This is a genomic window from Streptomyces sp. ML-6, from assembly GCF_030116705.1.
Classification (GTDB): domain Bacteria; phylum Actinomycetota; class Actinomycetes; order Streptomycetales; family Streptomycetaceae; genus Streptomyces.
Genome location: NZ_JAOTIK010000001.1, coordinates 5,650,367 through 5,708,037, shown reverse-complemented (window position 1 = coordinate 5,708,037; position 57,671 = coordinate 5,650,367). Strand labels below are relative to the sequence as shown.

The 57,671-nt window shown below is 71.7% G+C and carries 47 protein-coding genes and 1 pseudogene (2 of these 48 running past the window's edge); 22 read left to right on the top strand and 26 right to left on the bottom strand.

From position 1 onward, the window contains the following. On the bottom strand, positions 1–140 hold the start of the coding sequence (locus tag OCT49_RS25375) for a PucR family transcriptional regulator (RefSeq protein WP_283854131.1). 1,129 nt of this gene lie to the left of the window's left edge; the window shows 140 of its 1,269 coding nt (coding positions 1–140); the start codon lies at positions 138–140; its stop codon lies off the left edge, out of view. A 192-nt stretch (positions 141–332) separates the two neighbouring features. Between OCT49_RS25375 and OCT49_RS25370 the strand changes: the two genes are divergently transcribed. Beyond that, positions 333–1,832, top strand: coding sequence for a long-chain-fatty-acid--CoA ligase (locus tag OCT49_RS25370; protein WP_283854130.1), 1,500 nt, complete (start codon positions 333–335; stop codon positions 1,830–1,832). A gap of 138 nt (positions 1,833–1,970) precedes the next feature. Then, a complete protein-coding gene (locus tag OCT49_RS25365; protein WP_283854129.1) occupies positions 1,971–3,533 on the top strand; it encodes a carboxylesterase/lipase family protein in 1,563 nt (520 codons plus the stop codon). Positions 3,534–3,584: 51 nt separating this feature from the next. On the opposite strand, the gene OCT49_RS25360 is transcribed toward OCT49_RS25365, so the two are convergent. The 10 genes from OCT49_RS25360 to OCT49_RS25315 form a co-directional block, all read right to left on the bottom strand. Continuing rightward, positions 3,585–3,800, bottom strand: a complete 216-nt coding sequence (locus OCT49_RS25360) for an EF-hand domain-containing protein (protein ID WP_283854128.1) — start codon at positions 3,798–3,800, stop codon at positions 3,585–3,587. Between the two features lie 184 nt (positions 3,801–3,984). Beyond that, positions 3,985–5,178, bottom strand: a complete 1,194-nt coding sequence (locus OCT49_RS25355) for a YncE family protein (protein ID WP_502963486.1) — start codon at positions 5,176–5,178, stop codon at positions 3,985–3,987. A 483-nt stretch (positions 5,179–5,661) separates the two neighbouring features. After that, a complete protein-coding gene (locus tag OCT49_RS25350) occupies positions 5,662–6,177 on the bottom strand; it encodes an ATP-binding protein (RefSeq protein WP_283854126.1) in 516 nt (171 codons plus the stop codon). A 251-nt stretch (positions 6,178–6,428) separates the two neighbouring features. Beyond that, a complete protein-coding gene (locus OCT49_RS25345) occupies positions 6,429–7,196 on the bottom strand; it encodes an enoyl-CoA hydratase/isomerase family protein (protein ID WP_148839325.1) in 768 nt (255 codons plus the stop codon). Positions 7,197–7,289: 93 nt separating this feature from the next. Further along, entirely contained in the window at positions 7,290–8,534 is a 1,245-nt protein-coding gene (locus OCT49_RS25340) for a L,D-transpeptidase (protein WP_283854125.1), read from the bottom strand. A 270-nt stretch (positions 8,535–8,804) separates the two neighbouring features. After that, complete coding sequence (locus OCT49_RS25335) at positions 8,805–10,055, bottom strand: L,D-transpeptidase (protein ID WP_502963415.1); 1,251 nt, start codon at positions 10,053–10,055, stop codon at positions 8,805–8,807. Between the two features lie 171 nt (positions 10,056–10,226). After that, positions 10,227–10,877: a response regulator gene (locus tag OCT49_RS25330; RefSeq protein ID WP_283854124.1), complete on the bottom strand. Its 651-nt coding sequence runs from the start codon at positions 10,875–10,877 to the stop codon at positions 10,227–10,229. A gap of 19 nt (positions 10,878–10,896) precedes the next feature. Next, the gene (locus tag OCT49_RS25325; protein WP_283854123.1) at positions 10,897–12,270 is read right to left on the bottom strand and encodes a sensor histidine kinase; all 1,374 of its coding nucleotides are present in this window, start codon (positions 12,268–12,270) and stop codon (positions 10,897–10,899) included. A gap of 51 nt (positions 12,271–12,321) precedes the next feature. Beyond that, positions 12,322–13,098: an ABC transporter permease gene (locus tag OCT49_RS25320; RefSeq protein WP_283854122.1), complete on the bottom strand. Its 777-nt coding sequence runs from the start codon at positions 13,096–13,098 to the stop codon at positions 12,322–12,324. A gap of 157 nt (positions 13,099–13,255) precedes the next feature. Next, positions 13,256–14,158 carry an ABC transporter ATP-binding protein gene (locus OCT49_RS25315; RefSeq protein WP_283854121.1) on the bottom strand — a complete coding sequence of 301 codons (903 nt, stop codon included), beginning with the start codon at positions 14,156–14,158 and terminating at the stop codon, positions 13,256–13,258. Positions 14,159–14,333: 175 nt separating this feature from the next. Between OCT49_RS25315 and OCT49_RS25310 the strand changes: the two genes are divergently transcribed. The 4 genes from OCT49_RS25310 to OCT49_RS25295 all read left to right on the top strand — a co-directional run bounded on the left by OCT49_RS25310 (position 14,334) and on the right by OCT49_RS25295 (position 19,595). Then, positions 14,334–16,286, top strand: coding sequence for an ABC transporter ATP-binding protein (locus tag OCT49_RS25310; protein WP_283854120.1), 1,953 nt, complete (start codon positions 14,334–14,336; stop codon positions 16,284–16,286). Further along, complete coding sequence (locus tag OCT49_RS25305) at positions 16,283–18,148, top strand: ABC transporter ATP-binding protein (RefSeq protein ID WP_283854119.1); 1,866 nt, start codon at positions 16,283–16,285, stop codon at positions 18,146–18,148. The genes OCT49_RS25310 and OCT49_RS25305 overlap by 4 nt, the downstream gene beginning before the upstream one ends. 345 nt (positions 18,149–18,493) lie before the next feature. After that, complete coding sequence (locus OCT49_RS25300; protein WP_283854118.1) at positions 18,494–18,892, top strand: hypothetical protein; 399 nt, start codon at positions 18,494–18,496, stop codon at positions 18,890–18,892. 61 nt (positions 18,893–18,953) lie between these two features. Next, complete coding sequence (locus tag OCT49_RS25295; protein ID WP_283855939.1) at positions 18,954–19,595, top strand: DNA alkylation repair protein; 642 nt, start codon at positions 18,954–18,956, stop codon at positions 19,593–19,595. 23 nt (positions 19,596–19,618) lie between these two features. Here OCT49_RS25295 and OCT49_RS25290 read toward each other — a convergent pair whose 3' ends face one another. Then, positions 19,619–20,236 carry a transposase gene (locus OCT49_RS25290; RefSeq protein ID WP_502963414.1) on the bottom strand — a complete coding sequence of 206 codons (618 nt, stop codon included), beginning with the start codon at positions 20,234–20,236 and terminating at the stop codon, positions 19,619–19,621. A 357-nt stretch (positions 20,237–20,593) separates the two neighbouring features. Continuing rightward, on the bottom strand, positions 20,594–21,457 hold the full coding sequence (locus tag OCT49_RS25285) for a helix-turn-helix domain-containing protein (RefSeq protein ID WP_283854117.1): 864 nt from the start codon (positions 21,455–21,457) through the stop codon (positions 20,594–20,596). Positions 21,458–21,576: 119 nt separating this feature from the next. Here OCT49_RS25285 and OCT49_RS25280 point away from each other — a divergent pair, with 119 nt between their 5' ends. Beyond that, positions 21,577–22,791, top strand: coding sequence for an MFS transporter (locus OCT49_RS25280; protein WP_283854116.1), 1,215 nt, complete (start codon positions 21,577–21,579; stop codon positions 22,789–22,791). A gap of 61 nt (positions 22,792–22,852) precedes the next feature. Here OCT49_RS25280 and OCT49_RS25275 read toward each other — a convergent pair. Both OCT49_RS25275 and OCT49_RS25270 read right to left on the bottom strand, forming a co-directional pair. Continuing rightward, a pseudogene (locus tag OCT49_RS25275) lies at positions 22,853–22,949 on the bottom strand (IS5/IS1182 family transposase); the annotation flags it as partial. A 237-nt stretch (positions 22,950–23,186) separates the two neighbouring features. Further along, entirely contained in the window at positions 23,187–24,392 is a 1,206-nt protein-coding gene (locus OCT49_RS25270) for a cytochrome P450 (protein WP_283854115.1), read from the bottom strand. 200 nt (positions 24,393–24,592) lie between these two features. Here OCT49_RS25270 and OCT49_RS40160 point away from each other — a divergent pair, with 200 nt between their 5' ends. Beyond that, positions 24,593–25,255 carry a GbsR/MarR family transcriptional regulator gene (locus tag OCT49_RS40160; RefSeq protein WP_502963413.1) on the top strand — a complete coding sequence of 221 codons (663 nt, stop codon included), beginning with the start codon at positions 24,593–24,595 and terminating at the stop codon, positions 25,253–25,255. Positions 25,256–25,279: 24 nt separating this feature from the next. Here the strand turns inward: OCT49_RS40160 and OCT49_RS25255 are convergent, their stop codons facing one another. After that, complete coding sequence (locus tag OCT49_RS25255; protein ID WP_283854114.1) at positions 25,280–26,545, bottom strand: MFS transporter; 1,266 nt, start codon at positions 26,543–26,545, stop codon at positions 25,280–25,282. Between the two features lie 135 nt (positions 26,546–26,680). Between OCT49_RS25255 and OCT49_RS25250 the strand changes: the two genes are divergently transcribed. Beyond that, complete coding sequence (locus OCT49_RS25250) at positions 26,681–27,616, top strand: LysR family transcriptional regulator (protein WP_283854113.1); 936 nt, start codon at positions 26,681–26,683, stop codon at positions 27,614–27,616. Positions 27,617–27,731: 115 nt separating this feature from the next. On the opposite strand, the gene OCT49_RS25245 is transcribed toward OCT49_RS25250, so the two are convergent. The 3 genes from OCT49_RS25245 to OCT49_RS25235 all read right to left on the bottom strand — a co-directional run bounded on the left by OCT49_RS25245 (position 27,732) and on the right by OCT49_RS25235 (position 29,824). Continuing rightward, positions 27,732–28,070: a sulfurtransferase TusA family protein gene (locus OCT49_RS25245; RefSeq protein WP_283854112.1), complete on the bottom strand. Its 339-nt coding sequence runs from the start codon at positions 28,068–28,070 to the stop codon at positions 27,732–27,734. A 225-nt stretch (positions 28,071–28,295) separates the two neighbouring features. Further along, the gene (locus OCT49_RS25240; protein ID WP_283855937.1) at positions 28,296–29,141 is read right to left on the bottom strand and encodes a PaaX family transcriptional regulator C-terminal domain-containing protein; all 846 of its coding nucleotides are present in this window, start codon (positions 29,139–29,141) and stop codon (positions 28,296–28,298) included. Between the two features lie 35 nt (positions 29,142–29,176). Next, a complete protein-coding gene (locus OCT49_RS25235) occupies positions 29,177–29,824 on the bottom strand; it encodes a GNAT family N-acetyltransferase (protein WP_283854111.1) in 648 nt (215 codons plus the stop codon). Between the two features lie 111 nt (positions 29,825–29,935). Between OCT49_RS25235 and OCT49_RS25230 the strand changes: the two genes are divergently transcribed. Together OCT49_RS25230 and OCT49_RS25225 are read left to right on the top strand one after the other, a co-directional pair. Next, positions 29,936–31,003, top strand: a complete 1,068-nt coding sequence (locus OCT49_RS25230; protein ID WP_283854110.1) for an alpha/beta hydrolase family protein — start codon at positions 29,936–29,938, stop codon at positions 31,001–31,003. 182 nt (positions 31,004–31,185) lie between these two features. Next, positions 31,186–32,442 (top strand): MFS transporter, encoded by a 1,257-nt coding sequence (locus OCT49_RS25225; RefSeq protein WP_283854109.1) that lies wholly within the window; start codon positions 31,186–31,188, stop codon positions 32,440–32,442. 42 nt (positions 32,443–32,484) lie between these two features. Here OCT49_RS25225 and OCT49_RS25220 read toward each other — a convergent pair whose 3' ends face one another. After that, positions 32,485–34,653 carry an MMPL family transporter gene (locus OCT49_RS25220; RefSeq protein WP_283854108.1) on the bottom strand — a complete coding sequence of 723 codons (2,169 nt, stop codon included), beginning with the start codon at positions 34,651–34,653 and terminating at the stop codon, positions 32,485–32,487. A gap of 80 nt (positions 34,654–34,733) precedes the next feature. Here OCT49_RS25220 and OCT49_RS25215 point away from each other — a divergent pair, with 80 nt between their 5' ends. Both OCT49_RS25215 and OCT49_RS25210 read left to right on the top strand, forming a co-directional pair. Beyond that, complete coding sequence (locus OCT49_RS25215) at positions 34,734–35,240, top strand: MarR family winged helix-turn-helix transcriptional regulator (protein WP_283854107.1); 507 nt, start codon at positions 34,734–34,736, stop codon at positions 35,238–35,240. Between the two features lie 88 nt (positions 35,241–35,328). After that, positions 35,329–36,237, top strand: a complete 909-nt coding sequence (locus OCT49_RS25210; RefSeq protein WP_283854106.1) for an aminoglycoside phosphotransferase family protein — start codon at positions 35,329–35,331, stop codon at positions 36,235–36,237. A gap of 69 nt (positions 36,238–36,306) precedes the next feature. Here the strand turns inward: OCT49_RS25210 and OCT49_RS25205 are convergent, their stop codons facing one another. Both OCT49_RS25205 and OCT49_RS25200 read right to left on the bottom strand, forming a co-directional pair. Then, on the bottom strand, positions 36,307–36,522 hold the full coding sequence (locus OCT49_RS25205) for a DUF397 domain-containing protein (protein ID WP_283854105.1): 216 nt from the start codon (positions 36,520–36,522) through the stop codon (positions 36,307–36,309). Continuing rightward, positions 36,522–37,361, bottom strand: coding sequence for a helix-turn-helix domain-containing protein (locus OCT49_RS25200; RefSeq protein WP_283854104.1), 840 nt, complete (start codon positions 37,359–37,361; stop codon positions 36,522–36,524). The genes OCT49_RS25205 and OCT49_RS25200 overlap by 1 nt, the downstream gene beginning before the upstream one ends. Positions 37,362–37,454: 93 nt before the next feature. Between OCT49_RS25200 and OCT49_RS25195 the strand changes: the two genes are divergently transcribed. Genes OCT49_RS25195 through OCT49_RS25185 form a run of 3 tightly spaced genes read left to right on the top strand, consistent with a single transcriptional unit; the run spans position 37,455 to position 38,993 of the window. Next, a complete protein-coding gene (locus OCT49_RS25195) occupies positions 37,455–37,715 on the top strand; it encodes a hypothetical protein (protein WP_283854103.1) in 261 nt (86 codons plus the stop codon). A gap of 2 nt (positions 37,716–37,717) precedes the next feature. After that, entirely contained in the window at positions 37,718–38,101 is a 384-nt protein-coding gene (locus OCT49_RS25190; RefSeq protein ID WP_283854102.1) for a hypothetical protein, read from the top strand. 52 nt (positions 38,102–38,153) lie between these two features. Next, on the top strand, positions 38,154–38,993 hold the full coding sequence (locus OCT49_RS25185) for an arylamine N-acetyltransferase family protein (protein ID WP_283854101.1): 840 nt from the start codon (positions 38,154–38,156) through the stop codon (positions 38,991–38,993). 105 nt (positions 38,994–39,098) lie between these two features. Here the strand turns inward: OCT49_RS25185 and OCT49_RS25180 are convergent, their stop codons facing one another. Next, positions 39,099–39,602: a DinB family protein gene (locus OCT49_RS25180; protein ID WP_283854100.1), complete on the bottom strand. Its 504-nt coding sequence runs from the start codon at positions 39,600–39,602 to the stop codon at positions 39,099–39,101. Positions 39,603–40,136: 534 nt separating this feature from the next. Between OCT49_RS25180 and OCT49_RS25175 the strand changes: the two genes are divergently transcribed. Continuing rightward, complete coding sequence (locus OCT49_RS25175) at positions 40,137–42,167, top strand: M4 family metallopeptidase (protein ID WP_283854099.1); 2,031 nt, start codon at positions 40,137–40,139, stop codon at positions 42,165–42,167. 181 nt (positions 42,168–42,348) lie between these two features. Here the strand turns inward: OCT49_RS25175 and glgP are convergent, their stop codons facing one another. Beyond that, complete coding sequence (gene glgP, locus OCT49_RS25170) at positions 42,349–44,955, bottom strand: alpha-glucan family phosphorylase (RefSeq protein WP_283854098.1); 2,607 nt, start codon at positions 44,953–44,955, stop codon at positions 42,349–42,351. A 544-nt stretch (positions 44,956–45,499) separates the two neighbouring features. Between glgP and OCT49_RS25165 the strand changes: the two genes are divergently transcribed. The 4 genes from OCT49_RS25165 to glgB all read left to right on the top strand — a co-directional run bounded on the left by OCT49_RS25165 (position 45,500) and on the right by glgB (position 53,386). Continuing rightward, the gene (locus tag OCT49_RS25165; RefSeq protein ID WP_283854097.1) at positions 45,500–47,554 is read left to right on the top strand and encodes an alpha-1,4-glucan--maltose-1-phosphate maltosyltransferase; all 2,055 of its coding nucleotides are present in this window, start codon (positions 45,500–45,502) and stop codon (positions 47,552–47,554) included. Next, positions 47,551–49,257 (top strand): maltose alpha-D-glucosyltransferase, encoded by a 1,707-nt coding sequence (gene treS / locus OCT49_RS25160; protein WP_283854096.1) that lies wholly within the window; start codon positions 47,551–47,553, stop codon positions 49,255–49,257. The genes OCT49_RS25165 and treS overlap by 4 nt, the downstream gene beginning before the upstream one ends. Before the next feature lie 237 nt (positions 49,258–49,494). Further along, the gene (locus tag OCT49_RS25155) at positions 49,495–50,895 is read left to right on the top strand and encodes a maltokinase N-terminal cap-like domain-containing protein (protein WP_283854095.1); all 1,401 of its coding nucleotides are present in this window, start codon (positions 49,495–49,497) and stop codon (positions 50,893–50,895) included. 76 nt (positions 50,896–50,971) lie between these two features. Then, complete coding sequence (glgB, locus tag OCT49_RS25150; protein WP_283854094.1) at positions 50,972–53,386, top strand: 1,4-alpha-glucan branching enzyme; 2,415 nt, start codon at positions 50,972–50,974, stop codon at positions 53,384–53,386. A gap of 18 nt (positions 53,387–53,404) precedes the next feature. Here glgB and OCT49_RS25145 read toward each other — a convergent pair whose 3' ends face one another. Further along, complete coding sequence (locus tag OCT49_RS25145) at positions 53,405–54,460, bottom strand: RICIN domain-containing protein (RefSeq protein WP_283854093.1); 1,056 nt, start codon at positions 54,458–54,460, stop codon at positions 53,405–53,407. Between the two features lie 234 nt (positions 54,461–54,694). Further along, the gene (locus OCT49_RS25140; RefSeq protein WP_283854092.1) at positions 54,695–56,053 is read right to left on the bottom strand and encodes a cation:dicarboxylate symporter family transporter; all 1,359 of its coding nucleotides are present in this window, start codon (positions 56,051–56,053) and stop codon (positions 54,695–54,697) included. A 172-nt stretch (positions 56,054–56,225) separates the two neighbouring features. On the opposite strand from OCT49_RS25140, the gene OCT49_RS25135 reads away from it, so the two are divergent. Continuing rightward, positions 56,226–57,671 carry the 5' portion of a sensor histidine kinase gene (locus tag OCT49_RS25135; protein WP_283854091.1) on the top strand. Its footprint extends 270 nt past the window's final position, so the window shows 1,446 of its 1,716 coding nt (coding positions 1–1,446); its start codon is at positions 56,226–56,228; the stop codon falls past the right edge of the window.

Here is a 57,671-nt window from a genome sequence, read left to right as displayed (position 1 = left end):
GCGTGGATGTCGGCGACGACCCGCCGGGTCAGGTCGTCGAGCCCCGGCAGCAGGGCGGCGGCCAGGGCGCGGCGCAGTTCGTCGTCGGCGCCGTCCCGGCCGTCGGCGCGGGGGGTCCGGGCTCCGGTTTCGTCCAGCATGCGGGAAGGCTAGCGCCGTTCCTGTCAGGTGGCTGTTAGGCGGTTGCCTTGCCCTGTGCATCCCCGGGGGGCCACTGCCCAGGCAGGCCGGGCACACGGTGGGCACCTGCACATTGTGCCGGGCGGGGCCGCGGCCGATTCTGGGCATCAGCAGCCGTGCAACCACCGTGTGCCCACCTCCTGGAGTTCTTCATGTCCCTCAGCGTCGCCGCCGTACTCGGCGCATCGGTCCACCGGCATCCCGACCGCGTCGCCGTGGTCGATTCCGGCACCCGCCTCACCTACCGGGAGCTGTGGGCCGGGGTGCTGGAACGCGCGGGCGCGCTGCGGGCGGCCGGGGTGCGGCCCGGGGACCGAGTGGCGGTGCTGCTGCCCAACACGGCGGACTTCCTGTACGCGTACTACGGGGCGCTCGCCGCCGGGGCGACGGTGGTACCGGTGCACGGGCTGCTGGTGGCCGAGGAGGTGGCGTACGTGCTGCGGCACAGCGGCTGCGTCCTGCTGATCGGCGGCGGCGCGCTGTGGCCGGTGGCCGAGAAGGGGGCGCGGGCCGCGGGGGTGCGGGCCGTGCGCGGCGTCCCGGCGGGCGGTGTCCCGCTGTCCGGGCCGGAGCCCGCGGCGCCGCAGGACGTCGCCGTGATCCTTTACACGAGCGGCACGACCGGGCGGCCGAAGGGGGCCCTGCTCACCCACCACAACATCGTGACGAACGCGTCGGTGGTCGCCGACGACCTGCTGGAACTGACCCCCGACGACGTGGTCCTGGGCTGTCTGCCGCTGTTCCACAGCTACGGGCAGACCTGTGCGATGAACGCGACGCTGCGGGCGGGGGCCGCGCTCGTGCTCGTGCCGCGCTTCACCGGCGCGGGCGCCCTGGAGCTGCTGGCCGCCGAGGGCGTGAGCGTCTTCATGGGCGTGCCGACGATGTACCACGCGCTCGTCGAGGCCGCCGCGGGGGACGCCGGCACCGCGCCCCGGCCCGTCCTGCGCGCGGCCGTCTCGGGCGGCGCCGCGCTCCCCGTGGCCGTGCTCGAACGCTTCGAGGAGGTCTTCGCGACCCAGGTCCTGGAGGGCTACGGGCTGACCGAGACCTCCCCCGTCGCCACCTTCAACCAGCCCCGCACCGGCCGGCGCCCCGGCACGGTGGGTCATCCGATCCGGGGCGTGGAGGTCGGTGTCGCGGACGCGGCGACGGAGGACGCCGTGGTGCTGCTGCCGGACGGGGAGGTCGGCGAGGTGGTGGTGCGCGGCCACAACGTCTTCGCGGGGTACCTCGACGACCCGGTGGCGACGGCCGCCGCGGTGGTCGACGGCTGGTTCCGCACCGGGGACCTGGGGGTGCGGGACGAGGACGGCTTCCTGAGCATCGTCGACCGGAAGAAGGACCTGATCATCCGGGGCGGCTTCAACATCTACCCGCGCGAGGTCGAGGAGGTGCTGGTGCGTCATCCGGCGGTCCTGGAGGTCGCCGTGATCGGTGTGCCGGACGAGGCGCGCGGCGAGGAGATCTGCGCGGTCGTCGTGCCCCGCCCGGACGCGGACGGGGTGACGGATCAGGAGGTGATCGCCTGGTCCCGGGAGCGGCTCGGGCGGCACAAGTACCCGCGGATCGTGCGGTTCGTCGAGGCGTTGCCGCTCGGCCCGACCGGGAAGGTACTCAAGAGGGCGCTGACGACCGCCGCTTCCTCCTGACCCACCGGACCGGCACCCGCCGGACCGCACCCACTTGACCGGTTCCTCACCGCACTCCCCACCCGTCGCGCTCCCCGTCCGTCGCACTCCCCCACCCTCGCCACGCCACCCCGCACCGCAGAAGGGCCGAAGCCAGCCATGACCGCCGCACCCCCTCCCGCCTCCGGTCCCGCCCCCGATCCCGCTCCCGCCCCCGATCCCGCTCCCGGTCCCGGGGCATCGCCGCAGGTCGAAACGGTCCACGGAACCGTGCGCGGGACGCTGGAGCAGGGCGTCCGCGTCTTCCGGGGCATCCCGTACGCGGCCGCTCCGGTCGGCGCCCGTCGCTTCCGGGCCCCGGAGCCGCCCGAGCCGTGGGAGGGCGTGCGGGAGGCGGTGGCGTTCGGGCCGACCGCGCCCAAGCGGCCGTACTCCCCGCCGCTGGACCGGTTGCTGCCCGATCCCGACGTGCCGGGCGACGACTGCCTCAACCTCAACGTCTGGACCCCGGACCCGGCCCATGACTCGGACCCGTCCCCGGTCCCGGACCGCACCGGGCTGCCCGTCCTCGTCTGGATCCACGGCGGTTCGCTGCTGCACGGCTCGTCGGCCGTTCCGCTGTACGACGGGACGGCGTTCGCCCGTGACGGGGTGGTCCTCGTGTCGGTCAACTACCGGCTGGGCATCGAGGGGTTCGGGGTGTTCCCGGACGCGCCCGCCAACCGGGGGCTGCTCGACCAGCTCGCGGCGCTGGCCTGGGTGCGGGACAACATCGCGGCGTTCGGCGGCGATCCGGACCTCGTCACGGTGTGCGGCGAGTCGGCGGGGGCGGTCGCCATCGCCGCCCTGCTGGCCGCCCCTCGGGCGAGGGGCCTGTTCCGGCGCGCGGTGCTGCAGAGCGGTGCGCCGACCGCGTTGCGGCCGGACGACGCCCGCCGCACGACGGAGCTGGTCGCGAAGCGGCTCGGGGTTCCGGCGACGGCCGCGGCACTGGCCTCGGTGGACCCGGCGGCGCTGCTCGACGCCCAGACCGCGGTGACGGCCGGCGGTTCCCCGCTGACCGGCGGGAACTCGTTCCAGATCGTGGTGGACGGCGATCTGCTGCCCCGCGATCCGCTGGAGGCGCTGCTGGACGGCGCCGCCGACGACGTCGATCTGCTGATGGGCTCGAACAGCGAGGAGTACCGGCTCTGGTTCGTGCCGAGCGGTCTCACGGAGCGGCTGTCCCGGATCGGGCTGCGGATGGCCCTGCTGAAGTTCGGGGTGCCGCGCGCCACGGAGCGCGCCTACCGCGCGAACCGGCCCGGGGCCACCCCGGGCGAGCTGCTGGGGGCGCTGGCCACCGATCTGCTGCTGCGGGTCCCGCTGAACCGGCTGGCCGATGCCCGGACCGGTGCCCCGGGGAGCACCCATGTCTACGAGTTCGGCTGGCCGTCGCCCGTGCTGCGGCTCGGCGCCTGTCACGCGCTGGAGATCGGTTTCGTCTTCGACACCCTGGACCGGCCCGACGCGATCGCCCTGGCCGGTGCGGACGCCCCGCAGGAGCTGGCGGACGCGATGCACGCGGCGTGGGTGCGGTTCGCGGCCTGCGGCGATCCCGGCTGGCCGGGCTGGGACGCCGGCCGCCCGGTGATGGGCTTCGGTCCCGGCACGCCCGCCGTGGTGCACGCCCCGCGCGACGAGGAGCTGCGCGGCTGGGCGCCGTACCGGCAGCGGTCCTGACGGGGCGGCGCGGGCGGCCCCCGGCCCGTGGGCCGGGGGTCCTCCGGGCCGTCAGCCCTTGTTCTGCGCCGCCCAGAACTCGTCGAACGTGAGCAGCCCGTCGCCGTTGGCGTCGTGCGAGTTGATGACGGCCTGGGCCACCGTCTCGGTGACGTAGGGGTCGCCGAGCTGAGCCATCACGCTCTTGTACTCGGCGGCCGAGATCAGCCCGTCGTTGTTCAGATCGAACCGCTGGAATGCCGTGCGCGCCGACTCGATGTCCGCCACAGTTCCGCCCCTTCGTAATGCCTGATCATTGCCCGACCGATTGCCTGACTGACGGAGGTCAGATTAACGGGCGCGACGTCCGGCGGTCGCGTCCGGCCCGGCATCCACCCCTCGGCCCGGCCCCGACCCGGTGGTCCGGGCCGGGCAGCGGGTGGCGCGGCGGTGGCGGCGACGGGGCCGGCCGTCAGCGGAAGACGCCGGTGTGGCCGAGGGAGTAGCGGCCGGGCTGCGGGTAGACGGCCAGGCCGTGCGGGCCGCTGCCGACCGGGATGCGGGCGAGCTGCTTGCCGGTGGCGGTGTCGATCGCGTACACCTCGGCGTCGTAGCGTCCGCTCAGCCAGAGGACCTTGCCGTCCGCCGAGACCCCGCCCATGTCGGGGCTGCCGCCGCCGGGCAGGCGCCATTTCTTCGTCAGCTCGCGCCGCGCGAAGTCGAAGACGGAGACGGTGCCCTCGCCGCGGTTGGAGATGTACATCTCCTCGGAGTCGCGGCTGACGTAGAGCCCGTGGGCGCCCTTGCCGGTGTGCAGCAGCTTCGGGGTGGTGAAGTTCTTCCCGTCCAGCACCCAGACCCCGTCGGCGATCATGTCCGCGATGTAGAAGGTCCCGCCGTCGGGCGACAGCTTCACGTCCTGCGGCATCGCGCCCTTCAGCGGCAGCTTCTGCTGCTCGACGACCTTCATCCGCGCGGTGTCGACCTTGAGGAGTTCGCCGGAGAACTCGCAGGAGACGATGAAGTACCGGCCGTCGGTGGAGAAGTCGGCGTGGTTGACGCCCGCGCAGTCGACCGGGACGGTCTTGACGGTCTTCATGGTGTGGGCGTCGCGGAAGACCAGTTCGCGGTCCATCGAGGCCATCACCACGGCGTACTTGCCGTCCGGGGTGAAGTAGAGGTTGTACGGGTCGGAGACGGGCACCGTGGGGCCGACCTTCCCGGTGGCCGGGTCGATGGCGGTGAGGCTGTCGCCGATGTCGTTGTTGACCCAGAGGGTCTTCAGGTCCCAGGACGGGACGACGTGCTGCGGCTGGCGGCCGACCTTGATCGTCCTGATCACCTCGTACGTCGCCGGGTCGATCACGGACACGGTGTCGGAGTTGGTGTTGGGGACGTACACCCGGGACGGGAAGTCCTTGACGACGGGCGAGAGCCGGCCCGCCCGGTCGGCCGCGTAGACGTCCTTGACGTCGAGCACCGGGGGCATCCCGGGGAGCCCCGGCGGGACGGGCGGGAGGGCGCTCCTGGAGGCGGTGGGCGGTGCGGCGGCCTCGCTGCCGACGGCCTGGACGGTCGGCTTCCCGGCCGGTGTGCCGCAGCCGGGGAGTACGGCCAGCAGGACGCCCCCGAGCAGGGCCGCGGTGTGCTTGGTGGAAGGAAGCATCATCAGGTCACCTGCTCCGGGGGCGTCACCGCGCACAGGGCGCCGCGGCGGCGCACCGGGATGTCGGAGGCGTTCATGTGCAGACACACTAGGCGTCGAATGCGACAAAGATAACAATTAGCGTATATAGATGCAGCGAATGAATCATTCGCCAGATCCCATAGGTATTCACGCTTTTGCAGGCAAGTGACCCATCACACCTGTGATTCAGTCGAGAGATGTCCGGTTAAGTGGCCGTATACCCTTTTTGAGCCTTTGGCGGAGAGGTCGCCCGTCTGCCATAGTCGGTGACACGACCTCACCGACCCGAGCCAGGTCGTCACAAGCGGCCGTGAACACACCCCCCATCTCACGGCCCTCACACAGAAGCCCCCGCAGCGCCCCACCACGGCGGACCGGGGGCTTCTGCGTACCGGGAACTTCCGTACAACCGGGGGCTTCCGCGCGGCCGGGCGCTTTCGCGCGCCCGGCCGGTCCCGGGGGTCAGCGGTCGGAGATCCGCATCTCGAACCAGGTGGTCTTGCCGCGCGGCAGCAGGTCCACGCCCCAGCGGTCGGAGAGCTTGTCGACGAGGAAGAGGCCCCGCCCGCTGACGTCCATCTCCTGGACCGGCATCAGACAGGGCAGCCCGCGCGAGGGGTCGCGCACCTCGATCCTGATCCAGCCGCGACGGCGCAGCATCCGCAGCCCGAAGACCCGGGCGCCGGTGTGCCGCACGGCGTTGCCCACGAGCTCCGAGACGAGCAGTACGGCGTACTCGGCGATCTGCGGGGAGAGCGCCCACTGACGCATCACCACGCACGAGGTGAGCCGGCGCGCGGTGGCCGCGGACTCCGGGCGCGACGGGAGCCGGACCTCGCCCTCCGTCGGATTCCCGAACAACTCCAGCGCCTTGAACGCCTGTTCGTCCTCGATCGTCGGCATCCACCGTGCCGCCGTCGAACCGCTGTGCGGTCGCGGCTGTTCCACACCCTCCAGGCCCGCCATGGACACCATCATGACCACAACGCGGGCGCCCCGGGGCCGTTCCGGAGGAATCCGTACCCCCGGTTGCAACGTTCCGCGACGGCCGGAAGTCATATGCCGCAGGCATGAAACACCCCGCTTTACCCCTGCTGACCTGCGCGGATACCGGGTCCGGGCGGGGTTGTCGGGTCTCCCGGAAAGCCGGGCCCCGAGGTGGTGCCGGGGCCCGGCCGATCCGCCCGCACGGATGAACCCGTGCGAGTCCGTACCCAACTGGCGTTCGGTCAGAGGAACTTGGCCTTGCCCGGGCCCTCCTCCACGAAGCTGCGCATTCCGCGCTCCCGGTCCTCGGTGGCGAACAGTCCGGCGAACCAGTTCCGCTCGATCGTGAGCCCGGTGTCGATGTCCGTCTCCAGCCCGGCGTCGACGGATTCCTTGGCGGCGCGCAGCGCGAGCGCCGGGCCCTTCGCCAGCTTGGCGGCCCAGGCGTACGCCTGCTCGTACACCTCGGCGGCGGGCACCACGCGGTCCACCAGACCGATCGTCAGCGCCTCCTCGGCCTTGACGTGACGACCGGTGAAGATCAGGTCCTTGGCCCTGGAGGGGCCGATCAGCCGGGCGAGGCGCTGGGTACCGCCCGCGCCGGGGATGAGGCCGAGCAGGATCTCCGGCTGGCCCAGCTTGGCGTTGTCGGCGGCGATCCGGAAGTCGGCGCAGAGGGCCAGCTCGCAGCCGCCGCCCAGGGCGTAGCCGGTGACGGCGGCGACGACGGGCTTGGGGATGCGGGCCACGGCGGTGAAGGAGTCCTGGAGCGCCTTGGAGCGCACGACCATCGCCGTGTGGTCCATCGCCTGCATCTCCTTGATGTCCGCGCCGGCCGCGAACACCTTCTCGCCCCCGTAGATCACCACGGCGCGCACGTCGTCGCGCCGGGTCGCCTCCTCGGCGAGTTCGCGCAGCCGGTCCTGGGTGGCGACGTCCAGGGCGTTCATGGGCGGGCGGTCCAGGCGGATCGTGCCGACCCCGTCGAGTACTTCGAGATTCGCTGTCATGGGAGGCAGATTAGACGGGCCGGGAACGGCCGAGCGGGCCCGGTGGCGTGGATCACGGCACCGGGCCCGCTCGGCCTCGCGTACGGGGAGGGACTACTTGGTCCACTCCTCCCAGCTCATGTTCCAGCCGTTGAGGCCGTTGTCCGGCTGGATCGTCTTGTCCTTCGAGTTCTTCACGATCACGATGTCGCCGATGAGCGAGTTGTCGTAGAACCAGGCAGCCGGGGTCTTCTTGCTCCAGCCGCCGCGCACGTCCTGCAGGCCGACGCAGCCGTGGCTGGTGTTGGCCGAGCCGAAGATGCCGGGGGAGCCCCAGTAGTTGCCGTGCAGGAAGGTGCCCGAGGTGGACAGGCGCATCGCGTGCGGCACGTCCTTGATGTCGTACTCTCCGCCGAAGCCGACGGTGTCACCGTTCATCCGGGTCACCTTGAGCTTCTCGCTGATGACCATCTGGCCGTTGTACGTGGTGGTGGCCGGGGCGCCCGCGGAGATCGGGATGTCCTTGATCTCCTTGTCGTCGCGGACGACCTTCATCCGGTGGGTGCTCGCGTCGACGGTGCTGACCTGCTTGCGGCCGATGGTGAAGGAGATCGTCTTGGCCTGCTTGCCGTACACGCCCGGCCGGCCCTCGACGCCGTCGAGGTTGAGCTTCACGGTCACCTTGGTGCCGGAGGCCCAGTAGTTCTCGGGGCGGAAGTCGAGGCGGTCGTTGCCGAACCAGTGGCCCTCGATCTCCACGGACGGCTCGGCCTTCACCTCGATGGCCTTCTCGACGGCCTCGGGGTTGGTGATGCCCCGGGTGAAGTGGATCGAGACGGGCATCCCGACGCCGACCGTGGAACCGTCCTCCGGGGTGTACTGCCCGATGAAGGTGTTCTGCGGGACCAGCGTGGTGAAGCTGGTGTCCTTCGCCGACTCACGGCCCTTCGAGTCCTTGGCGACGGCGTGGACCTTGTACTTGGTCGCCGCGGCCAGGTGCTGGTCGGGCGCCCAGCTCGCGCCGTCGGCCGCGATCTTGCCCTCGACCTCGGTGCCCTTGGGGTCGGAGACCTTGACCGTGGTCAGCTTCCCCTGCTCGGCCGAGACCTTCAGCACCCCGCTGGTCGCGACGGATTCCGCGCCGTCCTTGGGCGCGATGGTCACCACTGCCTGCGAGGCCGAGGTGTCCTCGGCCTTCCCCGCGCCCTTGTCAGCCTTGCCGGTGCCGTCTCCCCCACCGCAGGCCGTCACCAGCATCAGCATCGCACCCAGCACCAGAGCCAGCGGTCCGGTGGCTCCTCGTCCGCCCCGCCTGCCGTTCGCCCCGGCCGATGTCCCCGATATCGGCTGCCCGTTCAATGTGGTCGTCTCCCCTCGCACGGCCTGGCCCCGCCATGGCCCCGGGAGCCCTCGGGCTCCCTCCCCCGCGCGCTGCATATGCACGCTCAGCGAAAGATAATCACACCGGACATGTGGAAATGACCCCCTGGATGTCACCATTCAGTCCCAAGTTCACCGAGGAAGGGTGACGGCGCCGGGGAGGGCCGGAGCCGGGCGGGGGACGGGGCCTGACAGGGACCGGAGCCGCGCGGGGGACGGGGAGCGGGGCCGGGCGGGCGGGGGCGGACTTCAGCGCAGGGCGGAACCCGCCTTCCAGTGGGCCCAGTCCAGGTTCCAGCCGCCGAGGCCGTTGTCCGGCGCGACCTGTTTGTCCGCGGAGTTGACGACCTCGACCACGTCGCCGATGAGCGTCCGGTCGAAGAACTGGCCGGCCGGGGTGTCGTCGCCGCCGCCCTTCACGTCGAGCAGCCCCACGCAGCCGTGGCTGACGTTGTCCGAGCCGAACACGCTCTCGTCCGACCAGTAGTTGCCGTGCAGGAAGGTGCCGGAATCGGTGAGCCGGACGGCGTGCGGGACGTCCTTGATGTCGTACTCGCCGCCGAAGCCGACCGTGCGGCCGTCCATCCGGGTCACCTCGTCCATCTCGCTGACCACCATCTTCCCGTTGTACGTGGCCGTCCTGGAGGAGCCCGCCGTGATCGGGAAGGTGGTGACGGTCCGGCCGTCGCGGCGCACCTCCATGGTGTGCGCGGACGCGTCGACCACGGACGTCTGGGAGCGGCCCACCTCGAAGGTGATCGTCTTGTCCTGGGAGCCGTACACGTGCGGCGCGCCCTCCACGTCGCGCAGCCCCACCACGACGGTGACCTCGGTGCCCGGCTTCCAGTATTTCTCGGGGCGGAAGTCGAGGCGGTCGGCGCCGAACCAGTGCCCCACCACCTCGACCGGCGGGTCGGACGTCACCCGGATCGCCCGCTGCACGGCCGCGCGGTGGGTGATCGGGCGGTTGAAGTCGAACGAGACGATCATGCCGGTGCCGACCGTGGCGCGGTTCTCCGGCTTGAAGTAGCCGATGAAGCGGTGGGTGGGCACCGCCGTGGTGAAGGTGGTGTGACGGGCCGTGCGGTTCCCCGAAGCGTCCACCGCCACCGCGTCGACCCGGTACTTGGCGGCGAGTCCGAGCCGGGCCGCCCCCTTCCCGGGTTTCCAGGACCGGCCGTCGTCCGAGATCCGGCCCGGGACCTCCCGTCGCTGCGCGTCCTCGATCCGGGTGACCCGGACGCTCTGCAGCCGCCCGTCCGGAACCCGCACCTCCACCCGGTCGTCCGGGCCGACGTCCTTCGCCCGGTCCTTCGGGGTGATCAGGATCGCCTCCTGCGGCGGGCGGGCCTTCCCGCTGAAGATCGATCGGGCGCCGGAACAGCCGCTCAGTACGGCCAGCACGATCAATACGGCCAGCAGTCCCGTCCGGGACGGCACGGTGGCCGGGCCCGCCACCGTCCTCTTCGCTCTCTTCACTCTCTTCGCTACGTGGTTCACGTCCCCCCAAACGACCGGGACCGGCCGGGGAAACGTGGGTACGGCCTCCCGGGTGCACGGACGGCGGGACACGCCGTGCCGGAGGCTGAGCCGGTGCCGGTGCCACGCGCCCGGGAGCGAAAGCGGGAACAGAACGGGGTGGGAGCAGGAACGGGAGCGGGCCTCGCGGGATCAGCCGAGGATGCCCCGGTCGTAGCCGACCGCGACGGCGGCGGCCCGGTCCTTGGCGCCCAGCTTGGCGAAGATGTGCGTGAGGTGGGTCTTCACGGTGGCCTCGCTGATGAACAGTTCGGCGGCGATCTCCCGGTTCGAGGTGCCCCGCGCGACCAGTTCGAGCACCTCGCGCTCGCGGCCGGAGAGCGATTCGCCGCCCGGGGCCGCCGGGGTGCGGACCCGTGAGACGAGCCGGGTCGCGACGGTGGGCGAGAGCACGGTACGGCCGTCGGCGGCGGCGCGGACGGCGGTGAACAGCTCGTCGCGGGGCGCGTCCTTGAGGAGGTAGCCGGTGGCTCCGGCCTCGATCGCGGGCAGGGTGTCGGTGTCGGTGTCGTAGGTGGTGAGGACGAGCACCCGGGAACGGGCGCCGCGGGCGGTCAGCTCGGTGATGGCTGCGACCCCGCCGCCGCCCGGCATCCGCAGGTCCATCAGGACGACGTCGGGATCGAGCCGGGCCACCAGCTCGACCCCCTCCACCCCGTTCGACGCCTCCCCCAGCACTTCGAAGTCCGGGGCCGAATCGAACATGCCGCGCAGACCGTCCCGTACGACGGGGTGGTCGTCGACGACGACGAGCGTGATGACGCGTGCGGTTTCCTCTGGCATGGCAGGCCAACCGTACTGGTCACCGGCGGTTCGGGACCAGGGGCACCCGGACGCTGACCGCGGTGCCGCGGCCCGGTTCGCTCTCCACCTCGACGGTGCCCGCGAAGCGTTCGGCGCGGGCCCGCATGCCGCCGAGGCCGAAGCCGCCCGCGCCCCGGTACGGCGGCAGGGCGTCCGGCACGAAACCGCGGCCGTCGTCCCGTACGTCCAGGGTGAGTTCGTCGCCCATGAAGGACAGCGTGACGCCGACCCGGGACGCCCCGGCGTGGCGGCCGGCGTTGGCGAGGGCCTCCTGCGCGATCCGGAGCAGGGTGGCGGCCATCTCGTCGTGGACCGGCTCGACGGTGCCGGTGACGGTGAACCCGGCCCGTACGGCGTGGCGTTCCGCCCAGTCGGTGACGGTCTTCTCCAGGGCGCCGGGCAGGTCGTCGTGTTCCAGTGCGACGGGGACCAGGTTGTGGACGGAGCGGCGGGCCTCACCGAGGCTGTGCCGGGCGAGGGAGGCGGCGCGGTCGAGGTGCCGGCGGGCCAGTGCGGGGTCGCTGTCGCCGACCGAGGTCACCACCTGGAGCTGGGCGATGATGCCGATCAGCCCCTGGGCGAGGGTGTCGTGGATCTCCGCGGCCAGTCGGCGGCGCTCGTCGGCGACGCCCGCCTCGCGTGCCTGGAGCAGGAGTTGGGCGTGCAGTCCGGCGTTCTCCGCCAGGGCCTGTTCGAGGCGGGCGTTGGCCGACTCCAGTGCGGCGATGGTGTCGGTCTGGGTGCGGGCGTGGTCGGCCTCGTGGTCGCCGATCTTGGCGAAGACCATGGTGAGGGTGCCGTGCAGGGCGAACAGGACGGCGAAGGCGACCCAGTTCATGAGGGTGGCCGGCGGAAGTCCGCTGCCGCTCTGCGAGACCGCCATGATCGCGGCGACGGCCAGCAGCCCGGCGCGGAAGGCGCGTGGCGGGAGCAGCCGGCCCGCGTCGAAGTAGCCGAGGACGGCGTACATCGAGAAGAACGGGTTGCACCAGGACAGCCCGAGGGCGAGCAGGGTGCGAACGACGAAGTAGCACTGGGCCGCCCGCGATCCCGGGGGACGGGACCGCCTGGCCCTCCCCCACCAGAGCTGGAGGACGAACGCGCAGGGGACCAGTGCCGCGGCGGCGTACACCTTCGGGCGGGACATGATGAGCTCGGCGGAGATGGCGGAGACGGCGCTGCCCAGGCCCAGCAGGCCGTACGGCCCGTAGGTGAAGAACCGTTCCCACCACTGCTCGGCGGTCGTCGTGCCGCCCGCGGCCGTACCCTTCCCGCCCGTCCGGTCCGTCGCGTCCTTCCCGCCCGTCCGGTCCGTCGTGTCCGCCGGGTGCCCCGCGTCCGCCGCCATGTCCCCCGCGTCCCCCGTGTTCATGGCGACAGTGTCCCCGACCCGCGCCTCACGACGGCCGGTCCCGGCGCGGTCTCACTCCCACCGGAACAGACGGGTCGCGAGCAGCGTCACCAGGCCCGTCCACAGCACCATCGCGCCGAGGGACACCCAGCCCGGCCAGCCGCCGGACATCGCCCGGTCCAGCGCCTGGGAGGCCGCCCCGAGCGGGGTGAGCTGGACGATGTGCCGGAGGGTGTCGGGCATGGACTGCACCGGGATCCAGACCCCGGCGGTGAACATCATCAGGAGATGGACGATCGAGCTGATCGCGGTGGACGCCTTGACCGTCCGGGTGAGGGCGCAGAGCAGCGAGCCGAGGGCGAGGACGCTCGCCGTCGCCAGCAGCAGCGCCAGGAGGTAGCCGAGGGGCTGTCCGGGCAGACGTACGCCGAAGGCGACCCGGCCGACGCCCATGACCAGCGCGGCGGAGCCGATCGCCGCGGCACCGTGCAGGGCGATCTGCGCGGTGAGCAGCGCGGACGGGCGTACCGGCGTGGTGGACATCCGGCGCAGGATGCCGCGTTCGCGGTAGCCGGTGAGAACGGGCGGCATGGCCTGGAGCCCGGCCATGATCATGCCGAGCAGTACCGCCACCGGTACGTACAGGTCGATGACCCGGCGTCCGCCGAGTGCTTCGTCGGGGTCCCGGAAGGAGGGGATCAGGCCGAGGATCGTCATCAGGACGGTCGGGAAGACGAGGATCCAGAACAGGTTGCCGGGTTCGCGGAGGAAGAGCCGGGTCTCGGCCCTGAGGACCGCCCTGTACGCGGCGGCGGGGGCGGGGGCGGGCATCGGTGCGGGGGCAGGCATCGGGGCGGGTGCGGGGGCGGGCATTGGTGTGGATGCGGGGGCAGGCATCGGGGCGGGTGCGGGGGCGGGCATTGGTGTGGATGCGGGGGCAGGCATCGGGGCGGGTGCGGGGGCGGGTGTCGGCGTGGTTCCGGCCGGGTTGTTCGCCGTGGTCATCTCAGGCCGCCTGTTCTGTGAGGTCGAGGAAGGCGTCGTCCAGCGTCGCCTCGGAGACGCGGAGCTGGTGTGCGGTGATGCCCCGGCGGGCCAGCAGCGAGATGACCGCGTTGACCGTCTCGTCGGTGCCGTCGATGGTGATCCGCCCGTCCTTCCGCGCCACGGAGACCGCACCGGGCAGCGGGCTCAGTTCGGCGTCGGCGAGCGGCTGCGAGGGGGTGAAGGCGATGACGGTGGAGCCGGCCGCCCTGCCGATCAGGCCGGACGGGGTGTCGAGGGCGACGACCCGGCCCTTGTCGATCACGGCGATCCGGTCGCAGAGCCGGTTGGCCTCCTCCATGAAGTGCGTGACCAGGAGGACGGTGACGCCGCCGGCGCGCACGTCCTCGATCAGCTTCCAGGTGTCCCGGCGGGCCCGCGGGTCCAGGCCGGTGGTCAGTTCGTCCAGGACCACCACCCGGGGATTGCCGATCAGGGCGAGCGCGATGGACAGCCGCTGCTTCTGCCCGCCGGACAGCGCGGCGAACCGGGTGCCGTACTTGGTGTGCAGCCCGAGCCGCTCGGCGAGTTCGTGCCGGTCGGCGGGGTCCGGGTGGAAGGAGCTGTACAGCTCCAGCGCCTCGGCCACGGTGATCCTGGGCTGCAGTTCGCTCTCCTGGAGCTGGGCGCCGAGCAGCCGGGTGACCCGGTCGTGGTCGGCGACGGGGTCGAGTCCGGCCACCCGGACCGTTCCCCCGTCGGGGACCCTCAGCCCCTCGACGCATTCGACGGTGGTGGTCTTGCCCGCGCCGTTGGGCCCGAGGATGCCGAAGATCTCGCCCTCCTCGACGGTGAAGCTCACCCCGTCGACCACCCGGCGCCCGGCGTACGCCTTGTGCACCCCGTCCACTTCGATGATTGCCATGTCCACGAGAATCGCGGCGCGGGGGCCGGCGCACTATCGGCCATCCCGCTCGAAGCGGCATCAGCCGATCGGTTGATACCGGGTACGACCAGGGGGGTTCCATGACCCCCGCCGCTTCCGGGCGGCCGGAAAACCACATGAGCGAGGTCAGGGGTGAACCGTAGGCTCGCCTGTGATGCCCGAAAAAAACGTAGAGCCCGAGAAACGGTCCGCCACCCGTACCCTGCTGCGGCTGTGGCCGTATGTGAGACCGGTGCGCGTCCGCCTGTTCGGCGCCGCCGTGGTGGCGATCGTCGCGTCCTGCATCGGCCTGGTGATCCCGCTCGTACTGAAGTGGATCGTCGACGGCCCGGTGGCGGACCGTGACCCCGGGGGCGTCTGGCTCGGCGCGCTGTACCTGCTGTTGCTGGGCCTCGCGGAGGCCGGGCTCTTCGGGGTGCGCCGGTGGCTGGTGGCCCGCCCGCTGGCCGGGGTGGAGGCGACCATGCGGGCCGACCTGTACCGGCATCTGCAACGGCTGCCGATCGCCTTCCACGACCGCTGGGCGTCGGGGCAGTTGCTCTCGCGCGGTACGACGGACCTGATGCTGCTGCGCCTGTTCCTGGCGTTCCCACTGACCTTCCTCCTGGTCAACGGGACGACGATCCTGGTCGGTTTCGGCATCCTGCTGAGCCAGCAGTGGACGCTGGGGCTGGTGCTGCTCGCCCCGGTGGTGCCGCTGGTGTTCCTCTGCTCGCTCTTCCAGACCAAGTACGCGCACGTGGCGCGCAGGGCGCAGGACCAGGTCGGCGATCTGACGACGGTCGTCGAGGAGAGCGTGCTCGGCATCCGCATCATCAAGGGTTTCGGCCGGCACCGCAGCCAGGCCCTCGCCTTCCGCGCCCTGTCGGAACGGCTGCGCACCACGGAGCTGGGCAAGGCCCGTCTCCTCGCGGGCATCTGGGCCAGCATGACCATGATTCCCGAGCTGGCCATCGGCGCGGCGCTGGTCCTCGGCACGGTCCAGGTCGCGGACGGCGGGCTCTCCGCGGGCACCCTGGTCGCCTTCCTCTCGACGGCGCTCGCCCTGCGCTGGCCGATCGAGTCGATCGGCTTCCTGCTGGCGATGAGCCAGGAGTCGGCGACGGCGACCGAGCGGTACTTCGAGGTGATGGACGCGACCGAGGAGGAGGCGGCGGCGACGGTCACGCCCGCCGACGGCGACGACCGCCCCCGGCAGGACGCCCCGGACCGGGGCGAAACGGTCGGTGAACTGGTCTTCGAGGGCGTGGAGTTCCGCTATCCCGACGCGGAGGCCGGTGCCCCGCCCGTACTGGACCGGATCGATCTGCGGGTCCGGCCCGGCGAGACGATGGCACTGGTGGGGGCCACGGGTTCGGGCAAGACGACCCTGACCACCCTGGTGCCGCGGCTGCACGAGGTCACGGCGGGCCGCATCCTGCTGGACGGTACGGACATCACCGCCCTGCCCCGCGAACGACTGCGCGAGCTGGTGTCGGTGGCCTTCGAGGAGCCGACGCTCTTCTCGGCGAGCGTCGGGGAGAACGTCCTGATGGGCGCCGAGGGGGCCGGGGAGGACGAGTTGCGCCGGGCCCTGTCGGTGGCCCAGGCCGATTTCGTCCACGATCTGCCCGAGGGCATCGACACCCAGGTCGGCGAGCAGGGGCTCAGCCTCTCCGGCGGGCAGCGCCAGCGGCTCGCGCTGGCCCGTGCCGTGGTCGGCCGGCCGCGCTTCCTGGTGCTCGACGACCCGCTCTCCGCGCTGGACGTGCACACGGAGGCGCTGGTGGAGGCCGCCCTGCGCCGGGTGCTGGCGCAGACCACGGCGATCGTGGTGGCGCACCGGCCCTCCACGGTGATGCTGGCGGACCGGGTGGCGCTGCTGTCGCGGGGCCGGATCGCCGCCGTCGGCACGCATCAGGAACTGCTGCGCGACAGCGCGGAGTACGCCTGGCTGATGTCGGGCGCCGAAACCGCCCCGGGAACCGGCCAGTCGCCCGCGCCGGGCACCGACCACCGGCCGCCCGCCCCGGGAACCGACCGGCCGCCCGTGCCGGGTGCCGGCCCCGACCCCGACTCCGGCCCCGCTCCCGCCTCCGCCTCCGCCGAGAAGGGCAGGACCCGATGACCACGACGACGACGGGACGCACCGACCGGCCCGCGCCCGACGAGCCCGAGGAGCTGTCCCCCGCCGACGACGGGGACCTGTTCGACCGGGACGATCTGCCCACCCCGCCGGGAGCGACCCGGGCCCTGCTGGGGTCGCTGCTGCGGCCGCTCAGGGCACGGGTGGTGGTGGCCGCGCTGTTGCTGCTGGTCCAGCAGGCCGCGATCCAGGCGGGCCCGCTGCTCGTGGCGTACGCCATCGACCGCGGCGTGCCCGCCTTCCGGAACGAGGACTACGGGCCGCTGATCGCGGTGGCCGTCGGGTACGCGCTGTGCTCGGTGACGGCCGGGGCCATGGAGTACACGTTCATCCGGGCCTCCGCCCGGGTCAACCAGGACGTGCTGCTCGATCTGCGCGGGCGCATCTTCCGCCACTCTCAGGCGCTGAGCGTGGACTTCCACGAGCGCTACACCTCGGGCCGGCTGATCTCCCGTTCCACGACGGACGTGGAGTCGCTGCGCGAGCTGCTCGACGAGGGGCTCCAGGAACTCATCATGATCGTCCTGTCCTTCGTCTCGATCTCGTTGACGCTGCTCTGGCTGGACTTCGGCCTCGGCGCGGTCGCGGTGCTGTCCTTCGTGCCCCTGTACCTGCTGGTGCGGATCTTCCAGCGGCGGGCCGGGATGCTGTACGCGGAGCGGTCGACGGCGATCGCCGCGGTCATCGTGAAGTTCGCGGAGACGATGAACGGCATCCGCCCCGTCCGGGCGTTCCGCCGCGAGACCGCCAACGACGAGCACTTCGAGAAGCTCAACGAAACGCACCAGTGGTCCAACGGCAGCGCGATGCTGGAGATGGCGCGCTACGTGGTCGGCTCCCGGCTGGTCGCCAACACGGCGGTCGCCGGGATCGTGCTGTGGGGCGCGTACCGGGTGGCGTCGGACACCCTGGCGCTCGGTGTGCTGGCCGCGGCCGTGCTCTACCTGCGCCGGCTGTACGACCCGATCGACCGGCTCGGGATGTTCCTCAACTCCTACCAGTCGGCCGCGGCCTCGCTGGAGAAGATCGCGGGTCTGCTGGCCCAGACCCCGTCCGTCCCCGAGGCGGCCGAGCCGCGCGAGCTGCCCGCGCTCCCGGGCGAGCACCCGGGCCGCGAGGTCGTCTTCGACGGGGTGAGTTTCGCCTACCGCACGGGCGGCGAGGTGCTGCCCCGCTTCGACCTGAAGATCCCGGCCGGTCAGACGGTCGCCGTGGTCGGTTCGACGGGGGCGGGCAAGTCGACCCTCGCCAAGCTGCTGGCCCGTTTCTACGACCCGACCGACGGCCGGGTGCTGCTGGACGGGACGGACCTGCGGGACCTGGCCGTGCCGGAACTGCGCCGGGGCGTGGTGATGGTGACGCAGGAGGCGTTCCTGTTCTCCGGGACGGTCGCCGAGAACATCGCGGTCGGCAGTCCGGACGCGACCCGCGAGGAGATCGAGGCGGCCGCCAGGGCGATCGGCGCGCACGACTTCATCGCGGGGCTGCCCGAGGGGTACGACACGGACGTGCGCAAGCGGGGCGGCCGGATCTCGGCCGGTCAGCGCCAACTGGTCGCGTTCGCCCGCGCCCTGCTCGCGAACCCGGCCGTGCTGATCCTCGACGAGGCGACGAGTTCCCTGGACGTCCCCGGCGAACGCGCGGTGCAACGGGCCATGGACACGGTGCTGCACGGCCGTACCGCGGTGGTGATCGCCCACCGCCTGTCGACCGTGGAGATCGCGGACCGGGTCCTGGTGATGGAGCACGGCCGCATCGTGGAGGACGGCACCCCCGCCGACCTCATCGCCGGCACCGGCCGCTTCGCCGGGCTGCACCGGGCGTGGCGGGAGAGCCTGACGTAGCAGTTCCCCGACGCCCTGCACTGCAGTTGGCGGAACGTCACGTACCGGAACGGCCGCCCCGCCCGCCGACCCCGGCCACTCCTTCCGGCCGACGGGCGGGGCAACCGCGCAGATCACTCCCCTCGGCGCGGTGGCGATCCGGTTCATCGGCTGCATGATCCTGTTGTGGGGCTTCGGCACCGTCCTGCCGTGGAACCATCTCGACCAGGTACGGTCGGGGTCCATACCGATCGTTCTCCTGATCACGGCCGTGCTCTCCCTCATCCGGGCCGTGCCCCGGCCCCGCACCCCCGAAAGCCGTACCCGGCGGTGGTGGGGACGCGGGCGGTCAATAGAGTCGCCCGTATGACAGCACCAGTGATCCGGGCGGTCGAGGCGGACGACACCGCCTGGGACGACCCGTCCGAGGAGAAGCTGCACGACCTGCTGGCCGACATGAGCCTCAGCTACCGGTTCGTCGTCGTGAACCGGCTCGACGCGGAGCCCGAGGGCCAGCACTACATGCAGGTGTACCTCGAAGACGACCTGAGCTATCAGGTGGAGTACCGCGAGGGCGGGCCGGACCGGCACTTCCAGGCGTGGGTGCCCCGTGACCGGGGGGAATTCTCGGTGGAGCCGGTGGCCAAGGTGGTTCAGGACTGGGCCGCCGGGCGGCCCGGCTGGCGGGAGGCACTCGTCTGGCTCCCGTGGTCGCCCGAGGAGTCGTCCGCCCGCGACCACCCCCTCGCGCCCCCGCGGCCGTAGGCCGAATTCCGTACGCGACGGACAGGAGGCCGCGGTGGCCGGTACGACGTTGGCCGAGGTGATGGCCGAGCTGGCCGGGCTGGAGGACCCGAAGGTCCGCGCCGTGAACGAGCGGCACGGGGACGACCACGGGGTGAACCTCGGCAGACTGCGCGCGCTCGCGAAGCGGCTGAGGACGCAGCAGGAGCTCGCCCGGCAGCTCTGGGGAACGGACGACACCGCGGCGAGACTGCTGGCAGTCCTGGTCTGCCGCCCGAAGGAGTTCGGGCGGGACGAGCTGGACGCCATGGTGCGCGAGGCACGCACCCCCAAGGTGCACGACTGGCTCGTGAACTACGTGGTGAAGAAGAGTCCGCACGCCGAGGAGCTGCGCCTGGCCTGGTCCGCCGATCCGGACCCGGTGGTGGCGAGTTCCGGGTGGGCGCTGACCACCGAACGCGTGGCGAAGAGGCCCGAGGGCCTCGACCTGGGCGGGCTGCTCGACACCGTCGAGGCGGAGATGAAGGACGCCCCGGACCGCCTGCAGTGGGCGATGAACCACTGCCTGGCACGGATCGGGATCGATCACGCCGAGTACCGCGCCCGCGCGATCGACATCGGTGAGCGTCTGGAGGTGCTCAAGGACTACCCGACTCCCCCGGGTTGCACATCCCCGTTCGCGCCCGTCTGGATCACCGAGCTGGTGCGCCGGAAGCAGGGCTGAGAGCCTGTCGGGGGGCCGGTTGATTACGCTGTGACGAGGTCTTCGGCGGTCTTGGCTCGGGCGGGCTTGCGGTGGGGTTCATGGCTCCACCGCGATGGCTGCCCGGCGAGCCGGACGAGCATCCGGCGGATCATCGCCACCTCGATCATGGCCTCGGAGGTCGCGGTCAGCCGTTCGTGGTCGCGTGCCAGGCGGCGGTTTCGGACCAACCAGCCGAAACTTCGCTCCACCACCCAACGGCGGGGCAGGACCTTGAAACCCTTGACGTCGTCGGTCCGCTTCACGATCTCGACGACGATGCCCAACGCGTCGCGGACCCATGAAAGCAGCGTGGAATCAACGGAGTTGGCGTACCCGCCGTCGGCCCACACCAGGCTGGCCGTGCGGAAGCCGGCGGCGAGCCGGACCTGGCGGCGGAGCTCGTCGTGGACGCGGTCCCAGGTGCCGTCCCGGCGCCACTTGGTGAACCAGCGGTGGACCGCGTCCCAGGGCACGAGGTCGCGCGGGAGCATCCGCCACTGGCAGCCCGAGCGCAGCACGCAGAAGACCGAGTCGAGCACCAACCGGTCTCCGTACTTGCGCACCCCGCCGCCTTTTCGCAGGTCACGCACGGGAAGGAGTGGCTGGATGATCTCCCGCATCTCATCGGTCAGGCTGGACGGACAGCATGGGCCGCTGACGGCCTCGGAGTTGTCGCACTGGCACACACCACGTGATCGTTCCGGGGCCGTCGCCATGCCAGGAGGGCACATCACGACCGTCACGTTTCACACATGATCAGCCACCCGACAGACTCTGAGGAGTGGTGCCGGGTCTCGTGCGACTCGCGCGACCGACTGTCGTTGAAAGGGAAAGCGACGACGAGTTGGAGGCCGGGATGGATGCCGAGGACCTGGAGATCACGCCGTGTCCACGGACAGCAATCCGTCCGGGTGAGCGGTCCTTGTGGGTGGACCCTGCGTAGAACGGTGGTCAGCCCGGCGCTGGCGGTGGCAGGCTCATCGGGTGCCTGCCAGCAGGGTGGGCGCGGTGAGGAGCGCGCGGACGCGCGAGTCGTCGGGATCGTTGCGGAGTTCGTAGATCTCCAGGCGCTGGTCGGGCCGGTCGGACTGGGCCCAGAGCTGGAAGTCGACGGTCACGTGGCCCGCGCCCGGGTGGATCATGTGCTTGGTTCCGGCGACGCATTCGCCGACGCGTCCGGACGCCCACAGGGCGGCGAAGGCGTCGTCCCTCACGCACAGCTCGCCGATCATGCGGGTCAGGACTTCGTCGTCCGGGTACTTCCCGCTGATCAGCCGCAGGTACGCGACATAGTCGGCCGCCTCCTTGCCCCAATCCCGGTAGAGGGCACGGGCCTGGGGGTCGAGGAAGAGCAGGCGGGGCAGGGACGGCTGGGTGCTGGGGTGGTCGGGAGCGTCGGCGGGCAGGTGCGGGGCGATCAGGGCGTGTCCCAGGTCGTTCCAGGCCAGTACGTCGTTGCGGCGTCCCAGGATGATGGCAGGCCGGGTGGCGACCAGGGAGAGCAGTGTGCGGGCGTTCGGGCTGACCGTCTCCGGGCCGTGGTCTGCCGCGGCAGGGATACGTTTGGCCCGCGCCAGGTCGAGCAGGTGTTCCGTCTCCGTGACCGAGAGTTGCAGGGCCCGGGCCAGCGCGAGCAGAACCTCGTCGGAGGCGTGACGGCTGTGGCCCTGTTCCAGCCGGGTGTAGTAAGTGACGCTGACGCCCGCCAGCTGGGCGACCTCTTCCCGTCGCAGGCCCGGGACCCGGCGGCGGACTCCGAACCCGTTCAGGGGAGTGGCCTCCGGCGGCAGCGCGGCGCGCTTGGCCCGGAGGAAGACGGCCAGATCACCCGGATCATTCATGAATCAACCCTAAAGCGATGCAGGCGGGCGCGACCATATCCCTGTGAGTGCCACCCTTCCCAGGGCGTGCAAAAGAAGAGATCTGGTAGCTGACCAGGACTTCTCCCAGGATCGAGAGCATGCCTTTGCCCATCATTGCTCTCGCTCTGACCGCCTTCGCCCTGGGGACAGCCGAACTGGTCCCCAACGGTCTGCTGCCGCTCATCAGTGACGACCTGGGAGTGTCCGTGTCCCGGGCCGGCTGGGTCACCACCAGCTTCGCGCTCGGCGCGATGATCGGCGGACCGCTCGTCGCGGCCGCCACGATGCGTCTGCCCCGCAAGCCCCTGGTGATCGGCCTTGCCCTGGTGTTCATGGCCGCCAACGCCCTCACCGCGGTCACCGGCTCCCTGCTGGTCGTGTCGGCCTCGCGGGCGCTCGCCGGGGCGATGCTCGGCAGCTTCCTCGGGATCGCGATCACCATCGCCAGCAGCCTGGTCGCACCCTCCCGTCGGGCCACGGCCATCGCCGTGGTGTTCACCGGCTTCACCGTGTCCAACATGATCGGCGTCCCCATCGGCAACGTCATGGGACGCGCGGCAGGATGGGAGGCTGCTTTCTGGGTCGTGTCCGTCCTGGCGTTCTTCGGCGCCGTCGCCATGTGGATGCTCCTGCCCGGCAGCACCGCGGGCAGCGAAGGCCAGGCGGAGGACCGCGGCTTCGGTGTTCTGCGCAGCGGCGCCCTGTGGGCGGCCTTCCTCGCCATCGCGCTCTGCTACGGCGGGCTCTTCGTCGTCTACACCTACATCGCCCCCTACCTGACGACCGTCACCGGCGTCTCCGCCGACTCCGTCACCTGGCTGCTCCTGCTGTTCGGTGCGGGGCTGATCGGCGGCAACGCTCTCGGTGGCCGCTACGCGGATCGGTCGGTGAACCGCACCGTAGTCGTCATCCTCGGCGCTCTGACCGTCTCGCTGCTGGCCCTGTGGGCCCTGGGTTCCAGCCTGCCCGCTGTCCTCGTCCTGCTGGTGCTGCTCGGCGGCGCGGGCTTCGGAATGGTGCCGCCGCTGCAGTCCTACGTACTGCACCTGGCCGGCACGGCATCCGTCCTGGTGTCCGCGCTCGCCGCCGCGTCGTTCAACTCCGGCGTCGCGCTCGGCTCCGCGGTCGGGGGCATCGTCCTGGACCAGGCGTCGGCGTATCCGGTGCTGGCCGTGGTTGGCGCCGGGATGACGTTGCTCGGCTTGTCGGTCTTCCTCCTCACCCACCACCGCCACACCGTCCGACAGACCTCGACGGACCACACCACGGCAGCCCACCCGGCGGCAGCCGACCCGGTGGCCCAGCACGTCTGAATCCGCAGCCGGACGGCAAATCCCGGGGGCGAGCCGCGATCATGAGTGCGGAACAACAGCGCGGGATCAGGGTGCCGTCCACCCATCAGCACGGCGTCCTTGCGAAACCGTTTGCACGGCTGGAGTGCCAGCGAGGGCCCGAGGTGGTCGATGAAGCGCCTGATGCTCGTCCGGCTCGCCGGGCAGCCATCGCGGTGGAGCCATGGCCCCCACCGCAAGCCCGCCCGAGCCAAGACCGTCGAAGACCTGGTCACAGCGTAACCAACCGGCCACCCGACAGGCTCTGAGACGGGACGGAACGACGGTCCGACGGGCGGTGGATCGCCGCCCGCCGGACCGGCTCCCCGGATGATCACCCCCCCTCTCTGTGATCACCCGGGAAACCCGGTCGTCGGTCACACGTCCCAGGCGACCGGGAGGCTCTTCACCCCGTAGATGTCCGCGATCTCCGGACGCAGCGAGACCTCCTCCGGCGGTACGGCCAGGCGCAGCGTGGGGAAGCGGTCGAGCAGTGCGGGGAGCGCGACCCGCAGTTCGACGCGGGCCAGTTGCTGCCCCAGGCACTGGTGGATGCCGTGGCCGAAGGCAAGGTGCCCGCCGTCCTGCCTGCCCAGGTCGAGCACGTGGGGGTCGGCGAAGCGCCCGGGGTCGCGGTTGGCGGTGTTGTACGACAGGATCATCGGCGAACCGGCCTCGATGAGATGCCCGCCCACCTCGACGTCCTCCAGCGCCGTCCTCATGAACGTCTTGGCGACGCTGAGGTACCGCAGCAGTTCCTCCACGGCCCGGTCGGTGAGCCCGGGATCGGCGCGCAGCGCGGCCAGTTGCTCCGGGTGGCGCAGCAGCGCGAAAGTGCCGAGGGCCAGCATGTTCGCGGTGGTGTCGAGCCCGGCCGCCAGCAGGATCAGGGCCATCCCGCGCAGTTCCTCATCGGTGAGGTCGCTGTCGGTGAGGTCGCTGAGCACGTCGTCGGTGGGGTTCGCGCGCTTGGCCGCCACCAGCTCCGCGAGGTAGTGCTGGGTCGAGGTGTAGGCCGCGATCAACTCCTCGTCGCTCGCCTCCCCGTTCATGAACGAGTAGACCTGCTCCTGGAAGGCCCCCCGGTCCTCGTACGGCACCCCCAGCAGCTCGCAGATCACGACGGCGGGGATGGGGTTGGCGAACGCGGTCACCAGGTCCGTCGACGGCCCGGCCTCCTCCATCGCGTCCAGGTGCTCGGCGGTGACCTGCTCGATGCGCTCGGTCAGCAGCCGCATCCGCCGTACGGTGAACTTGCCCATCAGTGGCTTGCGGTAGCGGCCGTGCCGGGGCTCGTCCATGAGGAGGAACTCGCCGGGCGGCGCCTCGGGCGCCTCGATGTCCCCGTAGTCGATGGTCGGGTGGAGCAACAGCTCCTTGCGCGAGCTGAACCGCTGGTCGGCCAGGACCGCCCTGACCTCGTTGTATCCGGTGACCAGCCAGCCGGGCCGTCCGCCGGGGAAGGTGTAGCGGCTGATCGGGCCGTGCCCCTGAGCCTCGACCAGCTCCGTCGGCGGGTCGAAGGGGCAGCCGGGCCGACGCGCCGCCGGCATCGTCGCGACGGTGTGCAGTGACTCGCTCATGACCGTTCCCCCATCTCGCGATATTACGCGTTTTACGATGCCTGAAAGCTACGGCGGAACCAGAAGGGCTGTCAATTACAGAAAACTCATTCATGCAGGTCAGATGCGAGAAATTGATGCAATGACGCTGAGCGCGAACGCAATATCGCGTTGCAATGAATGAGGGCGAAGGCAATACTGACGGCATGCCAGGAGGACGGTTGACCCAGCAGGACCGCCAGTGCATCGCGGCCGGAATCGCCGACGGACTCTCCTACGCCGAGATCGCGAGGCGGCTCGACCGGCCGACCTCGACGATCAGCCGGGAGATCGGACGCAACGGCGGCCCCCACGACTACCGGCCCCAGCAGGCCCAGCGGGCGACGGCCCGGCGGGCACGGCGCGGCACCCCGAAGCCCCCGCGCACGGGCGGGCCGCCGGAAGGCGGCGAGGCGGAGGAGGAAATCGTCGAGATGGCGGTCCGGGCGGGGCTGCCGAGGATCACGGCGCGCGTGCACCTCGACCTGTTGCAGTCCGAGGACGGCAGACGCACCGCGGCCGAGCTGACCCGCAGGCTGAAGGTCAGCCCCGCCTCTGTCTCCGTGGCCGTGAACTACCTCGTCCGGCACGGCTACGTCCGGCGCGAGCGCGATCCGCAGCAGCGCCGCGACGTCTATGTGATCGACGACGAGGCCTGGTACCGCTCCGTCGTGCTCAGCGCACGGCAGACGCTGGAGACGGCACGGGCCGCACTGGCCTCGGCGGAGGGGGCCGGGCCCGACGACCTCGTGGGGCAGCGGATGGCCCGGACGGGGGCGTTCCTGGAGCGGATCAGCCTGGACCTGCTGGAGTCGGCCGACCGCTGGCGCATGCTTCTGAAGTGAGAGTTCCTGACCAATCAACTCGGTTCATGATGATTGCTTCTGAGTTTTCGTCAGATTCGGTTCCTGGTCCGGCCCGTCGGGGTGCCCCTCCGCGCGGCGGGGCAGCAGCAGCGGGGTCGCCAGCAGGAGCACGCCGGCCAGGCCGATGGCCGTACGCGGGCCGAGCAGCCCGCCCAGTACGCCCCAGAGGGCCGTCAGGAGCGCGGTCGAGCCCTTGGTCGTGACCGCCCAGGCGGTCAGGGTGCGGGTGACCCGGTCGGTCGCGGTGCGCCGGAGGCGGCAGGTGGACTGGACGGGGTTGAAGACCCCGCAGCAGAGGATGAGCCCGAACTCGACGCCGATGACCAGCAGCAGCCCTCCGGCGCCCGGCCCCAGGAAGACCAGGCCGACGGGCCAGATCGCGCGCAGTGCCCCGCTCCCGACCAGCACCCGGTGCTGCCCGAACCGGGTGACGAGCGGCCGGGCCAGCCGCGAACCCAGCAGTCCGCCGAGCGCGGGCGCGGCGAAGGCGAGGCCGTACTGCCACGGCGCGAACCCGAGCCGGCCGAGCATCAGGACGGCCAGCATCGGCTGAGTGGCCATCACCAGACCGTTGAACAGAGTGGTGTTGAGGAACAACGGGCGCAGCGTCGCGTCGGCGAGGATGTACCGCCACCCGTCGAGCAGGTCCCCGGCCCGCATGCGCGCGGCCTTCCGGTGCTCGGGCCGGGGCTCGTCCCCGCCCGCCGCGCGGATGCCCAGGGCCGAGAGCAGGTGACCGACCGCGTCGGCCGCCACCGTCGCCACGGGTCCGAGGAGCCCGATCGCCGCGCCGCCGAGCGGCGGCCCGATGATCGTGACCGTCCAGGACGTGGACTCGAAACGGGCGTTCGCGACGAGCAGGTCCTCGGCCGGCAGCAGGGTCTTCAGGTACGCGCCGGAGGCGGCGCGGAAGGTGATGTCGGCCGCCGCGACGACGATCGAGACCAGCAGGAGCTGGAGGAAGGTGAGCACGCCGAGCGCGAACGCGGCGGGGATCGTCAGCAGCGCCGCGAACCGCACCAGGTCCGTCGCGATCAGCACCTGCCGCTTGCGGCGGAACTCCACCCACGGGCCGAGCGGCACCGCCACGGCCGCGCCCACCGCCGCCCCCGCGGAGGAGAGCGCGGCGACCTCGGCCGGTCCGGCGTGCAGCTCCCGGACGGCGATCAGCGGGAACGCGCCGAAGGCGAGCCACGTGCCGAGCGCGCTGGTCCCGTACGCTCCCCAGAGCCATCCGAACCGCCGCCCCAGCCGGTGTCCGCTCCTCATGCCCGATGCCCCCTCGCTGCCCACCCGTACAACCGATTCGCGACCGGGAGCATCAAAGCGAGCGCCTCACCCGGGGATCAAACAACCGGGAGGCCGTCCGGTCACAACCAGTGGTTGTGACCGTAGGGTGTCGGCATGGACATCGAAGCCGTCCGGACCTTCGTCGTCGCCGCCGACGCGGGGCAGTTCCAGGAGGCCGCCGCCGAGCTGGCCATCACCCAGCAGGCCGTCTCCAAGCGCATCGCCGCGCTGGAGCGCGATCTCGGCGTGCGGCTGTTCACCCGCACCCCGCGCGGCTCCGGTCTCACCATCGACGGGCAGGCGTTCCTGCCCCACGCGCGCGAGCTGCTGCGCACCGCCGAACGCGCGGTCGCGTCCGTGGGCACCGGCCGCCGTCCGCTGCGCGTGGACGTGATCGCCTCGCGCGGGGCGGCGACGGGCCTGATGCGCGACTTCCACCGCGCCCGGCCCGACATCGACCTCGACGTGGTGATGCTGTTCGACATCGAGACGGCCGTCGCCGCCGTCCGCTCCGGCACGATCGACGCGTCCTTCCGCGCCGTCGCCGCGCCCGGCCGGCCCCTGCCCGAGGACATCGAGTCGGTCCGGGTGCTCGACGAGCCGCTCCAGCTCCTCACCGGCCCCGCCCACGCGCTGGCGGGCGCCCGGTCGGTGACCGTCGAACAGCTCGTCGGGCACCGGATCTGGATGCCGGGCATCGTCCCCGGTACCGAGTGGGGCGCCTACTACGACGACCTCGTCGCCGAGTTCGGCCTCACCATCGAGGCGACCGGCCCCAACTTCGGTTCCGACGCGCTCCTCGACACCATCGCCGACACCCCGGCCCTGGCCACCTTCATGGGCGGGAACACCCGCCTCGTCTGGCCCACCGGCCACGGCCTGCGCCTCGTCCCGGTCACCGATCCGATGCCGGTCTACCCGCACTCGCTCCTCTGGCACCGCGACAATCCCCACCCGGCGCTCGCCGCCCTCCGCGCCCACCTGGCCGCGAAGACGACCGGCCACGACGCCGCCGGGACCTGGACGCCGGACTGGGTGACTCCGCGCTGAACGGGGCGGGCACGGCGGTGACCACCCCGGCCCGCCCCGGGGCCGGCCACTGCCGGTCCGTACGTTCCACCCGGCACCTCCGCCGGCTCCGGCCCCGGCCCCGGCCCGGGCGGCCTCACACGGCCGGCGGGGCGGCCGGATGCCAGGGCGCGTCGGCCCGGGTGGACAGCGCGTCGGCGACCAGCCGGAGCGCGAACACGGGCTGCTCGGCACCGGGGACGGGACCGAGGTAGTGGTGGCCGGTCATGTGGCACCAGGCGGGCAGGTCGAGCGGGGCGGCCGGGTCGGTGGCGATGACGTGGACGACGGTGCCCGGCGCCGCGCCGTCGATCTGCTTGCGCAACCGCAGCAGGAGGGTGACGCAGAGCAGACCGGTGCCGTCGACGGTGAGATCCGGCTCGGGGACTTCGGAAACCTCGGGGACCTCGGGGTTCGTGGGGCTTGTGGGACTCATGGGACTCGCGGTCTCAGGCGGTGGGCGGGGAACGGAGGCCACCGGCGGGGCGCGAACCGGGTGACCGGTGGTGGAACCCATGATGCCGGAGGCCCACGGCCTTCCGCGGCTCGGCCCCCTCCGCGCCGGCCCCGCCCCTGGACTCCGTCCGCAAGGGCAGGTGCCCTCGCGGCGCCCTCGTCGCGCCTTCGCCGTCGGGCCCCGCCTGCGCCGTCCGTTCCGCCTTCAGGGCGTGGCCCGGTCCGCTGTCTCCCGGGTGATGTCGACGTAGAGGCGGAAGAGAGTCGGGCGGGCTTCGCCCTGGTCGCGTTCGTGCAGGGCCGCCCAGCACCGGGCGACGAGCGCCCGGGCCCGGGCGCCGGGCCAGGGCCGGGGCAGGAGCTGAGGCGGCAGCAACGGGTCGGGCTCCATGGCGCGGGTGAGTTCGGCGGCCAGTTCGACGGCGGTGGTGAGAAGTGCGGACGAGGAGAGTTCGGCAGGGCCGGTGAGCCGGACCAGGCGGGGCCGGGCGATGCGGCCGAGGCGGTGGTAGCGGTCGGCGATCTCCTGCAGGGGCCACAGGCGCCGGGCGAGTTCGGCGGGCTCCTGAACATCGCCCCGGCGCAGGTCCGTCGTGGTGAGGAGGGTGAGCGCGCCGTGGGCGCCGAGGCGGTGGGCCACTTCTTCGACGTACGGTTCCCACGGGTTGGCGCAGACGTACAGTCCGCCCTGGAGCGGGATGCCACCGAGGCGGACGAGCGTCTCGCGCAGGGCGTCCCGGGCGGTGCGCGCCGATTCGGGCACCGCGAAGGCGGCCAGGTGCCAGACCCCGTCCCAGGGCGCGAGTCCGGCGTCCTGCTGGAATGCGTACCGCAGGAAGTCCGCGTTGGGGGCGAGGGCACGCCTGGCGTCCGTGGTCGCGTGCAGTTTCGCCCTGCGGCCCCGGCCCTCGTGGGTGAACCGGCCTTCGGACACGAGGCGTTTGACGCACAGCCGTACCTGTTGATCGCTCATGCCCAGGGTGTTGGCGACGGTGTACAGCTCGTCCGCGCCGACGGTGCCGTCCTCGCGGACCAGTGCGTGGACGAGCATGCGGGTGGGAACCTCGACGCGGTCGGCCTCGGCGCTCACAGCTCTTCCCCTCCTTCTGTTCCGACTTCTGTTCCGACCCGGCGGTGCATGGTGGTCACCGCGCCGAATCCGAGCAGTCCGCGCAGGTAGGGCGTGTGCGCGGTCCGTACGGCCGTGAAGCCGCGCCGCTCGTACAGGGCCCTGGCGCGCGGATTGGTGTCGATCACATCCAGTCTGATCTCCCGGCAGTCCTGCTCCGCCGCGACGGCGGCCACTTCTTCGAGGAGCAGGCTCCCGACGCCCCGGCCGCGCATGTCCGGATCCACGGCGATGCCGTCCATGACGAGCTGTCCGGGGGCCGGGCGGCGTTCGAACAGGGCGAGGAGCAGGAGTCGGTACGGCCCTCGCAGGGGACCGTACGCGCGCAGTACGGAGCGGGCCGATCCGCCGGTGAGGCCCCGTCCGTCGTGCTGGTACCCGGCGAGGCCGACGAGCTGTCCGTCGAGGAGTGCGCAGACCGCGCGATCGGCGTTCAGGTGGGCGGCGAGAAAGGGCACCGCCTTGTCCGGCGGGTTCAGGGCAGGGCCGAGTTTGCGGCCGAAGGCGTCCCAGTACAGCTCGGCCGCCCGCCGCTCGGCCCCGGCCGGAACGCCTCGCCGCACCGTCACCGGTCCGGTCCCGGAACCTGTCGCGTCCAGTTCCATGCCTGCTCCCCTTCGCTCGGAAACCGAGACTCAAATCTATCAAACTCTCGACGATCGTTCTACGCATGATAGTTTAGGTGTCAAGCCAAACCGAACAAAGGCAGTCATTCCATGTGTCCGAAGCCGAAGATCCGGCCCCGTCGGCGCGGGGTCCGCATCGCCGTGTGGTCGCTCGTCACGGTCCTCGTCGTGGCCGCCGGCCTCACCGGTGTGGTGCTGTGGCAGAACTCCTACGACATGGACGAGCAGCGGGTCACGATCCGCCACGGCGGCCACACCCTCAACGGCGTGCTGGCCACCCCCAGGGACGGCCGCAGGCACGGCCTGGTCGTGTACATCCACGGCGACGGCCCCGTCGACGCCACCCACGACGACGGTTACAAGCCCATGTGGGAGGCGAACGCCAGGGCCGGATACGCCTCCCTGTCCTGGGACAAGCCCGGCGTCGCGGGCGCCCCCGGCAACTGGCTCGACCAGTCCATGGACGACCGGGCCGACGAGGCGGCCGCCGCGATCGCCTGGGCCCGCGCCCGCCCGGACATCGACGGCGACCGGATCGGGCTCTGGGGCGCCAGCCAGGCGGGCTGGGTCATGCCTAAGGTCGCCGCCAGGACGCCCGTGAGCTTCGTCGTCGCCGTCTCGCCCGCGATCAACTGGCTCCAGCAGGGCCGCTACAACCTCCTCGCCGAGCTGCGCGCCGACGGCGCGTCGGCGGCCCGCACCAAGGCGGAGATCACCAGGAGCGACACCACCCGGCGGCTGCTGGAGCGCCACGCGAGCTTCGAGGAGTACGTCGAGGCGATGGACGGCGACGCGGACGGCATGACCGCCGATCGCTGGGGCTTCATCTCCAAGAACTACACCGCGGACGCCACCCGGGACCTCCGCGCCCTGCGCGGCGTACCGGTGCTGCTGACCCTCGCAGCCCACGACGTCAACGTGGACACCGCCGACACGGAGCGCGGCTACCGCAAGGTGCTGGACCCGGGTGACGCGTTGAAGGTCGAGCACTACCCGGGCGCGACCCACTCACTGCTCAAGCAGTCCGTCGAGCAGTCGGACCTCGAGCTCACGCTCACCGCGCTCCTCTCCCCCCGCTCGCTCTTCGCGGACGGATTCCTGGACGACCAGCGGCAGTTCCTCGAGGAACTCGGCCGGGGCGGCCCCGACGCTCCATGACACCCCCGCAGGCCCGGCCCGCGCGGTGCCACGTCCACAGGTACCGCCCGGTGCGCTTCGGAGCGGACGCCGGCACCCGCGCCGGCAGCCTTCGGGGGCGGCGGAAGGGTGACCGCTGCCCGGGGTTCCTGACGGTTCGTCACTAGCTCTCGACCAGGTCGAGGGCCCTACGGTCGGCGGCCATGACCTCACTCGGCACCGCGGAAACCGCTGTCCCCGCTCCCCCGCGAACCGCTCTTCCCCGGTCGTATCTGTGCTGGCTCGCGGGAACCCGGGTCTCCCTGGCCGGCGATGCGGCCCTCCACTTCGCTCTCGGTTGGGCGGCCAGTGCGCACGGGGGCCGGACGGCCGCCCTGGTGCTGACCGCGATCACGCTGCCGCGAACCGTGCTCCTGTTGCCGGGCGGGGCGGTGGGCGACCGCTTCGGCGCCCGGCGCGTGATGATCACCGGTGATGTGGCGATGCTCACGACCGTACTCGCCCTGGCCGTGGCGGCCCGGCTCTGGGGGACGCCGCCATGGCTGCTGATCGGGTTCGCCGTCGTGGTCGGGACCGTCGACGCGTTCTACCTCCCCGCGACGGGATCCATGCCGCGCCGCCTGGTGAGCGAGGAACAGCTCCCCCGGGCCCTGGCCCTGCAGCAGGCCGGCGGCCAGGTGGCCGCCCTGCTCGGGGCCCCGCTGGGGGCGGTGTTGGTGGCGGTGGCGGACCTGAGCGGGGCGGCCCTGGTCGACGCGGTCAGCTTCGCCGCCGTCCTGGCCGTCATGGTGTGGGTGCGGCCGAGGGCCGAGGCGGAACGGTCCCCGCGCTCCGAAAGCCTGCTCGCGGGGATCGCCGACGGGGTGCGGATCGCCGCGACGGATTCCGTCCTTCGAGCCGCGCTGCTGTTGACTGCGGCGGCTGCGGCCGGGCTGCTGCCGGCGGTGGCCCTGCTCGGCCCGCTGCTGGCCCGGGCCGGCGACTGGGGGCCGGGCTCGGCGGGCCTGGTCGCCGCGGGCCAGGGCGCCGGAATACTCCTGGCCGCGCTGTCGGCGGCCCGGCTGGGGCCCATGCGCCGGATCGGCGTGGGCGCAAGCCTGGGGCTGGGGCTCGCCGCGGCAGGACTGGCCGGACTCGCGGCGGCTGCGGTCCCCGGCGCGGCCGTCGCCGCGGCAGGGGTCGTCGGGGCGGGTTCGGGCATGTTCGCGTGTCACATCGGCCCGCTGGTCCTGGCCGGTGCCCCGGACACGCACCTGTCCCGGATCCAGTCGCTGCTGACGCTCGTGCAGAGCCTGGCGCTGGTGGTGGCGAACAACGTACTGGGCTGGTTCGCGCATGCGGCCGGTGCCAGGAGCGCGATCGCGTTGTGCGCCGTCCTCGGCGGTGCGGCCGGGATCGCCGGCCTGGCTTCGTCCTCCCTACGGGGTCTGCACAAGGCCGGTTCACAGGACGGGAGTTGAGGCATGCCGGGCGGCTCCGCCCCGGGGCGGTGCCGCCTCCGGTCACGTCATCGGCGCCTTCTCCTCGGCGGGCCCCGCCACGTCCTTGCGAGCCAGGACGCCGGGCCACCAGGCCCGGGGACCGATGTCGAGCACCAGCGCCGGGACGAGGAGCGAGCGGACCACGAGGGTGTCGAGCAGGACCCCGAAGGCCACGATGAAAGCGGTCTGCACCAGGAAGGCCAACGGGATCACCATCAGGGCCGCGAAGGTGGCGGCGAGCACCACCCCGGCCGAGGTGATCACTCCCCCGGTCGTGGTCAGCCCGCGCAGCACCCCGTGCCGGTTGCCGTGCACCAACGCCTCCTCCCGTACCCGGGACATGAGGAAGATGTTGTAGTCCACGCCGAGCGCCACCAGGAACACGAACCCGTACAACGGCACGGAGGCGTCCGTTCCGCTGAAGCCGAGAAGGTGCTCGAAGACGAGGGCCGACACCCCCAGCGTCGCCAGGAAGTTGAGCGCGACGGTCGCCACGAGCAGGACCGGGACGAGCAGGGAGCGCAGCAGCAGGATCAGGATGAGCAGGATGATGCCGAGTACGACGGGCACGATGAGCGTGCGGTCGCGGGCGGCCGTCTGCTGGGTGTCGTACTGCTGTGCCGTGTACCCGCCGACCAGCGCGTCGGCCCCCGTCACCGCGTGCGTGTTCACGCGCAGCCGCGCCACGGTCTCCTTGGCGGCGTCGCTGTCCGCCGCGGCTTCGAGGGTGGCGTCGATACGGACCCGGCCCCCGACGACCAGGGGCTCGCCGGCTCCCGGGCGTCCGGAGGCGGAGACCGTGCCGGCCGATGCCACGCCCTCGGTCTCCCTCGCCGCAGCCACCACCCGGGTGGCGTGGTCGGCGTCGGCGATGATGACGGCGGGGTTGCCGGAGCCGCCGGGGAAGTGCTCCCCGAGCGTCTTCTGGGCGGAGACCGAGGGGGCCTCGTTCACGAAGATCTCGTCGAGGGGAACACCCTTCGCGGACAGGGAGGGCGAGAAGGCCGCGAGGACGCCGAGCACGATCGCGGTCATCACCCAGATGCGGCGGGGCCGGGCATCGACGACGGCCGCCACCCGACGCCACACGCCTTGTCCCTTGCCGGACGCGTCCGACGAATCCGGCGGGCCGAAGGCGCCCGACACGCCCGACACGTCGGACGCGTCCGACGCCTTCGGCCGGGAGGGCCAGTACACGGTCCTGCCCAGCAGCGCCAGCGCGGCGGGCAGGAAGGTCAGGCTGGAGAGGACCGCGCACACGATGCCGATGGCGCCGACCGGTCCGAGCGCACGGTTGTTGGTGAGGTCGCTCGCGAGCAGGGCCAGCAGTGCGAGGGCCACGGTGGCCGCGCTCGCGGTGATCGCGCCGAACGACCGGCGCACGGCGGCCAGCGCGGCCGCCGCCCGGTCCTCCCGCAGAACGAGTTCCTCGCGGAACCGCGCGGCCAGCAGCAGCGCGTAGTCCGTCGCGGCGCCGATGACGAGGATGGAGAGGATTCCCTGCACCTGGCCGTCCACCCGGACCACGTCGTGGTCGGCCAGGACGTAGACGATCCCGCACGCGAGGCCCAGCGCGAAGACGGACCCGAGAATGATCAACAACGGCAGCAGGACGCTCCGGTAGACCAGCAGCAGGATCAGCAGCACGGCGGCCAGCGCCACGCCGAGCAGCAGACCGTCGATGCCCGAGAAGGCGTCCGACAGATCGGCCCGGCTCGCCGCCGGTCCCGCGATCCGCGCCGTGGTGCCGGAAACGCTTCGAGCGGCCTCGTCCACCTCGCCCAGGACGTCCGGCAGCGCGTCGCCGAGGCCGGGTTCCAACTGGACGACGGCCTGAAGTGCCTGCCCGTCCTCGGAGGGCAGGGCGGGCGACGGGGTGCCGACCACTCCCGGCCGCCCCGCGAGCCCCCCGATCGAACGGGTGGCCGCGGACCGCTGCGCGTCGGTGATCCGGTCATCGTCCGCCGTCCACACGACGATCGCGGGAAGGGTCTCCGACTGGTCGAACGCCTCGCGGGCCTCGAGCACCTTGGTCGACTCCGCGCTCTGCGGCAGGAACGCGGCCTGGTCGTTGGTCGCGACCTCGCCGAGCTTGCCCGCGTACGGCCCGAGTGCGCCGCCGACCCCCAGCCATACGAGGAGCAGGACGAGCGGAACGAGCCACCGGACCCGGCGCGGTGTGGTTCTCATGACAACCCCAAGCTTCGCTTCACGGTCAGAAGAGTTGATCACAAAGTATCTCAACGATTGAGAGACCTTATACTTGGACCATGCACGGGACCAGCGCCCCCACACCACCCCCTCCGCCCGGGAACGACCCGACGGGGCTGCAGTCCTTCGCGGTTCTCCTGCGGCGGATGAACAGCCAGTTCAACCGCATCTCCCATGAATTCGCCCAGTCCCAGGGGCTGCACCTCACCGACATGCAGGCCCTCGTCGCCCTGCTCGACGCCGACCCCGACGAGGGGCCCATGACCCCCGGACGGCTGTGCCGGGAGCTCGACCTCACCTCCGGCGCGGTGACCGCGTGCCTCGACCGGCTGGAGAAGGCGGGGCACATCCGGCGCGTTCGGGCCGAGGACGACCGCCGGGTCGTGCATCTGCACTACGAGGAAGCGGCGAAAAGCGTCGCCCGGGACTACTTCCGGCCCCTGGCCCACAGCACCGAAGCCGTCCGCGCGGGCTTCCGTCCCGACGAGCTGAGGGTGGTCGCGCGGTTCCTCACCGAGTTGAACAGCGAACTGGCGATGCTGCGCGGCGAGTCCCCGCAAGGGTGAAGGCGGGTGCCGTGTCCCGCCGGAACGCGGCCCACGCGAACGCCGAAAGTCGATGGCTTCCCGCCCCTCCGGCGACGAGACTTCCGGTGTGACGCTTCACGAGAACGAGATCCCGGCCGACGAAACGCTGGTTCGGTCGTTGCTGGAGGCACAACGCCCGGAATGGGCCGGCCTGCCGTTGTCCCCCGCGGGCGCGGGCACGGACAACACCATGTACCGCTTGGGCGAGGGCCTGCTCGTACGACTTCCGCGGACCGCCGACACCAGCCGGTCCGTGCGGAAGGAACAGGAATGGCTCCCCCGCCTGGCGCCCCACCTTTCGCTCCCGATCCCCGACCCCGTCCACGCCGGAACACCCACCGACGCCTTCCCACTGGTCTGGTCGGTCCACCGCTGGATCGACGGTGACGTGGTCGGCCCGGACACCGTCCGGGACTGGGCCGCCTTCGGAAGCGACCTGGCGGCGGCCGTACGGGAACTCCACCGCACCGACCTCATGGGAGCGACCCGCGCGGACGGCCTCGACTGGTACCGCGGAGGCAGCCTGCGACCATGCGACCAGTGGGCCACCAGCAGCCTCGACGACTGCCGGAGCACGGCGGATTCCGGGCTCGACATCGACACCCTGGAACAGTTGTGGCGGGCCGCGCTCGCACTGCCCGAGCCCTCGGGGCCCCAGGTGTGGCTGCACGGCGACCTCAAGCCGAGCAACCTCCTGGTCAGGGAGGGCAGCCTCCACGCGGTCATCGACTTCGGAGGGCTCTCGATCGGCTTCCCCGACGCCGAGCACGCCACGGTCTGGGACCTGCCGGCCCAGGCCCGGCACGCCTACTGGGACGCCCTGGACCTCGACGACGCGACCTGGACCCGCGCCCGCGCCTGGGCCATCGTGGTGGGCGTCGGCGGGCTCTCCTACTACCGGGACACCTTCCCCGCCTTCGTCGCCGAATGCCGGGCACGACTCCAGGCCATCCTCACCGATGCCGCCGCGCGTTGAAGAGGGAACGCCCCACCATGCGTGGCACGGTGAGGCGTTCCCAGGTCACATGCGCTGAACCTGTCGGTGTCAGACGGCGCCGAACTCTCCGGCCTTGACGCCCGCCACGAACGAGGCGAACGAAGCAGCGGGGACGGCCAACACCGGGCCGTGCGGGTTCTTCGAGTCGCGGACGGGGACCATGCCGGTGGCGGACGCATGCGCCGGAGCCCACTCGACGCAGGTCCCGCCGTTGCCGCTGTAGGAGGACTTGACCCAGAGAAGGGTGGTGGGGGAATCGGTCATCAGGGGGTGCCCTTTCGTACCTCGTCGATCATGGCCACGGATTCCGCCTGGGAGAGCGCTGCGGCCTGTAGCTGATGGTAGGACCTCACCAACGGCAGCACGGAAGTCAATTCCCTGTCCAGGTACCCATTGGTCTGAGACTCGACGTAGGACATCACCGAGCGGTCGGGCATGGTCAGCAGATTCACCTGCCGACTGAACGGGCACCGCTCACCCATGCTGTACGGGGCCAGCTGAAGCACGGTGTGAGGGCGTTCGGCGAACTCGATCAGATGGGCCAGCTGACGCTCCATGACCTCGCGCCCTCCGATCAGGCGCCGGATGCAGCTCTCGTCCAGGACCACGATCAGCATGGGCGGGGTACGTCGCGTCAGGGCCGCCTGCCGTTCCACCAGGGCCTCGACCCGTTCTGCCGCCTGCTCAGGGGTGAGCACACCCCGTTTCACATTGCCTTCTTCCATCGCCGCCGCGTACTCCGGCGTCTGGAGCAGCCCGGGAATCACGCCCAGGTCGAACAGACGGATCTCCGCCGCGCGGCTCTCCTGGCCCAGGTACTCCGGGAAGCCCTCCAGCAGGCTGCCGTGCCGGAGTTCTCCCCATGCACGTTCGAACGATTCCGCGGTCGCCGTGAACCCGAAGACGGTGTCAAGGCTGCGCGAGAAACGAAGCGTTGGCGGTTTGCGACCAGTTTCGACGGCCGAGACGTGCCTGCCCGAGTAGCCCACCAGGTCCGCGAGCTCATCCTGCTTCCAGCAGCGCGCCTCGCGTGAGCTGCGCAAGCGTGCGCCGAAGGCCGCTTGCGGGCTTGCCTCGGGGTTCAGGTCCTTGATGTTTACCAACGTGCCCTCCGTTTATGGAACGTTGAAGACGGCTCGACTCCAGGCCACGCTGAGACCTCTTGGTAGCGGAGCAGTTACGGAGAGGAGTCGCCCGTGTCCGAAGAGAATACCGCCGCACATCGGCAAGAACCCCCACAAGTCCCGCTTCTCGGCACGCTGTTGGTGGATACCGGCCACCGGAACCGGGTGGGTGAGTTCCGTGGGGTGTCCGGTCCGTACTGGTCGTTGCGGCCGGTCTGCGGCGGGACGGAGTGGGAGGCCGAGCCGGTGAACGTACGGGCTGCGGAGCCCATAGAGCGGCTGCGGGCCGAGACCGCCCGGTGCAATGCCCGGAGCGCGGGGCGGATCCTGTGAACGTGTCCTGGCAGCCCGGCAGTTACCGGTGCGAGGCCGTCGCCGAGGGGCTGGTGTACGGCACCGGGGAGACCGCGCGGTACGTCCTCGGTGCCTTCCGGACCGTTTCTCCCGTGCTCGCCCTGCGCTGGCTCGGCGGACAGGCGTTATGGATCGTGGACCGGCTCGATCCCGACCCCGAACGCTCCGCCTGGGTCCAGCCCTCCATGCGCCTTCCGGGAGCACCAGGGCCCGACCACCCCACCGAACTCCGTGCCTGGTACCAGGACCGCCACGGCCAACGCGCCGCCCACGCCCACCTCAAGAACGGCAACCCGCTCCTCGTCGTCGTCCCCGACGGCAACTGCACCTACACCCTCTCCGTACGGCCCGAACGAACCACCTGACCGTCAGCGCCCGCGATTATGCTGATCATCTGTTCGGGCGATGGGGGAAAGCATGATCGACGTCGACGGGTATCTGGCTGCGCTGGGGGCGACCCGGCCGACGGCCCCGACCGTCGAGGCGCTGCGGGCGCTGCACCGGGCGCAGGTGGAGCGGGTCGCCTACGAGAACCTCGACATCCATCTGGGGCGGCCGACGGGCATCGGCGCCACGGAGTCCGCGGCCCGGATCGTGCGCGGGCGCGGCGGCTACTGCTTCCACCTCAACGGGGCCTTCGGCGCGCTGCTGACGGCTCTCGGCTACGACGTCACCCTGCACCGGGCCGGCGTGCAGAACACCCCGGAGGCCCCGGCGGGCGCGTCCGGCAATCATCTCGCGCTCACCGTGCGGCTCGACGGCGAGCGGTGGCTGGTCGACACCGGGCTCGGCGACGGGCTGCACGAGCCGCTGCCGCTGCGCGAAGGCCGCCACGTCCAGGGGCCGTTCGGCTACGCGCTGGCCCCGTCGGTGGCGGAGCCCGGCGGCTGGCGGTTCGTCCACGACCCCCGCGGCTCGTTCACGGCGATGGACTTCGCGCCGGACCCCGTGGAGCTGTCCTCGTTCGCCGCCGAGCACGTCCGGCTGTCCACCTCGCCCGACTCCGACTTCCTCCGGGTCCTCACCGCCCAGCGCCGCGACGCCGGGGGCGTGGACGTGCTGCGCGGCCGGGTGCTGCGGCGGCTCCACGCCGGGGGCACGGACGAGCGGACCATCGACTCGGCCGACGACTGGTACGACGTGCTGACCGGCGTCTTCCGGCTGGACCTGACCGACGTCGACGCCGCCGCGCGGGCGGAGTTGTGGCACCGCGTCCACACCGCGCACCGGGCGTGGGAGGCCGCGCGGCAGGGGTGAGGGGCGCCCGGCACCGCCCCCGCGAGCACCCGGCCCCGTCGACACAGCACCCGGCCCCGTCGGCGCAGCGCCCCACCTCACCGGCCGGGCGCCCGCCGGGGCGGGTCACCGGCCGACGGAGCCGTCGATCTGCTCGCGGAGGATGTCGGCGTGGCCCGCGTGCCGGGCGGTCTCCTCGATCATGTGCACCAGGACCCAGCGCATCGACGGCGGAGGGGTCTCCCGGAGCGAGCGGGCGCCCGGCCGGTCCAGATCGTCGCAGGCGGCGATGATCTCGTTGCACCGTTCGATCGCCCGGCGGTAGGCGGCGAGCAGGCTCTCGGCCGTCTCGTCCTCGGCGGGCGGGGAGTCGTCGCGCCCGAACTCGATGTCGGCACCGGCGTAGGCCCAGGCGAACCAGCCGAGTTCGACCGCGGTCAGATGCTTGATGAGGCCGAGGACGCTGGTGCCCGACGGCACCCCGGCGGTGCGGGCCTCCTCGTCGGAGAGGCCGTACGCCTTGGCGGCGACCGCCTCCCTCAGGTAGTCGAGGAAGGCCGACAGCGTCGTCTTCTCGTCGGCGTCGAGGGTCGGCGGGCGCAGGTCGCTCCGCGGTTCGGCATTCGTCACGCCGCCAACCCTACGCATCACCCGTACCCGTCCCGAGGGCTCCGGCCGGCGCACTTCGCCCGCCTCCGGAGCGCCCCGCACCGGCCGTCGGCCGGGCTTGAAGTCGTCGTCCGCCGCTCCGGACGGTGTACGCGAACGGACGCGGGAACGGCCCTGCCCCGGAGACAACAGGTCCGGACCACACTTCCCGGTTCCGATGGAAAGAAATCAGCCACATTCCTATGTCATCTCGGCCAGCGGGGAACGACCCCCCGCCCACCTTCCGTTCGAACACGAGGGGCTGGATCCCAACCTCGCCCCACTCTTTGAATTCCGCCGGTGACGGACGCCGTACAGCATCCCGGTGATGACTCGTGAAACGTCCGCTTAACGAACATGACCTCTCCGGCAACGAACGAATTCCGGCCAAGTTGTTGACGCGCTCCTGACAGGACCGCCCTCCGGCTGACAACCTTCACCCCGTTCTGCGCACTTCTCGCTCTTCATACGGACGGCTCACCAGCCGCCGTTACCCCCCTCGCAGAAGGAGTCCGCGTGAGATCCACGCCTCGCCGCCGCGCCACCTCGACCGGCGCCCTGATAGCCGCAGCAGCTCTCATCGCCGTCGGCGTCCAGGCCGGTACGGCCACTGCCACCCCCGGCAGCGACAACTCGGCGGTACCGGCGTACGCCGGTGTCGACCAGGGTTCCCTGGCCAAGCAGCTCTCCCCGTCCCAGCGCGCCGAGTTGATCCGCGAGGCCGATGCGACCAAGGCTGCCACGGCCAAGGAGCTCGGTCTCGGCTCCCAGGAGAAGCTCGTCGTCCGGGACGTCATCCAGGACAACGACGGAACCACGCACACGCGTTACGAGCGCACCTTCGCCGGGCTCCCGGTGCTCGGTGGCGACCTGATCGTCAAGGAGTCCAAGGCCGGGGCGACCCAGGCCGTCACCAAGGCCTCCAAGGTGACCAGCGGTCAGCTGAAGGCCGTGGACCTGAAGGCGGACATCGCGCCCGCCAAGGCCGAGCAGCAGGCCCTCGGCCTCGCCAAGGCCGACGGTTCGAAGAAGACCGAGGCCGACCGGGCTCCCCGCAAGGTGGTCTGGATGGCGCAGGGTCAGCCGAAGCTCGCCTTCGAGACCGTCGTCGGCGGCCTCCAGCACGACGGCACGCCCAACGAGCTGCACGTCGTCACGGACGCGGCCACCGGCGAGAAGCTGTACGAGTGGCAGGGTGTCGTCAACGGCACCGGCAACACTCAGTACAACGGCCAGGTCACCCTCGGCACCGCCCCGTCGTACACGCTGACCGACACGGGCCGCGGCAACCACAAGACCTACAACCTGAACCACGGGTCGTCGGGCACCGGGACGCTGTTCACCAACTCCACCGACGTGTGGGGCAACGGCAACCCGTCGAACGCCGAGACGGCCGGCGCGGACGCCCACTACGGCGCGGCCGAGACCTGGGACTACTACAAGAACGTGCACGGCCGCTCCGGCATCCGCGGTGACGGCGTCGGCGCGTACTCCCGCGTCCACTACGGCAACGCCTACGTCAACGCCTTCTGGCAGGACAGCTGCTTCTGCATGACGTACGGCGACGGCGAGGGCAACGTCAAGCCGCTGACCTCGCTCGACGTGGCCGCGCACGAGATGTCGCACGGTGTCACCGCCGCCACCGCCAACCTGATCTACAGCGGTGAGTCCGGCGGTCTCAACGAGGCCACCTCCGACATCTTCGCCGCGGGCGTGGAGTTCTACTCCAACACCGCCGAGGACCCGGGCGACTACCTCGTCGGCGAGAAGATCGACATCAACGGCGACGGCACCCCGCTGCGCTACATGGACAAGCCGAGCAAGGACGGCGCGTCCAAGGACGCGTGGTACTCGGGCATCGGCAACATCGACGTCCACTACTCCTCGGGCCCGGCGAACCACTTCTTCTACCTGCTCTCCGAGGGCAGCGGCGCCAAGGTCATCAACGGGGTCTCCTACGACTCCCCGACCTCGGACGGCCTGCCGGTGACGGGCATCGGCCGCGACAAGGCCGCGCAGATCTGGTTCAAGGCGCTCACCACCAAGTTCACCTCCACCACGAACTACGCGGCGGCCCGCACCGGCACCCTCGCCGTGGCCGGTGAGCTGTACGGCACGACCAGCGCCGAGTACAAGGCCGTCGGAGACGCCTGGGCGGCCATCAACGTCGGCACCCGTGACGGCGGCACCCCCAACCCGGGCGGCAAGGTCTTCGAGAACAAGACCACGGTCGCCATCCCGGACCGCGGCGCGGCCGTCACCAGCTCGGTCAACGTCACCGGTGTCACCGGCAAGGCGCCCAGCACCCTCCAGGTCGGCGTGGACATCACCCACACCTACCGCGGTGACCTGGTCATCGACCTCGTCGCCCCGGACGGCAGCTCGTACCGTCTGAAGAACTCGGGCTTCGACTCCGCGGACGACGTCAAGGAGACCTACACGGTCAACGCCTCGTCCGAGACGGCCAACGGCACCTGGAAGCTCAAGGTCCAGGACGTCTACGCGGGCGACACGGGCCGGATCAACAGCGTCAAGCTGACCTTCTGAGTCCTTCGCACCACCCGAACCGTCCAGCACCCCTCACCGGGTCCTCCCCGGTGACCACTGCCCGGCAGGGAGCTCACACCCCTGCCGGGCAGTTCCACGTCCGGCGCCCAGCACATCAGCACACCCGCGCCGTCCCCCGCCGCCTCAGCACATCAGCACACCCGCGCCGTCCCCCGCCGCCTCAGCGCATCAGCACACCCGCGCCGTCCCCCGCCGTCTGCGCGGGCAGCGCCACCAGGCCGAGTTCCGCGCCGGTCGCCAGCAGCGGATGGGCAGGCAGCACCCGCACCGTGTAGCCGTACGGCCCGGTGCGGTCGAGGGCGAGCGGGCCCTCGTAGAGCCAGCGGCCCTCCAGGTCCTGGCCCCCGGCCGGCTTCAGCGGGAAGGTCCGGGCCTCCGAGATCCCGTCGGCGGCGTCCACCCGGCCGGCCACCGCCTGCACCTCGACGTCGGCCGGCTCCAGCACCCCGAGGGCCGCCCTGACCCGCAGCGTCAGCGACGAACCCAGCTCGGCCGAACCGTCCGCGGCGGTGGGCGCCACCGCCTCCACGTGATCGACGGCGACCCGCGGCCAGGCCGCCCGGACCCGGGCCTTCCAGTCGGCGAGCCGACGCGCCGCGGCGGGGTCCTCCAGCGCCCGCCGGGCGCACGCGGCCGGCGCGTACAGCCGCTCCACGTACTCGCGCACCATCCGGTCCGCCAGCACCTTGGGGCCCAGCGTGTCCAGGGTGCGGCGGACCATCTCGATCCAGCGCCCCGGGAGCCCGGCGCCGTCCCGGTCGTAGAAGCGCGGCGCGATCCGGTCCTCGATCAGCCCGTAGAGGGCCCCCGCCTCCAGGTCGTCGCGGCGGTCCTCGTCCGGGGCCGCCCCGTCGGCCGTCGGGATCGCCCAGCCGAAGTCCGGCTCGAACCACTCGTCCCACCAGCCGTCGAGGACCGAGAGGTTGAGGCAGCCGTTGAGCGCGGCCTTCATGCCGCTGGTGCCGCACGCCTCCAGCGGGCGCAGCGGATTGTTCAGCCAGACGTCGCAGCCCGGGTAGAGCTTCTGCGCCATGGCCATCCCGTAGTCCGGCAGGAACACGATGCGGTGGCGCACCCGGGGGTCGTCGGAGAACCGCACCAGCTCCTGCACCAGCCGCTTCCCGCCGTCGTCGGCGGGGTGGGCCTTGCCCGCGACGACGATCTGGACCGGGCGGGTCGGATGGAGCAGCAGCTCCCGCAGCCGGTCGCGGTCGCGCAGCATCAGCGTCAGCCGCTTGTACGAGGGGACCCGGCGGGCGAAACCGATCGTCAGCACGTCCGGGTCCAGCACGTCGTCGATCCAGCCGAGTTCGGCCGGCTGCGCGCCCCGGCTGCGCCACGAGGCGCGCAGCCGCTCGCGGACCTCGGTGACCAGCCGGGCGCGCAGGGTCCGCCGCAGGTCCCACAGTTCGCGGTCCGGGATGCCGGTGGCCGGGGCGCGGTGTCCGGGCGTGCCGGCGCCGGGAGCGGACAGCCGGAGGATCTCCGGTGCGACCCAGGTGGGGGCGTGGACGCCGTTGGTCACCGAGGTGATGGGGACCTCGGCCGGGTCGAAGCCCGGCCACAGCCCGGCGAACATCTCCCGGCCGACCGCGCCGTGGAGGGTGGAGACGCCGTTGGCCCGCTGGGCGAGCCGCAGCCCCATCACCGCCATGTTGAAGAGTCCGGGCTCGCCGCCCGGGTAGGTCTCCGTGCCCAGTTGCAGGACGCGTTCGACGGCCACGCCCGGCAGTTCGCCGTCGTCGCCGAAGTGCCGGGCGACGAGTTCGCGGTCGAAGCGGTCGATCCCGGCGGGCACCGGGGTGTGGGTGGTGAAGACCGTGCCCGCCCGTACGGACTCCACCGCGGAGTCGAAGTCCAGTCCGGCGCCGGAGAGTTCACGGATGCGTTCGAGCCCGAGGAAGCCGGCATGCCCCTCGTTGGTGTGGAACACCTCGGGCTCCGGGTGTCCGGTGAGGCGGCAGTACGTCCGCACCGCCCGCACGCCGCCGATGCCGAGGAGCATCTCCTGGAGCAGCCGGTGCTCGCTGCCGCCGCCGTAGAGCCGGTCGGTCACCTCGCGTTCGCCCGGTGCGTTCTCCTCCACGTCGGAGTCGAGCATCAGCAGCGGTACGCGTCCCACCAGGGCCTGCCAGATGTGGGCGTGCAGCGACCGGCCGCCGGGCAGGGCCAGCACCACCCGGCTGGGGGTGCCGTCGGCCTCGCGCAGCAGGGTGACCGGGAGTTCGTTGGGGTCGAGCACCGGATAGTGCTCCTGCTGCCACCCGTCGTGCGACAGGCTCTGGCGGAAGTAGCCGTGCCGGTAGAGCAGGCCGATGCCGACGAGGGGGACGCCGAGGTCGCTGGCGGCCTTGAGGTGGTCGCCGGCGAGGATGCCGAGCCCGCCGGAGTACTGGGGCAGGGCCGCGGTGACTCCGAACTCGGGCGAGAAGTAGGCGACGGCGGACGGGAGCCCGGCTCCCCGCCCCAGCTGTTCCTGGTACCACCTGGGGCCCTCCAGGTAGTCGCGGAGGTCCTCGGCCGCCTCCGTCAGCCGGTGCAGGAACTGTTCGTCCCGGGCCAGCTCGGCGAGCCGGCCGGCGGACACGGCACCGAGCATCCGCACGGGGTCGCACTCCGCCGTCCGCCGGGTCTCCGGGTCGACGGCCTGGAAGAGCTCACGGGTCGCGGCGTGCCAGGACCAGCGCAGATTGCGGGCGAGGTCGCTGAGCGGTCGAAGGGGGTCGGGGAGGACGGGGCGCACGGTGAAACGACGGATGGCCTTCACATGTCCCACCTTTACAGGGCACATGCGGATACCGGCGGACGCACCACGGTGTGCGGCGCTCCGTCACCCCCGGCGGCGGGGGCGGCCGGGCGGCTTTGCCGCGCCCGGGGCGCGCCCGGCGCATTCAGGTCGTCACACATACGCCCGAGCCGTTCACGAATCACCGGATCGGCCCATCGGGAACGGTGGGAAAGCTGCGCGGGAACGCCTCCCGGGCGCGCCCCGGGCACCCGGTGAACACTTCCCGAATACCGCCCGAATGCAGCACGAATGCGGTGGGGGCACGGCGGGGCCCGGCGGAAACGCTTCGGGAATGCGGCGCGGCCGGGATTCCGGTGTCCGTCGGGTTCGCCTCCATGGAGCACATTCACTTCCCCTTCTTTCGAGTGCCGTTCGGGTGAATGCGGGCAGGGGCGGCCCCGCCCACGCACCATCAGCCGTCCACGGAGCGGTTAGAAAGGACGGAAACCATCGGTCGCGGTGCGCGCATTCCGCCCTCCGCCACTGTGTCGCGCCCCGTTCGGTCCGAGCCCCAGGTGATTCCATGATCGGTCGCATTCCCGTCCTCGACGTCGGCCCTCTCGTCGATTGCGGCAGAAGGCCCGCCAAGGCCGTTGTCGGTGAGACCTTCCAGGTCACCGCGACCGTCTTCCGCGAGGGCCATGACGCCGTCGCCGCCAATGCGGTGCTGCTGGACCCGAACGGGCGGCCGGGGCCGTGGACGCCGATGCGCGAGCTGGCGCCCGGCACGGACCGCTGGGGCGCCGACGTCACCCCCGGGTCCGAGGGCCGCTGGACGTACGCGGTCGAGGCCTGGAGCGATCCGGTCACCACCTGGCGGCAGCTGGCCGGGGTCAAGATCCCGGCGGGGATCGACACCGCGCTCGTCCTCGCGGAGGGCGCCGAGCTGTACGAGCGGGCCGCCTCCGGCGTGCCCAAGCGGAACGGGCGCGAGGCGGTGCTGGCCGCCGTCGACGCGCTGCGCGACACCTCCCGTCCGGCCGCCGCCCGGCTGGCCGCGGCGCTCGCCCCCGAGGCACGGGCCGCGCTCGACCGCCATCCGCTGCGCGAACTGGTCAGCACCTCGCCCCCGCTCCCGCTGCTGGTCGAGCGCAGGCGGGCCCTGTTCGGCTCCTGGTACGAGCTGTTCCCCCGCTCGGAGGGCGCCAGGATCGAACCGGCCCCGGCGACGGAGACGGCCACGGCGACGAAGAGCGGGACTGAAACGGACGGGACCGGAGCGCCGCGGGAGCGGATCGTCAGCGGCACCTTCCGCACCGCCGCCGAACGGCTGCCCGCGATCGCCGCGATGGGCTTCGACGTGGTGTACCTCCCGCCCGTCCACCCCATCGGCACCACCCACCGCAAGGGCCCCAACAACTCGCTCTCGGCCGCCCCCCACGACGTGGGCGTGCCGTGGGCCATCGGCTCGGCCGAGGGCGGCCACGACGCCGTCCACCCCGATCTGGGCACGCTCGACGACTTCGACCATTTCGTCGCGACCGCCCGCCGGCTGCGCATGGAGATCGCACTCGATTTCGCGCTGCAGTGTTCTCCCGATCACCCCTGGGTGGAGAAACACCCGGAGTGGTTCCACCATCGCGCGGACGGCTCGATCGCCCATGCCGAGAACCCTCCGAAGAAATACCAGGACATCTACCCGATCGCCTTCGACAAGGACCTGGGCGGACTGGTCGAGGAGACCGTGCGCATCCTCCGTTTCTGGATGGGTCACGGAATCCGGGTCTTCCGCGTCGACAATCCGCACACCAAGCCGGTGGTCTTCTGGGAGAAGGTCATCGCCGAAATCAACGGGGCCGACCCGGACGTGATCTTCCTGGCCGAGGCGTTCACCCGCCCCGCGATGATGAAGACGCTCGCCGCCGTCGGATTCCAGCAGTCGTACACGTATTTCACCTGGCGCACCACCAAGCAGGAAATCACCGATTACGTCACGGAGTTGGCAAAGGACACCGCCGCCTTCATGCGGCCCAACTTCTTCGTGAACACCCCGGACATCCTGCCGGGCCATCTCCAGGACGGGGGCCGTCCGGCCTTCGAGGCGCGCGCCGTCCTCGCGGCGACGCTCTCCCCGTCCTGGGGGATGTACGCGGGCTACGAGCTGTGCGAGAACACCCCGCTGCGGCCCGGCGGCGAGGAGTACCTGGACTCGGAGAAGTACCAGATCCGCATCAGGGACTGGGAGTCGGCGGAGCGCGAGGGCCGTTCGCTGGCCCCGCTGATCACCTCGCTCAACCGCATCAGGCGCCGCAACCCGGCGTTGCAGCAGCTGCGCGACGTGCACTTCCACGCCACCGACAACGACGCTTTGATCGCGTACAGCAAGCGTTCGGGGTCGAACACCGTTCTGGTGGTCGTCAACCTCGACCCGCACCACACCCACGAGGCCACGGTCTCGTTGGACATGCCGCGACTCGGCCTCGACCGGCACGAGCGCGTGCCGGTGCGCGACGAGCTCACCGGCGACACCTATCACTGGGGCAGGACCTTCTACGTGCGTCTGGAGCCCGGAGTCACGCCCGCGCACGTCGTCGTCCTGCGACCGTCCCCGCCGACCGGAGGGTCACCCACACCATGATCGTCAATGAGCCCGTCCCCGACACGTTCGAGGACACCCCGGCCAAGGACCGCGATCCCGACTGGTTCAAGCGCGCCGTTTTCTACGAGGTTCTCGTCCGGTCCTTCCAGGACTCCAACGGCGACGGCATCGGCGACCTCAAGGGCATCACCGCCAAGCTGGACTATCTGCAGTGGCTGGGCGTCGACTGCCTCTGGCTGCCTCCGTTCTTCAAGTCTCCGCTGCGCGACGGCGGTTACGACGTCTCCGACTACACGGCCGTGCTGCCGGAGTTCGGCGACCTGGCCGACTTCGTCGAGTTCGTCGATGCCGCGCACCAGCGCGGGATGCGCGTGATCATCGACTTCGTCATGAACCACACCAGCGACCAGCACGAGTGGTTCCAGCAGTCCCGCACCGACCCGGACGGCCCGTACGGCGACTACTACGTCTGGGCCGACGACGACAAGCAGTTCCCGGACGCCCGGATCATCTTCGTGGACACGGAGACGTCCAACTGGACCTTCGACCCGGTGCGCAAGCAGTACTACTGGCACCGGTTCTTCTCCCACCAGCCCGACCTCAACTACGAGAACCCCGCGGTGCAGGAGGAGATCCTCGCCGCGCTGCGCTTCTGGCTGGACCTCGGCATCGACGGCTTCCGGGTGGACGCCGTGCCGTACCTGTACCAGCGGGAGGGCACCAACTGCGAGAACCTCCCGGAGACGCACGCCTTCCTCAAGCGGGTCCGCAAGGAGATCGACGCGCACTACCCGGACACCGTGCTGCTGGCCGAGGCCAACCAGTGGCCGGAGGACGTCGTCGACTACTTCGGCGACTTCCGTTCCGGGGGCGACGAGTGCCACATGGCGTTCCACTTCCCCGTGATGCCGCGGATCTTCATGGCCGTGCGGCGCGAGAGCCGGTACCCGGTCTCCGAGATCCTGGCGAAGACGCCGGAGATCCCGCAGAACTGTCAGTGGGGCATCTTCCTGCGCAACCACGACGAGCTCACCCTCGAAATGGTCACGGACGAAGAGCGCGACTACATGTACGCGGAGTACGCCAAGGACCCGCGGATGCGGGCCAACATCGGCATCCGGCGCCGGCTCGCCCCCCTGCTGGACAACGACCGCAACCAGATCGAGCTGTTCACCGCGCTGCTGCTGTCGCTGCCGGGTTCCCCGATCCTCTACTACGGGGACGAGATCGGGATGGGCGACAACATCTGGCTGGGCGACCGCGACGCCGTGCGCACCCCGATGCAGTGGACGCCCGACCGCAACGCCGGTTTCTCCTCCAGCGATCCGGGGCGGCTCTACCTCCCCACGATCATGGACCCGGTCTACGGCTACCAGGTCACCAACGTCGAGGCGTCGATGGCGTCGCCGTCGTCGCTGCTGCACTGGACGCGGCGGATGATCGAGATCCGCAAGCAGAACCCCGCCTTCGGTCTCGGTTCGTACAACGAACTGCCGTCCTCGAACCCGGCCGTGCTCGCCTTCACCCGTGAGCACGGGGACGACCTGGTGCTGTGCGTGCACAACTTCTCGCGGTTCGCGCAGCCGACGGAGCTCGATCTGCGGTCGTTCGACGGGCGGCATCCGGTGGAGCTGATCGGTGGGGTGCGCTTCCCCGCCGTCGGGCAGCTGCCCTATCTGCTGACGCTCGCGGGACACGGCTTCTACTGGTTCCGGCTGCGCAAGGACGCGCCGCCGAGCTGAGCCGGCACCACGTCGCGCCGCCGCGACCGCGGGGCGGTTCCCGCCGCCCCGCACCGGGCGCTCCCCGTGCCGGAGCCCCCGCCGGACCCTGCCGGGCCCCGTCCGCCGCTTCGCTCCCCGGGTCGGGTCCGTACGGACCATCCTGACCCGACACGTCCCGCGCAGCCGGACAGCAAATGCCGCAATCCGGGACACTCTCCGCATTCCATGGGGTGCCCGGGGAAAGGACGCGACGCCATGTCGGAGGCTGTATCCACCCGGGTCGCCCCGGCCCACAGCACGGACCTCCTCCCGTCACTCGCCCCCCTGCTGCACGAATGGCTGCCCCGGCAGCGCTGGTTCGCGGGCAAGGGGCGGCCGGTCACCGGCTTCTCGCTGGTGTCGGCGACCGAGATACTGCCGGTGGACACCGGCCCGGTCGCCGACGGGACCGGTACCGGGCTGCTCCACCTGCTGATCCGGGCCCATCAGCCGACCATGCCCGCGCAGTCGCCGGACGACTGCTACCAACTGCTGCTCGGGGTGCGGTCGGTGCTGCCGGCCCGGCTGGCGCCCGCGCTCGTCGGGCACGTGCGGACCGGCCCGCTCGCCGGCCGCACCGTGTACGAGGGACTGCGCGACCCGCTGCTGGCCGAACTCCTGCTGGAACGGTTCCGTACCCCCGGCACCCTCGGCGCCCTGCGCTTCGAGCGGGGCGGCTCCCCCATCGCCGCCGGGCTGACGCCGCGGGTCCTGGACACCGAGCAGTCCAACACCTCGCTCGTCTACGGCGACGCCTTCATCCTCAAAATCTTCCGCCGGGTCTTCCCCGGCACCAACCCCGACCTGGAGCTGCCGCTCGCGCTCGCCCGCCAGGGCTGCGGCCGGGTGCCCGCCCCCGTCGCCTGGTTCGAGACCGCGAGCCCCGAACCGCTCACCCTCGGCGTGCTCCAGCCGTTCCTCAGCGGCGCGCAGGACGGCTGGCAGCTCGCCCTGCGGGCCCTCGCCGAGGGCCGGGACTTCACCGACGAGGCCCACGCCCTGGGCCGGGCCACCGCCGAGGTGCACACCGCGCTCGCCGCCGCCCTGCCGACGCCCGCCCTGCACCGGTCCCAGAGCGAGCACCTGGCCACCGCGATGGTGCGGCGCCTGGAGGCCGCGGCCCAGTCGGTACCGGCGCTCGTGCCGTACGTCCCCGGGCTGCGCGGCGCCTTCGACGCGGTGGCGGCGTCGGGGCACCGGGGGCGCGACCGGGCGGTCCAGCGGGTGCACGGCGACCTCCACCTCGGCCAGACCCTGTGCGCCGCCGACGGCTTCTGGTCGCTGATCGACTTCGAGGGCGAACCGGCCAGGCCGCTGCCCGAGCGCCGCCGGCCCCAGCTCCCGGTCCGCGACGTCGCCGGCATGCTCCGCTCCTTCGACTACGCGGCCCGCTCGCACCGCCCGTGGAACGACGAGTGGGCGGCCCGCTGCCGGACCGCCTACTGCGAGGGCTACGCCGGGGCCTCGGGCACCGACCCGCGCGGCGAACCGGAACTGCTGCGCGCCCACGAGACCGACAAGGCGGTGTACGAGGTGCTGTACGAGGCGCACCACCGGCCCGACTGGCTGCCGGTCCCGATGGCCGCGATCCACCGGCTGGCCCTCGGCGCCGACTGAGCACCCGGCACCCCCTCTTCCTTCCGTTCCGCACCGACCCCACCCATCGAGCCGCACCCCCGAGGAGGCCGTCCCCGTGACCGCCCGCAAGCCGTCCCGCAAGACGCCCGCCCCCACCGACGCCTCCCCGCCCCCGCCGCTGCCCCCGGCCGGGACCGCCCCGCCCAGGGCGCCGGCCGGGACGGCTCCCCCGGGGTCCCCGGCGGCGGAACCGGCCGCCCGGACCCGGCGGAAGAAGCCGGCCGGCGCCGAGTCGCCGCACCCCCGCCGGGAGCCCGGCACCCACGGGGTGCGGCCGGCGCCGCCCCTCGACGCCGAGGACCGGGCCCGGCTGCTGGCCGGTGCGCACCACGCCCCGCACGACCTGCTCGGCGCCCACCCGGTCCGGGGCGGGGTGGTCTTCCGGGTGCTGCGTCCGTACGCGCGTGGGGTGACGGTGCTCGGCAAGGGGCTGCGGGCGCGGTTGCACGACGACGGGGACGGGCTCTTCTCCGGGCTGCTACCGATGCCCGCGCTGCCCGAGTACCGGCTCCTGGTCGGCTACGAGGACACCGAGATCGAGACGCACGACCCGTACCGCTTCCTGCCCGCGCTCGGGGAGCTCGATCTGCACCTGATCGGCGAGGGGCGGCACGAGGAGCTGTGGACCGCCCTGGGCGCCCGGCCCATGGAGCACCAGGGGGTGGCGGGCACCCGGTTCACCGTCTGGGCGCCCGACGCCCGCGGGGTGCGGGTCGCCGGGGACTTCAACTACTGGGACGGCACCGGCTTCCCGATGCGTTCGCTCGGTTCCTCCGGGGTGTGGGAGCTGTTCCTGCCCGGGATCGGCGAGGGCACGCTCTACAAGTTCGACATCTGCCGCCCGGACGGTTCGCACACGGTGCGCGCCGACCCGATGGCCCGGCGGACCGAGGTGCCGCCGGCCACCGCGTCGATCGTGACGGACCGGCACCACGTGTGGCAGGACGGGGAATGGATGGCGCACCGCGGGGACGTGCCGGTGCACGAGGCGCCGTTCTCCGTGTACGAGGTGCACCTTCCGTCCTGGCGACCTGGACTGACATACCGTCAACTCGCTTCCCAGCTGCCCGCGTACGTGAAGGAGCTGGGGTTCACGCACGTGGAGCTGATGCCGGTCGCCGAGCATCCCTTCGGCGGTTCCTGGGGCTACCAGGTCACCGGTTTCTACGCCCCGACCTCCCGGCTCGGTTCCCCCGACGACTTCCGCCTCCTGGTCGACTCGCTGCACCGGGCCGGCATCGGCGTCCTCATGGACTGGGTGCCCGCACACTTCCCGCGCGACGACTGGGCGCTGGCGGAGTTCGACGGCCGGCCGCTGTACGAGCACCCGGACCCCGCCCGCGCGGCGCACCCCGACTGGGGCACGCTGGAGTTCGACTACGGGCGCAAGGAGGTGCGCAACTTCCTGGTCTCCAACGCCACTTACTGGTGCGAGGAGTTCCACATCGACGGGCTGCGGGTGGACGCGGTCGCCTCGATGCTCTACCTCGACTACTCGCGCGAGGACGGACAGTGGTCGCCGAACGAGCACGGCGGCCGGGAGAACCCGGACGCGGTGTCCTTCCTCCAGGAGATGAACGCCACCGTCTACCGGCGCAACCCCGGCGTCGTCACCATCGCCGAGGAGTCCACCGCCTGGGACGGGGTCACCCGCGCCACCCACCACGTCGGGCCGGGCGGCTTCGGGGGGCTGGGCTTCGGGCTGAAGTGGAACATGGGCTGGATGCACGACTCCCTGCAGTACATGACGAAGGAGCCCGTGCACCGCAAGTACCACCACAACGAGATGACCTTCTCGATGGTGTACGCGTACAGCGAGAACTACGTGCTGCCGATCTCGCACGACGAGGTGGTGCACGGCAAGCAGTCGCTGGTCTCCAAGATGCCGGGCGACTGGTGGCAGCGGCGCGCCAACCACCGGGCCTACCTCGGCTTCATGTGGGCCCACCCGGGCAAGCAACTCCTTTTCATGGGGCAGGAGTTCGCCCAGGGCGCGGAGTGGTCGGAGGGGCACGGCCCGGATTGGTGGCTGCTCGACCCCTCGTACGGGGCGGAGGCCGATCACCGGGGCGTGCGCACCCTGGTGGGCGACCTGAACGCGGTGTACGCCGCCACGCCCGCGCTGTGGCAGCGCGACACGGTCCCGGAGGGTTTCGACTGGGTGGACGGCGGGGCGGCCGAGGACAACGTCTTCGCGTTCCTGCGCTTCGACGCGCAGGGCTCGCCGCTGCTGGCCGTCAGCAACTTCTCCCCGGTGGTGCGGCACGACTACCGCCTCGGGGTCCCGGCGGTGCCCGGCGACCGGGGTGTGTGGGCGGAGGTCCTCAACACGGACGCCGCGCGGTACGGCGGCGGCGACGTGTGCCACCCCGGCCCGCTGGAACCGGAGGCGGTCCCGTCCCACGGCAGGAACGCCAGCCTGTCACTGACGCTCCCGCCGCTGGCGACGGTGTGGCTGCGGCCGGTGTGATCGCGACCGCGTCCGGGGTCAGCCGCAGGTGGTGAACTCGGGCGCGGTCTTCGCCAGGTAGACGCTGGCGTGGCCCTGGTCGTCGCTGGTCAGGGGCACCGTGACGGTGTCCTGCGCCTTCCACGGGTACCCGTTCGCGTCGAAGGTCCACTCGCCGGTCACCTTCGTGGCCAGCTTCGACAGCGCCACCCAGCCGTACTGCTGCTGCGGGACGGTGATGGTCAGGCTGTTGCCCAGCGTCTCGCTCAGGTCGTACGTCACCTTGCCGGAGATGGTGAGGGCGACGCTCGTCTGGACGGGGTTCGGTGATCCCGTGCCCAGCTTCGTCTCGAAGGACACGCTGAGCTCGCTCGACCATCCGCTGGTGGTGGTCAGCGAGAACGTCCACGGCACGGGCGCGCCGGTGCCGTTGTACCAGACGGGCGAGACGCACTCGACGGGCAGCGGCGCGGCGGGGGCCTGGACCCCCTTCGTCCACGAGCAGGTGGCCGCGTCCTTCTGGCAGCGCTTGGAGGCGTACTCCACGGCGGCGGCCATGGCGTCGCCCGAGGCGGCGGCGGGGATCCGCCACTGCTGCGCGGCGGAGCCGTTGCAGCCGTAGGTCTGGGTCCAGGCGTCGTCGTACTGGGCGTTCAGGACGATGTCGACGCACTTGTTGTCACCGGCGTTGCGGATCATGAAGGTGTTGGCGGCGCCGGTGACGGGCTGGAAGTACCAGCGCTGGGAGGCGGCCCCGGAACACGACTGCTGCCGCAGCGGAAGGCCGGTCGCCACGCACTTCCCGGTGAAGTCGTTGGCCAGGGTGAACGAACCGTCGGCCTGCTTGTTGGCGGTCCACTGCTGGTGGTAACCGGGCGCGGAGTTGGTGACGACGTAGACGCCGTCCCCCGTGTTGCCGTTCTGCACGTCCAGGTTCCGGCCGTTGCCGGCCGCGGTGAACGTCAGCGCGGCCAGGCCGGAGGTCTCGGCCGCCCGTGCCGTCCCGGTCTGTGCGGTCAGGCCGAGCACGACGGCCAGCGCGGCCACGAGGGCGGCCAACGCCCTGGGTAAAGCGTGGCTGGTACGCGAGTTCATGACGGATCCCCCTGTGTGATCGCCGGATCGCCCGGCGTGATGACGCCCATCACGCTAGCGCCGTCCGCCCGCCCGTGAGGGGCACCCCGGCGACAATGGCCGACACACGAGGTGTCGGCCGGAAGGCGCCGCTGCGGCGCGGGGGCGTCGCCCATGCGGCCGGCGCGGCGAGGGGCCGTCGCAGTGGTGTCCGCGACGGCCCCTCGTCGTCGTGTTCCGGAAGCCGGAGGGCCGCTACGCCTTCGTCACGGCGAGCTCGTCGTCGCCGTCGCGCGGCCCGGGGACCTCCGTGACCTCGCCGTCCTGGTTGAGCATCCGCTCGTCCCAGGGGAGCGCGCCGGACAGGACCCGGGCGGCCCGCTCCTTGTCGATCTCCTTGGTCCAGGTGCCGACCAGAACGGTGGCCACGGCGTTGCCCGCGAAGTTCGTCAGGGCGCGGGCCTCGCTCATGAAGCGGTCGATGCCGACGATCAGGCCGACGCCGTCGACCAGGCCGGGTCGGTGCGACTGGAGGCCGCCCGCGAGGGTGGCGAGGCCGGCGCCGGTGACCCCGGCCGCGCCCTTGGAGGCGACGATCATGAAGAGCAGCAGGGAGATCTGCTCACCGGCGCTCAGCGGGTCGCCCATCGCGTTGGCGATGAAGAGCGAGGACATCGTGAGATAGATCGCGGTGCCGTCGAGGTTGAAGGAGTAGCCGGTCGGCACGGTGATGCCGACGACCGGCCGGCTGACGCCCAGGTGCTCCATCTTCGCGATGAGCCGCGGCAGGGCGGACTCCGAGGAGGAGGTGGAGAGGATCAGCAGGAACTCGCGGCCCAGGTACTTCAGCAGGGCGATCAGGCTGACCCCGGCGACCAGGCGCAGGATCGTGCCGAGCACCACGAAGACGAAGATCGCGCAGGTGAGGTAGAAGCCGACCATGATGATCGCGAGCGACTTCAGCGCGTCGATGCCGGTCTCGCCGACCACTGCGGCCATCGCGCCGAACGCGCCGACCGGGGCCGCCCACATGATCATGGCGAGGATGCGGAAGACGAGGCGCTGGACGTGGCCGATGCCGCGCAGGACCGGTTCGCCCGCCGCGCCCATGGCCTGCAGCGCGAAGCCCGCGAGCAGCGCGACGAGCAGGGTCTGGAGCACCTCGCCCTCGGTGAAGGCGGAGACCATCGTGGTGGGGATGATGCCGAGCAGGAAGTCCACGGTGGACTCGCTCACGCCCGCCGCCTGCTTCTCCCCGGCGGCCCGCGCCGCCTCGGTGAGGTGCAGGCCCTGGCCGGGCTCCAGGAGGTTGCCGACGAGCAGGCCGATGGCGAGCGCGACGGTCGACATCACCAGGAAGTAGCCGAGGGCGAGGCCGCCGACCGCGCCGACCTTGGCGGCCTTGCGCACCGAGCCGACGCCCAGCACGATCGTGCAGAAGATGATGGGCGAGATCATCATCTTGATCAGGTTCACGAAGCCGGTGCCGATCGGCTTGAGCTCGACGGCGACATCCGGGGCGACGAAGCCCACGAGGATGCCGAGCCCGACCGCCGCGATCACGGCGAGATACAGATAGTGCGTACGGTCCCGCCTGGCGGCTGCCACTCCCACGGGGGTTCTCCTCGGCTCGTCCGGGTCACTCCCCCGTCCCTGGAGGGGTGCAAGGGCCTGCCCCGGCACGCATGGCCGGAAAAAACCCTTGGCGAATATCTCGCTCCCTGTGACCCCGGTCACCGTTGCGTGCATTTCGTTCACACGTTTCCGGCCGGGCACACTGGTGGCCATGCGTCTGCCCCGTACCCGTCCCCGCAGCCTGGCCGGCCAGCTCTTCGCCATGCAGGTGGTGCTGGTGGCCGCGGTGGTGGCGGGGTGCGCGTTCTTCGCCTACGTCTCCGGCAGCGAGCAGGCGGAGGAGACCGCGACCCGGCAGGTGCGGACGGCCGCGCTGGCGATCGCCGGTTCGCCGTCGGTGCGGGAGGCGATCGGCACCCCCGATCCGTCGGCCGTGCTCCAGCCGTACGCGGAGCGGGTGCGCAGGGACACCGGGATCGCCTTCGTCACGATCATGTCCCCGGACCGGGTCCGCTGGACGCATCCGGACGCCGACCGGATCGGGGAGGAGTTCCTCGGGCACACGGCGCGGGCGTTGCGCGGCGAGACGTTCTCGGAGACGTACACCGGCACGCTCGGCCCCTCGATCCGGGTCGTCACCCCGGTCCGCGACGGCGGCCGGATCGTCGGCCTGGTCAGCGCGGGCATCACGGTCGACCGGGTCTCCTCGCAGGTGCGGGAGCAGCTCGGGGCGCTGGGGCTGGCGGCGGGCGGGGCGCTGGCGCTCGGCGGCATCGGCACCTATGTGATCAACGCCCGGCTGCGGCGGCACACGCACGGCATGAACGCCGCCGAGCTGAGCCGGTTGCACGACTACCACCAGGCCACGCTGCACGCGGTGCGCGAGGGGCTGCTGATGCTCGACGGGCGGCGCAGGATCGCGCTCATCAACGACGCGGGCCGGGAACTGCTGGGGCTGGAGCCGGATGCGGTGGGGTGCCGGGTCGACGAGCTGGAGCTGCCGGCCCCGCTGACCGGTGCGCTGCTCGCCGCCGAGGAACGGGTCGACGAGCTGCATCTGACGGCGGACCGGGTGATCGTGGTCAACACCCGCCCGGTGGTGGGCGGTGAGCAGCACGGCACCGTGGTGACCCTGCGCGACCACACGGAACTCCAGGCGCTCTCGGGCGAGTTGGACTCGGAGCGGGGCTTCACCCAGGCGTTGCGCTCGCAGGCGCACGAGGCGGCGAACCGGCTGCACACCGTGGTCTCGCTGATCGAGCTGGGCCGGGCCGACGAGGCGGTGGGCTTCGCCACCGCCGAGCTGGAGCTGGCCCAGGCGCTCACCGACCGGGTGGTGGGCGCGGTCGCCGAACCGGTGCTGGCCGCGCTGCTGCTCGGCAAGGCGGCGCAGGCCAACGAACGGGGCGTGGAGCTGGTGCTCGCGGAGGACAGCCTGATCGACGACGGTTCCCTGCCCCCGACCCTGTCGCACCGGGACCTGGTGACGATCCTCGGCAATCTGATCGACAACGCGGTGGACGCGGCGTCGGAGGCGGCGGCCGGTGCGCCGGGGTCCGGGCCCGGCCGGCGGGAGGCGGCGGCCGGGCGGCCGAACGGGCGGGCCCGGGTCACCGTCACCGCGCTCGCCGGGGAGGACGGGCTGCTGCTGCGGGTC

Excerpts from the sequence above, each read along its gene's own strand:
- OCT49_RS25155 (WP_283854095.1), top strand. The coding sequence starts at position 49,495 with ATGTCGGAGGCTGTATCCACCCGGGTCGCCCCGGCCCACAGCACGGAC.
- OCT49_RS25235 (WP_283854111.1), bottom strand. The coding sequence starts at position 29,824 with ATGGAACTGGACGCGACAGGTTCCGGGACCGGACCGGTGACGGTGCGG.
- OCT49_RS25330 (WP_283854124.1), bottom strand. The coding sequence starts at position 10,877 with ATGCCAGAGGAAACCGCACGCGTCATCACGCTCGTCGTCGTCGACGAC.
- OCT49_RS25240 (WP_283855937.1), bottom strand. The coding sequence starts at position 29,141 with ATGCTCGTCCACGCACTGGTCCGCGAGGACGGCACCGTCGGCGCGGAC.
- OCT49_RS25185 (WP_283854101.1), top strand. The coding sequence starts at position 38,154 with ATGATCGACGTCGACGGGTATCTGGCTGCGCTGGGGGCGACCCGGCCG.
- OCT49_RS25280 (WP_283854116.1), top strand. The coding sequence starts at position 21,577 with ATGCCTTTGCCCATCATTGCTCTCGCTCTGACCGCCTTCGCCCTGGGG.
- OCT49_RS25310 (WP_283854120.1), top strand. The coding sequence starts at position 14,334 with ATGCCCGAAAAAAACGTAGAGCCCGAGAAACGGTCCGCCACCCGTACC.
- OCT49_RS25365 (WP_283854129.1), top strand. The coding sequence starts at position 1,971 with ATGACCGCCGCACCCCCTCCCGCCTCCGGTCCCGCCCCCGATCCCGCT.
- OCT49_RS25215 (WP_283854107.1), top strand. The coding sequence starts at position 34,734 with ATGCACGGGACCAGCGCCCCCACACCACCCCCTCCGCCCGGGAACGAC.
- OCT49_RS25225 (WP_283854109.1), top strand. The coding sequence starts at position 31,186 with ATGACCTCACTCGGCACCGCGGAAACCGCTGTCCCCGCTCCCCCGCGA.
- OCT49_RS25205 (WP_283854105.1), bottom strand. The coding sequence starts at position 36,522 with ATGACCGATTCCCCCACCACCCTTCTCTGGGTCAAGTCCTCCTACAGC.
- OCT49_RS25255 (WP_283854114.1), bottom strand. The coding sequence starts at position 26,545 with ATGAGGAGCGGACACCGGCTGGGGCGGCGGTTCGGATGGCTCTGGGGA.
- OCT49_RS25370 (WP_283854130.1), top strand. The coding sequence starts at position 333 with ATGTCCCTCAGCGTCGCCGCCGTACTCGGCGCATCGGTCCACCGGCAT.
- OCT49_RS25305 (WP_283854119.1), top strand. The coding sequence starts at position 16,283 with ATGACCACGACGACGACGGGACGCACCGACCGGCCCGCGCCCGACGAG.
- OCT49_RS25320 (WP_283854122.1), bottom strand. The coding sequence starts at position 13,098 with ATGCCTGCCCCCGCACCGATGCCCGCCCCCGCCCCCGCCGCCGCGTAC.
- OCT49_RS25145 (WP_283854093.1), bottom strand. The coding sequence starts at position 54,460 with ATGAACTCGCGTACCAGCCACGCTTTACCCAGGGCGTTGGCCGCCCTC.
- OCT49_RS25165 (WP_283854097.1), top strand. The coding sequence starts at position 45,500 with ATGATCGGTCGCATTCCCGTCCTCGACGTCGGCCCTCTCGTCGATTGC.
- OCT49_RS25345 (WP_148839325.1), bottom strand. The coding sequence starts at position 7,196 with ATGACAGCGAATCTCGAAGTACTCGACGGGGTCGGCACGATCCGCCTG.
- OCT49_RS25285 (WP_283854117.1), bottom strand. The coding sequence starts at position 21,457 with ATGAATGATCCGGGTGATCTGGCCGTCTTCCTCCGGGCCAAGCGCGCC.
- treS (WP_283854096.1), top strand. The coding sequence starts at position 47,551 with ATGATCGTCAATGAGCCCGTCCCCGACACGTTCGAGGACACCCCGGCC.
- OCT49_RS25295 (WP_283855939.1), top strand. The coding sequence starts at position 18,954 with ATGGCCGAGCTGGCCGGGCTGGAGGACCCGAAGGTCCGCGCCGTGAAC.
- OCT49_RS25355 (WP_502963486.1), bottom strand. The coding sequence starts at position 5,178 with ATGCTTCCTTCCACCAAGCACACCGCGGCCCTGCTCGGGGGCGTCCTG.
- OCT49_RS25245 (WP_283854112.1), bottom strand. The coding sequence starts at position 28,070 with ATGAGTCCCACAAGCCCCACGAACCCCGAGGTCCCCGAGGTTTCCGAA.
- OCT49_RS25220 (WP_283854108.1), bottom strand. The coding sequence starts at position 34,653 with ATGAGAACCACACCGCGCCGGGTCCGGTGGCTCGTTCCGCTCGTCCTG.
- OCT49_RS25250 (WP_283854113.1), top strand. The coding sequence starts at position 26,681 with ATGGACATCGAAGCCGTCCGGACCTTCGTCGTCGCCGCCGACGCGGGG.
- OCT49_RS25270 (WP_283854115.1), bottom strand. The coding sequence starts at position 24,392 with ATGAGCGAGTCACTGCACACCGTCGCGACGATGCCGGCGGCGCGTCGG.
- OCT49_RS25290 (WP_502963414.1), bottom strand. The coding sequence starts at position 20,236 with ATGCGGGAGATCATCCAGCCACTCCTTCCCGTGCGTGACCTGCGAAAA.
- OCT49_RS25230 (WP_283854110.1), top strand. The coding sequence starts at position 29,936 with ATGTGTCCGAAGCCGAAGATCCGGCCCCGTCGGCGCGGGGTCCGCATC.
- OCT49_RS25300 (WP_283854118.1), top strand. The coding sequence starts at position 18,494 with ATGACAGCACCAGTGATCCGGGCGGTCGAGGCGGACGACACCGCCTGG.
- OCT49_RS25325 (WP_283854123.1), bottom strand. The coding sequence starts at position 12,270 with ATGAACACGGGGGACGCGGGGGACATGGCGGCGGACGCGGGGCACCCG.
- OCT49_RS25350 (WP_283854126.1), bottom strand. The coding sequence starts at position 6,177 with ATGATGGTGTCCATGGCGGGCCTGGAGGGTGTGGAACAGCCGCGACCG.
- OCT49_RS25315 (WP_283854121.1), bottom strand. The coding sequence starts at position 14,158 with ATGGCAATCATCGAAGTGGACGGGGTGCACAAGGCGTACGCCGGGCGC.